Genomic DNA, 56799 nt, shown 5'->3' on the forward strand with positions numbered 1-56799 from the left:
TCTGGAGACCCAGCTGGTCAACCAGGCTTTTGACCTGGATGGAGACGGCATCATCGATGCCCAGCGGGTAAGTGTGGGTGTGGACGGTGACCTGGACGGAGTTGCCGATCTGAATGTGGATACCGTTGCTGTGGACCTAGATGGAGACGGTCTGGCTGATTATCAGCAGATGGGTATGGATCTGGATGGGGATGGTGTGTTTGAACGCCTGGACCAGTTTGTGGATCTGGACGGAGACGGCGTCTTTGATATGGCCCATACGGCCATGGACACAGATGGAGACGGCCGCTTCGATGCATTCCAGATGACGGAGGACCTGGATGGCGACGGCGTGTTCCACGGTGTGGAGCTTGCGCCCGACGACCGTGAACCTCAGGCGGACGACCAAAATCGTCCCGATGATCAGGACGATCAGATCTTTGACGACGAGGCGGACCCCTTCTACGAGCCTGAACCTCAGGCGGAAGTGGAGCCTCAGCCCGACCCCGGCTATGGCGCAGTTCCCAATTTTGAACCCTTTGATCCCGACCAGGCTGACCCGAGTAAGGTGATCGGCGATCCGGAAAGCGCCATGGAAAACTGGCACTGGCAGGAGACTGGAAGCAGTTGTGCGGTGGCTTCCCAGGAGTTTGTGCTGGAGGAGCTTACCGGACAGGAATTTGAGGAGTCGGACCTGCGGGATCTGGCCGAGGCCAACGGCTGGTATATGCCCCAGGCGGGTACCCCCATGGACGACGTGGGCAATATTCTGGAGCATATGGGACTGGACGTGGAGCGCAGCCAGGGCAATTCCATCGATGATATCGCTCAATGTCTCCAGGACGGCGGTCAGGTCATCGTGGCGGTGGACAGCAGCGAGCTGTGGGAAGGGGTCAATGACGACAACTTCGGCCCCGGTATGCAGGCCGATCACGCGGTACAGGTCATTGGCATCGACTATACCGACCCGGATGAGCCTATGGTGATCCTCAATGACCCCGGCGCCTCCAACGGCGGCGGCGCTCAGGTCCCTCTGGACGAGTTTATGGACGCCTGGGAGGACAGCGGCTGCTATATGGTGGAGGCTTACGCCTGAGGGAACAGACGTGTCATTGGTGAAAGGAGCAAAGTGCGATGCAAGAGATGCAGATACCATCCGTTTATCAGCTGATCCGCAGCTTTAACCGGGGCGAATTCCGGCGAAAAAGCATTCCCCAGGAACTGGTGTCCGGCTGGCCTGCCATCCGGCGGCTGGGCAAGACCCTGTGTGTGACCATCCCCTATTATGCCCGGGGACGGGCGGGGGATAAGACCATCCTTTATCCCCTGTACTGTTCGGCCACAGTGCCCCTGGGCAACCCGGATATGCTGTTGGATTATACCGTTTATCCCCATCAGCAGGGCTGGCAGGACCTGGACTGGTCAAAGCCTGTGGGATCTTTTCCCCATGAGGCCCTTGCGGGGATAGGGCGAAAGGAATACCAGGCTTTGTGTGCCCGCTTGTATGACTATTACGATGAGATGGTACGGGCCATTCTTCAGGGTAAGCCCTTTACTGCCCGGGAGGAGATGGGGGCTCTGTTCTGCCGTCTGATGGAGCCGGACCAGTATCCCCAGTATCTGCGGATCGATCAGAGATTTTATCGCTTCTTCTGTCCCATCTGAAGGCACGGAAGAGATTATCATGGAGAAGAGGGTGGGCGGACGTGTGGAAAGAGGAATATACCCAGGCCTGCAGTATTTTGGCGGCAGGGCGCTATGCTAAGCTGGCCAAGCAGGCGGAGGGGCTCCATCGCTGGGTGAATGCCCGTAAATTCAGCGTAGTGGTGGTAGGAGAGTTCTCCCGAGGTAAAAGCCGCCTTATCAACGAGCTGCTGGACCGGCCGATTTTGCCGGTCAGGACCCTGCCCACGACCGCCCTGCGTACCACAGTGACCTACCATAATAAGGAGATGCTGGTTCATGTAGGCCCTGACGGAAAAAAGACGGGCTACCCCCTGAAGGAGCAGGCATGGCAGCGGTTTCTGGCCGGAGAGGGCAGAGCGGACCCGCAGGGCGCCCTCTATGTGGGCGTGGACATTCCATGGCTGGGTCAGCACCGGCTGGAGCTGGTGGACACTCCGGGCACCGGGGATCTTGTGGAGCGGCGGACCATCCTGGCAGAGGAGGCCCTCACTGGTGCGGACGGCGTGATCATTGCCGTTTCGGCCCGTACGCCGGTCAGCGGCACGGAGCGCAAATGGATCCAGAGCCGGCTGCTGGCCCGGGAAGTGCCCCGCATCATGGTGGTTATCACCAAGCTGGACCAGATCGAGGAGGAATCCCGGGCCAGGGTAGTGGCCCATATCCGGGACAAGGTCCGGGAGATCAGTCCGGCGGTGGAGGTGTACGTGGCCCATGACTGGAGCGGGGAAGAGGGAGTCCCCGGCGGCCGAGAGCAGATCATTAGACGGCTGATGGACTGGGCGGATGCCCCGGAGCACAGCCAGCTGCGGGAACAGGCGGCCCGGGACCGGCTTGCCGGGCTGTTGACCATAGCGGCCGACGATTTGCGCTGCAGGGCGGAGCAAGCCAGGAATCAACGAACCCAAAAGGCTCAGGACCAGCAGCAGGCAGCCAGACAAGCCGCAGAGCAGGCGGGACAGCTGTGGGACATGATGATTTCCGAACTGAAGGACCGGGCCCCAGCGTGTATCACCAGTATCCGCAGCTTTGCCGCTGAGAAGGAGCAGCTGCTGCTGGAGAAATTCCAATATGAGCTGTCCCATGTCAGTGAACCCAAGCGGTGGTGGGAGGAGGACTACCCCTACCGGATGAAAATGGAGATGACCGGGTTTTCCGCTGCCATGGAGCAGGAGTTTGCCAGGACCTTCAGCGATGATCTTCGGGGAATCAACGAGACTATGGCCCGCAACTACCGGCAGACCCTGTCGGTGGGCCGCATCGGCATCATGGACAAGGATCTGATCGATATCGGCAGCGGCGAACAGATCGCCGGACTGGAGGACATCCAGAAGAAAAAGGTCAACTTTCAGGTAGGACGAACCCTGGCTACTGCCGCCGGGTATGTACTGCTGGCCGGTACAGGCGGTCCAGCTGCCATTGTTACCAATCTGTGCCTGGGCGCGGGCAGCACGGTGCTGGGTGAGAAGGTATTCCGCTCCAGTGTGGACGTGCAGAGGGGCAAGGTGCTGGAAGCGGTCAAGGGACAGGTGGAGCAGTTTACCAAACGGGCAATTTCCGCCGCTGAGCAAAACATCAATCAGGCCTACCGCAGGATGTGCGGCGAGATCATGCAGCGGAAGGAACTCTGGTTGGATACACAGACCAGAAAACCGGCGGAATCCATGGCGGACGAGCGGGGCGGCAGCCTAGACAAGCTGCTGCTGGAGACAGAGAACCTCATCGCACGGCTGACCAGACATCAAGGTGGAGGTACGGACGATGGAGCACTCTGTCAAGGCGGTTGAGTTTCAATTATATGAGGATTTGGTCCAGCTGCAGAAGATGCTGGAGGTCATGGAGCTGGATCCGGCCCTGACGGAGCGGTTAGAGGAGTGTAAAGAGCTGATTCGCACCAAGCGCTACCGCGTGGCGGTGATGGGGGAGTTCAAGCGGGGAAAGAGTACCCTCATCAACGCCATGTTGGGCCTGCCGGTGCTGCCGGCGGACGCTACCCCCACTACTGCCACCGTAAACCGTATTACCTACGGAGTGGAGGAGCGGGCTGTGGTGCGCTTCCGGGACGGTCGGGAGCAGGAGATCCCGGTGGACCGGCTGGCGGACTATGTGACCAAGCTGACGGAGGAGGGCCGGGCGGTCTCTGAGACCGTACAGGAGACGGTGCTGTACTATCCCAGCGTTATCTGTCAGAACCATATTGAGATCATTGACACTCCGGGCCTGAACGACGAGCGGGAAATGACCCGCATTACCCTGGAGACCCTGCCCCAGGTGGATGCGGTCATTATGCCCATCCACGCCCGGGTACCCTTCAGCAGCACCGAGCGGGACTTTGTTTGTCAGATGCTGGAGAGCAAAAACATCGATGACATTATCTTCGTCATGACCTTTCTGGACCAGCTGGACGAGGACGACTATGTGTACGAGGACTACGTGGAGGCGGTGAGCCGCCGCATCCGGCAGGAGGTTTTTGGGGCGCTGGAGGAACGCCGGGCCTCAGAAGAGGTGCTGCGGAAGGCCCACCGAGTTCTGGACCAGGTTCGGCTCAGCGGTGTCTCGGCCTCCCTGGCCCTGAAGTCCTTCGTGAGCAACCAGAAAAAGCTGCTGGCTCAGAGTCATTTTGAAGGTTTTCTCAACGACCTGAAAAAGACTCTGGCAGGCCGCCAGATGGAGTGTGCCGTCTGGAAGGCGGCTGCCGGTATGGAGTGGGTAGTGACCCATCTGGAGGAGGCCCAGCGGGAGCGGGAGGGCTTTTTCCGGCGGGAAGAGGATAGACTTCGGGAGATGCAGCGGCGTACCCAACGCTTTTTTGGGGATTTTTCCCAACAGCTGGAGGAACTTTTCCGGCAGCAGCCGGACGTCATGGAGCTGGTGCTGGAGCCCCTGCGTCAGGAGGAAGAGAAGGCGACAGCCGCTGTGATCCGGGCGCTGAGCGGGGTCAGGGTTGCGGAACATATGGCAGTATTCCAGGCGATCAATCCGGTGATCTTGCAGATCCCGGAACAGATGGATGGCTGCTGGCAGCAACAATTAAAACCCATGCTACTCAGCCGGCTTGCCCAGGTGCTGGAGCAGATCAGCGTGGTGGGCAACCAGGCCGGTGTGGATGAGCCGCTGATGAAGGAGTACGGCTATCTGTTGCAGGAAGCAGAGGATACATGGACTGCCCAGAGCTTTGTTTGGGTGGACGGCCCTTATCCCAACGTGCCGGATCTGGCTCACTGCAACTTCATCCGCTATTTCCGCCCCTATTTGCAGCGCTCGGTGCAAGCCATGGCCCAGCGAATTGTGGATGCTGCCGAGACGGTGAAGGGACGCTGTTGTGCTCAGCTGCCTGAGCGCAATGAACCGCTGCGGGAACGCCTAGCCCAGAGACAGCAAGAGCAGTATCGCCAGTTGGACGGCCAGCGCAGGGCCTACGAGCAGAATCTGGACAATCTGCGCCAGACGGTCAATCAGGCCTGGAGTAATACCCAGGCTCTGCTGCGGGAGTGGGAGGACGGTCCCAGAGTTGGATAAGATACAGAGAACGACCGGAAAAGGAGACCCTCTTTTCCGGCGCCATTGACAGAGAGAAAGGCGGGAACACCTATGGCAGAGGAGAAGAACAGCCAGGAGACTTCATTCAGCGGATTTATCAACTATAAGCAGACCATGACCAGCATTACTACCGATCTGAAGAAACTGCGGGAGTACAGTGAGAAGCTGGATCTGAACGGCAACATCAATGGCATTGACGAGATACTCAAGCGGATGGCCAACGACAACTTCAACGTGGCCATTGTGGGTGAGTTCAAGCGGGGCAAGAGCACCGTCATCAATGCCCTGCTGGGCAAAAACATCCTGCCGGTGGACGTGCTGCCTACCACCGCCACCCTCAATAAGATCACCTACAATGTGACGCCCTTTGTCACCGTGGAATATAAGGACGGACGCAAGGAGCAGATCGGCATTGAGGAGCTGGACAACTACGTCACCAAGCTGACCCGGGAGAGCGAGGAGCGGGCCAAGACCATCAAGGAGGCAGTGGTTTATTATCCTATCAACTACTGTAAAAACGGTGTTACCATCATCGATACCCCCGGCCTCAACGACGACGCGGCTATGACCGAGGTGACCATGTCGGTACTGCCTACCATTGACGCCGCCCTGATGGTTATCATGGCTCAGGCGCCCTTCTCCGAGTCGGAGCGGGACTTCCTGGAGAGCAAGATCATCACCAGCGATCTGGGGCGGGTGCTGTTCGTGGTCACCGGCATCGATCTGCTGGACGAGGAGGATGTGGATCGGGTCCTGGAGAACATCAAGCGCCGCATCCAGGAGCACGTGCTGAAGAAGGCGGAAAGCGTCTATGGCGTGGATTCCCGGGAGTATCAGACCTATCAGCGCAAGCTGGGCAACATCAATCTGTACGGACTGTCCGCCAAGAAGGCGCTGAAGGCCAAGGTCAAGGGCGATGTGCAGATGTTGGAGGACAGCTGCTTCCCCACGTTTGAAGCGGCACTGGAGAAGTTCTTGTCGGAGGAGCGGGGAGCGATCACCCTCAGCGTGCCGGTGAGCCGGATCAAAACCGCCTCCATGGAGCTGGTGAAGGCCATTCAGCTGCGGATGAGCAGCATGGACATGATGGCCAGCGAGTTTGAAAAGAAATATACAGCTGCGCTGGGGGAGATTGAGTCGGTCCGAAAGGAGCGCAGCCGGGAATTTGATACCGTCAATGAAAATGCCGACAAGGCCTTTGCGGGCCTGCTGCCCATGATCGACAGTTACTGGGATACAGTGGAGCAGGCGGTATCCGATGCCATTGACGCCTATCCCATCAGCAACTCCGACCTGAAGAAGGAAAATGCCGCTGCCACGGCCCAGGCGCTGACCAACCAGGTGAAAAACGCGGTGGCCAAGGTAAGCCAGACGGTAAGCGAGCGCATCCAGAACGCCATCAATGTGGCACTGGAGGGGGAGGCCCAGCGCCTGGCTGGCTTTGAGAATTACTTCTTCCAGGCCACCGAGCGCATCCATGGAATGTTTATGCCCCAACGTACCAGCGCGTCGGGAGGAGACTCGGTGATCGGTGTGGTAGCCAACTCGCTGGTTGGTTTCGGCATCGGCGGTGTGTATGTAGGCTTCAAGGAGGCCGGCTGGAAGGGGGCGCTGCTGGGCGGCGCCACCGGTGTGGGCGGCATGGCCCTGGGCAACATCGGTGTGTTCGGCCTGCTGATGCCTGCGCTGGCCATTCCGATCACCTGGCCGGTAGTGATTGTTGGCTCCCTGGTGGTAGGTACCCTCAGCCTTTTCAGCAGTAAGTGGGTGGTGGACAAGACCTTCTCCCGAGAGAAGATCGAGACCTACAAGGCGTCCTTCAAGGCGCAGGTGCTGGAAGAGATCCAGCGGATGAAGGGTGAGAACAACTTCGCCGAGACGGTGCGCCGGCAGGTGGACGAGGCGTTTGGTGCTCTGAAGGAGAAGATCCGCAAGGAGACTGAAAATATTCTGGAGGATACCCAGAACCAGCTGACCCAGATCAAGGTGGAGCTGGCCCAGCAGCAGGTATCCGGCTCCAAGGAGAAGGAACAGCTGGATGAGATGCTGGAGAGCATCAACCAGATCTGTGTCCGGGCAGAGGAACTGGAACAGCAGTTGGTAGGTATTTTGTCCCGATGAAGCAGAAAACGGAAGGCACACCGTTGGGTGTGCCTTCCGTTTGTTATCGGCATAAAAAGACGTCGGAGCAAGCGATACAAAGCCTGCTCCGACGTGGTGCCGGTGGTGGGACTCGAACCCACACGGTGTTGCCACCAACGGATTTTGAATCCGTCACGTCTACCATTCCATCACACCGGCGTCCTATATGCGGTCTGGATGGTATTATACACGAATTGCGGACAGATGGCAAGCCCTGTAATCGGAATAAATTCAGAAAACGCCATACCATTTCACCGGAAGATGTGTTATGATAACACTATCGAAAATTCCCACGGAGGGCAGAAAATCCATGAAAAAACTCAGACTGATTTTGGCGGCAGGGCTGTTAATGCTGCTGACAGGCTGCTTTTCCCAGTCGGTGGACGACCTTTACGCCCCGCCCAGAGCGCCGGACGACTATCTGAAGCTGGATAATAAGATCAACGAAGTCCTTAACGCCGGCGGCGAGTACGCCGCCCCCCTCACCGGAGAACTGACCCAGAAGGTACAGCTTCAGGATCTGGATGGCGACGGTGTTCAGGAGGCCATCGCTTTTTTCCGGGTCAGTTCGTCGGAGCGCCCCCTGAAGATCTACATTTATCGTCAGACCGGAGACGACTATGAGGTGGCGGCCATTATTGAAGGCGAGGGTTCGGCCATCAACTATGTCTCCTATGAGAATTTGGACGACAGTCCCAGCAAGGAGATCATCGTCAGCTGGCAGATGATGAGCGATCAGAACCACTCCCTGGCTGCCTATTCCATTCACAACGGCCAGGTACTGGAGCTGATGCGTACCAATTATACCAATTTCCAGATCTGCGATATGGACCAGGATGGCCAGGACGAGGTCGTGGTGATCCAGACCGGCGTCACTGAGGAGAGCAACCGGGTGGAGTTGTATAACTACAAGAACGGCATCTTGGGATTGGACTCCTCGGCGCTCCTGTCCCACAATGTTACCAGCCTGCCGGAGGGCGGAGTTAAGACTGGATATTTGCAGGATAACATCCCGGCGGTTTTTGTCAGCTCTGCCTATGGCCGCAGCGGCAGCGAGACCGATTACGATTCCAGCACCGCCTACAGCCAGACCGGGCAGATCACCGATATTTTCGCCTGGAAAAACGGACGGATCCAGAACATCACCCTGGATCCTGAGACAGGGGAGAGTGACAATACCATCCGTTGGTATACAGCGGTGACAGCAAAAGACATCAATAATGACGGCATTATGGAGCTGCCTGACCCCTATGCGCTGCCTGATCCCAGCAGCACCAGCATTGCGGTGAACTTCTGGGCCATCCGCTGGCGGCAGTACGATATCAACGGCAACTCCCATCCGGTCTTCTCCACCTACTACAACGATCAGGACGGCTGGTATTTTATCCTGCCGGATAGCTGGGACGGCAAGATCACATTGTCCCGCAGCGACGTGGCCGGCGGGGGAGAGCGGGCGGTCATCTTCTCCTACTGGGAGGGAGACGCCAGTGTGGACCCGGCCCCCTTCCTGGTGATCTACACCCTGCGGGGTGACAACCGCTATATGCGGGCCAATATGTCGGGCCGCTTCCGGCTGCTGGAGGGGGATGACGACAGCGACACCATCTATGCCGCCCGCTTCATCCAGAACAGCTGGGATTGCGGACTGGACGAGAGCGGCGTGAAGGCACACTTTGCACTGATTACCAACGACTGGTCCTGACACGGACAGGAATATAAGGAGGGAATGGGATGAAAAAGGTACTCGTACTGGAAGACGAGGCCAACATCCGCAGCTTTGTGGTCATCAACCTGAAGCGGGCCGGTTATGAGGCCATCGAGGCCGAGACCGGCGAGGAGGCCCTGGCCCAGCTCAAGCGCAACCCGGATATCAAGGTGGCGCTGCTGGACATTATGCTGCCTGATATGGATGGCTTTGAGGTATGCCGCCGCATCCGGGCGGGGGACAATAACATCGGCATCATTATGCTTACCGCCCGCACACAGGAGATGGATAAGGTCACCGGGCTGATGACCGGCGCCGACGACTATGTGACCAAGCCCTTTTCCCCGGCGGAGCTCACCGCCCGCATTGATGCCCTGTACCGCCGTACCGGCGGGGCGGAGGCGGTGGACACCGGCGAGATCAGTCAGCCGCCCTTCCTGCTGAACACCCGCAACCGCACCCTGGAGAAGAACGGACAGCGGGTTAAGTTGACCCAGGTGGAGTATTCCATTATGAAACTGTTTATGGACAATCCGGGGAAGGCTCTGTCCCGGGAGGAGATCCTGGACTCCGTGTGGGGCCGGGACTATTTCGGCGAGCTGAAAATCGTGGACGTGAATATCCGCCGCCTGCGGATCAAAATCGAGGACGACCCGACGAATCCTACCTTTATAACAACGGTATGGGGCTACGGCTACAAGTGGGGCTTCTGACGGCGGCCGCCCAACCCTGTGACGCGCTATTTTTTATCAAACCCAGGTGGTGAAACATCGACCTATGAAGAAAATCAAAGGCATCCGCGGCATTCGGAAGCGTTGGATGGTCAACTCCATCAGCGTGGTGCTCTTCATCGTGCTACTGGCGGTGACTGCCTTTTCCGCAGCCATGGGCAGCTACTACTATTCGACTCTCAGCGAATCTCTGTCCCAAAAGGCGGAAAGCGCGGTGCGCAGCTTCAACTACTACCGGGCCAGCGGCGACTCCTACTATGAGTATGCCCGGACGCTGGTAGGCAGCGACCAGTCCAGCGACCAGCTGGAGGTGGAGTTCCTGGACGCCAGCGGCCAGATCCGCTACTCCAGTTCGGACCTGACTGCCTTCCGTTCTCCGGGTACCCCTGATATCTCCAAGGCGCTGAGCCAGGGCAAGACCGAGGTGTGGACCGGCTCCGACCCCAGTACTGGGGAGCATATTATGGCTGCCACCAGCCCCCTTATCATCGACGGGGAAGTGGTGGGTGCCATGCGCTATGTTACCTCTCTGCGGAACGTGGACTGGCAGATCGTTATTGTGGTAGCCATCTCCCTGGGCATCGGTATGGTGATCCTGGCTATTGTTTACTTTTCCAACCTGTACTTTGTCCGCTCCATTGTGGAGCCGGTGGCGGGAATCACGGAGACCGCCAAGCGCATCGCCGCCGGGTCCTACGGCGTGCAGATCGAAAAGCGCTTTGACGACGAGATCGGTGATTTGACCGACGCCATCAATGATATGTCTCTGAAGATCAACCAGAGCGAGAAGATGAAGAATGAATTTATCTCCTCAGTGTCCCACGAGCTGCGTACCCCTCTGACGGCCATCAACGGCTGGGCGGAGACCATCATGAACGGCGAGGTGCGGGACGGTGCCGATGTGAAGAAGGGCATGGGCATCATCGTCTCTGAGGCCCGGCGGCTGACCAACATGGTGGAGGAGCTGCTGGAGTTCTCCCGCATCCAGGACGGTCGTTTCACCCTGTCGGTGGAGCCCATGGACATCAAGGCGGAGCTGGAGGACGCGGTATACACCTACCGGGAGTTCTTCCGCCGGGAGGGCATCGAGCTCAACCATTTCGACTGCGACGAGGAGTTTCCGCCCATTGAAGGCGATCCGGAGCGGCTGCGGCAGGTGTTCTGCAACCTGCTGGACAACGCCGCCAAGCACGGCGGCTCGGGTAAACGCATTGATACCGCTATCCACCGGGAGGAGGATATGGTGGTTATCACCATCCGGGACTACGGTCCTGGCATTCCCGAGGAGGAGCTGCCCCACGTCAAGTACAAGTTCTACAAGGGTTCCTCCAAGGCCCGAGGCTCCGGCATCGGCCTGGCGGTGTGCGATGAGATTGTCAGCCGCCATGAGGGTGTGCTGGAGATTGGCAACGCCGAGGGGGGCGGCTGTATCGTCACCGTCCGTCTGCCCATCCAGCCCCAGTGAGGAAATGTCAGGTAAATCGAACATCTGTTTTAAAAAAGAGACCCGCACCCCTTGCAATCGGGGTGCGGGTCTGATACAATATGTTAGATATGAATCCAAATAGCAAGGAGAACATGGAACGAATGTCAAAACAGACGAAACGTGCCTGCGACACGCCGTATAAGACCATGATCGGCGGTCAGGCCCTGATCGAAGGCATCATGATGCTGGGGCCGGAGAAAAAGGCCGTGGTGGTCCGCAAGCCGGACGGGGAACTGGCCGAGCAAGTAGAGGAGCGGGTGCTCATCAAGGACAAGCATCCGGTGCTGGGTGTGCCCTTCATCCGGGGCGTCTTTAACTTCTGTTCCTCCATGGCCAACGGCGTCAAGGCGCTGATGTACTCCGCATCCTTCGTGCCTGAGGACGAGGAGGAGCCGGAGGAACCCTCTAAATTTGAGCAGTGGCTGGACAAGCACCTGGGCAGCGAAAAGGCGGCCTCCGCCCTGGTGACCCTGGCAGTGGTACTGGGTATCTGCTTCTCGGTGGGACTCTTCATTCTGCTGCCTACCGCCCTGGTGGGCCTATTGGGCCACTTTACCCCCCTGGCCATGTGGCTGCGCAACGTGCTGGAGGGTGTGGTTCGTATTGTAATCTTTGTGGGCTATCTGATCCTGTGCTCCCACATGAAGGATATCCATCGGGTATTCCAATATCACGGGGCGGAGCATAAGACCATCTTCTGCTATGAGCACGGTCTGCCCCTGACGGTGGAGAACGTCCGTAAGCAACCCCGGCACCATCCCCGCTGCGGTACCAGCTTCCTCTTTGTGGTGATCGTGGTGAGCATCCTGCTGTCCAGCGTGGTGTTCTCCTTTGTGGAGGTGACCAATACCTTCCTGCGGATGGGCCTGCATCTGCTGATGCTGCCGGTGATCGTCAGCCTGACCTATGAGTTCAACCGTCTGGTAGGCCGGCATGACAACTGGTTTACCCGGATGATGTCTGCTCCCGGTATGTGGCTCCAGAACTGGACTACCTTTGAACCGGACGATTCCATGATCGAGGTGGGCATCCGGGCCTTTACCCTGGTGCTGCCTCAGGAGCAGGGCAAAGATCGGTGGTAACACCCAATAAAGGTGTTTTGAGAGAGAACAAGAGAGACGAGGAGTGGTTACAGCATGGCAACCACCTACAACAACCTCTATCTGGACGTACGCCGCCGCCTGCGGGAAGCAGGGGTGGAGGGTGCCCAGCTGGAGGCCCGGGAGTTGGTGTGCGCTGCCGCCGGAAAGAACCGGGAGCAGTATTACCGGGATATGGCCCTCTATGCTTCTGACGCGGTGGAGGAGAAGCTGAAGGAGCTGGTGGAGCGGCGGCTGTCCGGAGAACCGGTGGCCTACATCATTGGAGAGTGGGAATTTTACGGCCTGCCTCTCACCGTCAACCGGGATGTACTCATCCCCCGCATGGATACTGAACTGCTGGCTGAGCGGGCCATTCTGCTGGCCCGGGCGGCAGGGGAGGGGGCACGGGTGCTGGATCTGTGCGCTGGCAGCGGCTGCGTGGGTCTGGCGGTGGCCTCCAACGTGCCCGACTGCCGGGTGGTGCTGGCTGATCTCAGCGAGGCGGCCCTGAAAACCTGTAAGCAGAATATCCGACGGTGTGACCTGAATGCCCGGGTGACCTGCTTCCAGGCCGACGCCCTTCAGCCTCCGGACGGAGCGCTGTGGGATTTTGACGTCATTGCCTGCAACCCGCCATATATTCCCACCGGAGATATTGCCGGACTGGACCGCTCTGTCCGGGATTTTGAGCCTCGTACCGCTCTGGACGGCGGCGCCGACGGCCTGGATTTCTACCGGGCGGTGACTGCCCAGTGGGGCCCCGCTTTGCGGCTGGGCGGCTCCCTCCTTTTTGAGGTGGGGATTGGACAGGCTCCGGATGTGGAGCAGCTGCTGATTGAGCAGGGCTTCTCTAACGTGCAGTCCAGTCAGGACACCCAGGGCATCTGGCGTGTGGTGGAAGGCGTTTTGAATCGGTAAGGGCGGGCTTCTGGCCCGCCGTGAAAGGATGAAAAGGATACATGGCAGACAAGAAGAAATCTGTGGTGGAGAGCGCCGCTCCCGCCTCTGACAAGAAAAAGGCGCTGGAGACCGCCATGGCCCAGATCGAGAAGGCCTACGGCAAGGGCTCCATCATGCGCTTGGGCGACAACGCCGACATTGTGGTGGAGGCCATCCCTACCGGCTCTCTGTCCCTGGACCTGGCCCTGGGCATCGGCGGCGTCCCCAAGGGACGTATCATTGAGATCTATGGCCCCGAGTCCTCCGGTAAAACCACCCTGGCCCTCCACATTGTGGCCGAGGCCCAGAAGCGGGGTGGCGAGGTGGCCTTTATCGACGCCGAGCACGCCCTGGATCCCTACTATGCCCGGGCTCTGGGCGTGGACATCGACTCCATGCTTATCTCCCAGCCCGACACCGGCGAGCAGGGCCTGGAAATCTGTGAAGCCTTGGTCCGCTCCGGCGCCATCGACGTGGTGGTGGTGGACTCGGTGGCCGCCCTGACCCCCCGTGCCGAGATCGAGGGCGACATGGGCGACTCCCATGTGGGCCTGCTGGCCCGCCTCATGAGCCAGGCTCTGCGGAAGCTGGCCGGCTCCATTGCCAAGACCAACTGCGTGGTCATCTTTATCAACCAGCTGCGCGAAAAGGTGGGCGTTATGTACGGCAACCCGGAGGTCACCACCGGCGGCCGGGCTCTGAAGTTCTATGCCTCCGTCCGTATGGATGTGCGCCGGGTGGAGTCTTTGAAGAATGGCTCTGAGATCATTGGTAACCGTACCCGGGTCAAGGTGGTCAAGAACAAGGTTTCTCCTCCCTTCAAGGAGGCGGAGTTTGACATCATGTACGGCGAGGGCATCTCCAAGGTGGGCGAGATCCTGGATCTGGCCACCAAGCTGGACCTGGTTCAGAAGTCGGGTTCCTGGTTTGCCATGGGTGAGACCCGTCTGGGTCAGGGCCGGGATGCTGCCAAGCAGTACCTGAAGGACAACCCGGAGGTATGCGATCGGCTGGAGGCCGACATTCGGAAGAACTCCTACAAGCTGATGAGCAGCCAGGCCCGGGCCGCTGCCCGTGCTGCTGGCCGGGCGGTGGATGTATCCGCCGAGGACTTCGAGGATGCGGATCAGTAAGCTGGCCCCCTCGGAGCGCATTCAAGGCCGCTGGCTGTGCCACCTGGAGGATGGGACCATCCTCCGCATCACAGAAAATGAGATCGTCGCCTTTGGGCTGTGCTCAGGCCTGGAGCTGAGCCAGGAGCAGTTAGAGCAGGTGGAACGGGCTGCCAAAGCCGCCGCTGTGCGGGACAAGGCTCTGGACCTGCTGGCTGCCCGACCCCTGTCCCGGAAGGAACTGGTGGACAAGCTGACTGCCCGGCCCCGGAACCGTGAGAAGGAGCCGCTGGCTGACCGGGAGACCGCTGAAGCGGCGGCCGACCGGCTGGAGGAGCTGGGCTACCTGAACGATGAGGCCTATGCCCGTACGGTGGCCGACCACTATGCTGCCAAGGGCTGGGGCCCGGCCCGCATCCGGGACGAACTCTATCGCCGAGGTGTGCCCCGGGACTATTGGGACGAAGCCCTGGAGGATCTGGAGGCTCCTGACGACGCTATTGACGCTTTTTTGCAGAAAAAACTCCGTGGGGCGGATCTCGCCGACCCCAAAAGTTATCAACGGGCGGCCAACGCCCTGGCCCGCCGGGGGTTCCGGTGGGAGGATATCAAAGAGGGCCTGCGCCGGTACGGCGGGGCACTGGAGGAGGAATTCTGATGGATACCCGCGAAGCCCTGATGACCCGCCGCAGCATCCGCCGCTATAAGGCCGACCCCATTCCGGAGGCCGATTTGAAGGACATCCTGGAGGCCGGTTTGGCTGCCCCGTCCGCTATCAACCTGCAGCACTGGTACTTTGTAGCCGTTCAGAGCCCCGAAGCTCTGGAGGAGGTCAAGACCATCATGGGCGGGGTAGTGGAGAAGTTCACCCCGGTGCTGGAGCAGCGCTTTGCCCGCAACCCGGAGCAGGTGGGTATCACCAACAAGTTCCTGTCCACTCTGGGAGGGGCGCCGGTATGTGTACTGGTGTTCTTCCTGAAACCTGACTATCCAGACCGGGACGGCGCCATGCAGAGCGTGTCCGCCGCCATTGAAAATGTACTGCTGGCTGCCTGGGACAAGGGGATCGGCTCCTGCTGGCTGTCCGCGCCCCAGCGGATGGGCTTCGGCCCCGCCTTTCAGGAGCGGTTCGCTCCTGACAAGGGAGAATTCGTGGCGGCCATTACCCTGGGCTATCCCGATCAGCAGCCCAAAATGCCTCCCCGCCGGGAGGGCAGATATACCATCGTATAAGGAGGCAGTCTCTTGAAGATTGCATTTGTATCCCTTGGCTGTGCCAAGAATTTGGTGAATACCGAGCAGATGATGGCCCTGGTGAAGGCTGCCGGCCATACCGTTACCGGCGACCCCGAGGGGGCCGATGTGGCGGTGCTCAATACCTGCGGCTTTATCGATTCCGCCAAGAGCGAGGCCATCCAGAATATTTTGGAGCTGGCTGCCCTGAAGGACCAGGGTAAGCTGGGCAAGCTGCTGGTGGCGGGCTGTCTGACCCAGCGCTACCGGGATGAGATCCTGGAGGAACTGCCCGAGATCGACGGCATTCTGGGTACCGGCAGTTATACCGACATCGTGCCCGCTATCGAGTCTGTCATGGAAGGGGATACCCCCACCTACTTCGGGGATATCGACCATACCATCGAGGACGGTGCGCGCATCGTCTCCACGCCCCCCTATACCGCGTTCCTGAAGATTGCCGAGGGGTGCGACAACCGGTGTGCCTACTGCGTGATTCCCTCCCTCCGGGGCCGGTACCGCAGCCGCACCATGGAGTCACTGCTGGCTGAGGCCAAGAAGCTGGCCGACGACGGGGTGAAGGAGCTCATCGTCATCGCTCAGGACATCACCCGGTACGGCACCGATCTGTACCGTAAGCGGATGCTGCCGGAACTGCTGACCGAGCTGTGCAAGCTGCCCTTCCACTGGGTGCGGCTCCACTACCTGTACCCCGATGAGCTGGATGACGCCCTCATCGACGTCATTGCCCGGGAGCATAAGATCCTCAAGTATATTGACATCCCCCTCCAGCATATCAATGACCGTATCCTCAAGGCCATGAACCGGCGCTCCACCAAGGCGGAGATCATCGCCCTGCTGAAGAAGCTGCGGGAGCGGCTGCCCGGTCTGGTGCTGCGTACCTCCCTCATCTGCGGCCTGCCCGGCGAGACGGAGGAGGAGTTTGAGGAGCTGTGTGACTTCCTGCGGGAGAGCGGTATTGAGCGGGCGGGTATCTTCCAGTTCTCTCCTGAGGAGGGGACCCCCGCCGCCGTCATGCCTGATCAGGTGGACCCGGATACCGCCAAGCGGCGTGTGGAGCTGCTGGTGGAGCTCCAGAGCCGGGTGATGGACGCCTGGAACGAGAGCCGCCTGGGAGAGACCCTGGAGGTGCTGTGCGAGGGCTTTGACCAGGAGATGGGCTGCTACGCTGGCCGCTCCTATGCCGATTCCCCCGACGTGGACGGCAAGGTGTTCTTTACCGCCGCCGGTCTGGTGCCTGCGGGGACCTTTGTCAACGTGCGTATTACCGGTACCAGCGATGGTGACCTGACCGGGGAAATAGAGGAGTGACGTGTTTTGAATACCGCCAATAAGCTGACTTTGCTTCGGGTACTGCTCATCCCCGTCTTTCTGGTGGTGCTCTACCTCCAGTTCCCCTTCCATATGTACTATGCCCTGGCTGTGTTCATCCTGGCCAGCGTCACTGATTTTGTGGACGGCTATATTGCCCGTCACTACAACATGATTACCGATTTCGGCAAGTTCATGGACCCTCTGGCGGACAAGATGCTGGTCATGGCCGCCCTGCTGTGGTTCGTGGAGATGAACCGTTTCCCCGCTTGGGCTCTTCTCATTGTGGTGGTGCGGGAGTTTGCCGTTACCGGCCTGCGGCTGATCGCCGTGGAGCGGGGAAGGGTCATTGCCGCCGCCTGGTCGGGCAAGATCAAGACCGCCTCCACCATGGTGTGCATCTGCATTATGCTGGTGTTCCACAACCTGACCCTGGATGTGGTATGCGTGGCCATTATTTTGGCTACCACCATCTATTCCGGTATCGAGTATTTTGTAAAAAATAAGGACGTTATCGACTGGAGTAAGGTATAATGCTGGACTTTACCAGAACTTTGGAGGAGGACCGGCCCCTCATCCATCCCACCTGTGTGGTGAAAAACTGCACTTTTGGCCGCTATGTGGAGCTGGGGGACCACTGTATCGTGGAGGAGACCCATGTGGGGGACTATACCTACCTCTTCGGGTCCAACGATGTGATCTACTCCCACATCGGCAAGTTCAACTCCATCGCCACCGGCGTGCGCATCAACCCGGTGCAGCACCCGGCCAAGACCCGGGCGGCGGCCCACCACTTTACTTACCGCTGCGCCCACTACGGCTTCGGGCCGGACGACCAGGCGCTGCTCCAATGGCGGCGGGACAACCACCGTGTCACCACGGGCAACGACGTGTGGATCGGCCACAACGCCGTTATCATGGCGGGGGTCACTCTGGGCCACGGCGCGGTGGTGGGGGCGGGTGCCGTGGTCACCCACGACGTGGCCCCCTATGAGATCGTGGGGGGCGTACCCGCCCGACACATCGGCTGGCGGTACGACCAGGACACCATCGCCGCCCTCCTGCGCATCCAGTGGTGGGACTGGAGCCATGAGGAGCTGAAGGAGCGGCTGCGGGACTTTGATGACGTGGCCGCCTTCTGTGCCAAATATGACCCGGGTGTTCGTTGACTTGACACCAAATGGAAAACGTGGTAGTATACTATGGTAACCAAATAGCGCGAGGAACGGAAATAGTATCCAGCGAGTACCCGCCAGAGAGGGAACGTCACCGGCTGAGAGCGGTCCCAGGGAGTAACTGGAGAATGTGCGTCCGGGAGCGCGGGGGATGTGGATGCCCCCCGGCTGGCCCCGTCATCGGCCTTCGAGTGAGAAATGAGAGTGGAACCGCGATTTTATCGCCTCTTATGCGTATGCGTAAGAGGCGTTTTTCTTTGGAGGTGTTTTCCCTGACCCGACTCGGCGAGACCCTGCGGGCCTATCAGGCCCGCGACCCGGCGGCACGGAGCCGTCTGGAGATCTTTTTGCTCTATCCCGGCGTACACGCCATCATCTACCACCGGCTGGCCCATTTTCTCTACCGGCACCACCTGAAATTCCTGGCCCGGTTCGTCAGCCAGTGGAGCCGGTTCTGGACCGGCATTGAGATCCACCCCGGGGCCAAAATCGGCCGCCGGTTCGTCATTGACCACGGCATGGGCATCGTCATCGGCGAGACCGCTGAGATCGGCGACGACTGCCTCATCTACCACGGCGTCACCCTGGGCGGTACCGGCAAGGACCAGGGCAAGCGCCACCCCACCCTGGGCAACAACGTGCTGGTGTCCACCGGCGCCAAAGTGCTGGGCCCTTTCAAGGTGGGGGACAACTCCCGCATCGCCGCCAACGCGGTGGTGCTTAGCGAGATTCCGCCAAACGCCACCGCTGTGGGCGTGCCCGCCCGGGTGGTGCGTATCGCCGGGGAGAAGGTGGACTACGCCTCCTCCGTGGACCAGATCCACGTCACCGACCCGGTGCAGAAAGAATTGCAGGCCATCAGCTCCCGGCTGGAGTGGCTGGAAAAGCTGATGGATGAACAGGCCAGAAGCCAAAATCAATAAGGAGCGAATTGCTATGAAACTGTATAACTCCGCAAGCCACAAAAAGGAAGAGTTTGTCCCCCACGAGCCGGGCAAGGTGACCATGTACACCTGCGGCCCCACGGTGTATCACTTCGCCCACATCGGCAACCTGCGCAGCTACCTGATGGAGGACGTGCTGGAGAAGTTCCTCCGCTACGACGGCTACGACGTGAAGCGGATCATGAACATCACCGACGTGGGCCATCTGGCCTCCGACGCCGACACCGGCGAGGACAAGATGGTGAAGGGCGCCAAGCGGGAGCGCAAGAGCGTCATGGAGATCGCCAAGTTCTACACCGACGCCTTCTTTGCCGACTGCAAGAAGCTGAACATCAAGTACCCCGACGTGGTGCAGCCCGCCACCGGCATGATCGACGACTATATCAAGGTCATTACCAAGCTGCTGGACACCGGCTATGCCTATGTGGCGGGGGGCAACGTGTATTTCGACACCTCCAAGCTGGAGAAATACTATGTGTTCAACGACCACGACGAGGAGGACCTGGCGGTGGGCGTCCGCGAGGGCGTGGAGGAGGACACCAACAAGCGCAACAAGAACGACTTTGTGCTGTGGTTCACCAAGTCCAAGTTTGAAGATCAGGCCCTGAAGTGGGACTCCCCCTGGGGCGTGGGCTATCCCGGCTGGCACATCGAGTGCTCCTGCATCTCCATGAAGTACGCCGGTGAGTACCTGGATCTCCACTGCGGCGGCATTGACAACGCCTTCCCCCACCACACCAACGAGATCGCCCAGTCGGAGGCCTATCTGGGCCATCCCTGGTGCAAATACTGGATGCACGTCCATCACCTGAACACCAACGACGGCAAGATGAGCAAGTCCAAAGGCGAGTTCCTCACCGTCTCCCTGCTGGAGGAGAAGGGGTACGATCCTCTGGTCTACCGCTTCTTCTGCCTCCAGTCCCACTACCGCAAGAGCCTGGTGTTCTCCTGGGAGAACCTGGACAACGCCAAGGTGGCCTACGATAAGCTGGTGGCCCGGGTGGCCGCCCTGTCCGATGACCCCGCCCCGGTGGACCAGGAGGCCGCGGCCAAATATAAGGCCGCCTTTATCGAGGCGGTGGGCAACGACCTGAACACCTCCCTGGGGGTCACCGCCCTGTACGATGTGCTCAAGGCCGATGTGAACGACGCCACCAAGCGCTCCCTCATCGGCAGCTTTGACCAGGTGCTGGGCCTGTCCCTGCTGGAGAAGGCCGCCGCCCAGCGGGAGAAGGCCGCCGCCCCGGTGGAGGGGGCCGAGGAGATCGAGGCCCTCATCGCCCAGCGGCTGGAGGCCAAGAAGGCCAAGGATTGGGCTACCGCCGACGCCATCCGGGATCAGCTCAAGGAGATGGGCGTGGAGATCAAGGACAGCAAGGAAGGGACCACCTGGACCCGGGTATAAGTTATGGAATCAGCGCCCGCCGGCATTGCCGGCGGGCGCTTCTGTTTTGTAAATCTGATCTTATAAAATAGAATAAAATTGATACTTTTAAAAAGATCAGATTAGAACTATACTGGAGGCACAGAAGAAAAACAGAAGGAAGGCGTTCCGGTATGGTAAATCAAAAAACCAGACGTATGGTCATGGCGGCGCTGCTTGCAGCACTGACCACCGCGGCTACCATGGTGATCCGGATCCCCACCCCGACCCTGGGGTACGTCCATCTGGGTGACAGCATGGTGCTGATCTGCGGTATTCTGTTGGGGCCGGGGCTGGGCGCGGCGGCGGCCGGAATCGGGTCAATGCTGGCCGACCTGTTCGGCGGCTTTACGGCATGGGCGCCGGGGACCTTTGCCATCAAGGCGCTGACGGCGCTGGTGGGCGGGAGCCTGTATCGCCTTTGCCTGAGCCGGGAACACATCGCCCCGCCGTTGCGTGTGATTTTGTGCGGCATTCCGGCAGAAGCGGTGATGGTCGCCGGTTATTTCCTCTATGAAGTGGGAATGATGGCCCTGGCAGGCAGCAGCCTGATTGCCGCTGCCGCCGCAGTACTGGCAGGCGTACCCTTCAATGTGGTGCAGGGATTGACGGGGATCGTGGTAGCGGTTGTGCTGCTGCCGGTACTCAGCCATGCAGGAGCTGGGGCAGAGATGCCGGCCCACAGAAGGAAGAGCCACAATTTCTGATAAAAAAGGTGCCCTCCTATGGAGGGCACCTTTTTGGTTTATCCGCGCAGGTAGGCCAGAATATCGGCGGCGTTGGTGTCCGGCTTCACCTTGGGCATCACCTTTTCGATGACGCCGTCGGCGTTGATAACGAAGGTGGAGCGGACCACCCCCATGGACACCTTGCCGTAGTTCTTCTTTTCCTGCCATACGCCGTAGGCCTGAATGGCGGTCAGCTCCGGATCGGACAGCAGGATGAAGGGCAGCTCGTGCTTCTGGGCGAACTTCTGGTGAGAGGCCACCGAGTCCTTGCTGATGCCGATGACCACCGTATCCAGAGCCTGGAATTCGTCGTAGGCGGCGGCGTAGCCGCAGGCCTGCCGGGTGCAGCCGGGGGTATTGTCCCGGGGATAGAAATAGACCACCACCCGCTTGCCCCGGAACTGGGACAGGGTGACGGGGTTGCCCTCCTTGTCGGGGAGGGTGAAGTCGGGGGCGACGGTACCCACTTCCAGCATATCAGGGTTCCTCCTTCAGGAAAACATAGTGTTGGGGATCGGAATGGGCGGGGGAGAAGGTGTAGCCCAGCCGGTCAAAATCTCGCAGCTCCTCCGCCTGTTGGACATGATGCTCCGCCATCCAGCGGACCATCTCACCCCGGGCCATCTTGCACATAGTGCCCTTCTCCACCACCTTGCCGTTCTTCTCCTCCCCGAAGGTGCAGGTAAGGAAGGCGACGGCGGGGGGCAGGTGGGGGGAGACCGCTTTGCTGTATTCCTTGGAGGCCAGATTGACCACCAGATCGGTCTGGGCGGCCAGGGCCTCTGCCAGCTTGTTGCCCCAGAAGGCGTACAGATCCTTGTGTCCATCCACCTTCAGGGGGGCGGCCATCTCCAGCCGGTAGGGGGTCACCCCGTCGAAGGGGCGCAGCAGCCCGTAGAAGCCGGAGAGGATGCGCAGGTGTTCCTTTACATAGTCCAGCTGTGCCCGATCAAAGACGCCGGGGGCCATGTACTGGTACTGGATGCCCTCATAGGACAGCAGGGCGGGGGTGAGGCGGCCCTCCAGGTCCATATGGGCCAGCCGCTCCAAATTGAGGGCGGCGATGGAGTCATTGCACTTCCACAGCTTTTGCAGGGCGGGGCCGTCCATGGCCTTCAGCGCCGCCAACAGCCGCCCGGTCTCGGGCAGAAAGGCGGGCAGGCCCTCGGGGGCAAAGCTGTCGGTGTCCACCCGCATTTTCTTGGCGGGGGAGATGATGATGCGCATGGATTCCTCCCGGCTCAGGCCATTTTCTCCTTGATGTGGGACAGACGGTCCAGGGCCTCCAGCAGGGTCTCATCCTTCTTGGCGAAGTGGAGGCGGACGATGTTGGGCACGTCCTCCATGAAGAAGGAGGTGCCGGGTACGGCGGCCACGCCCACCTTCTGAGTCAGCTCCTCGCAGAACTCCACATCGGTCTGGCCCTTTTTCAGGTAGGGACCGATGTCGGCCAGCACGAAGTAGGTGCCCTGGGGATCGGTGTAGGGGATGCCGATGTTGTCCAGCCCCTTGGTGAAGAGCTCCTTCATGTGGGCGTAGTGGGCCCCGAACTCCTCATAGTAGCTGTCGGGCATCTCCAGACCAGCGATGGCGGCCTCCATCAGGGGAGAGGGGGCGCCCACGGCGTTGAAGTCGTGGTACTGCTTGATCTTGTCCATCAGGTGCTTGGGGGCGATGGCGTAGCCCAGCCGCCAGCCGGTGATGGAGTAGGTCTTGGACAGGGAGGAGCAGGACACAGTGCGTTCCCACATACCGGGGATGGAGTTCATATAGGTGTGCTTGTGGGGGGCGTAGACGATGTGCTCGTATACTTCATCCATAATGGCGTACACATCGTACTTGATGCACAGGTCCGCGATGAGCTTCAGCTCCTCCTCGGTAAACACCTTGCCGCTGGGGTTGGAGGGGTTGCAGATGAGGATGGCCTTGGGGTGCTGCTTGAAGGCGTCCTCCAGCACAGTGGCGTCGAAGCCGAAGGCGGGGGGCACCAGAGGCACATAGATAGGCTCACAGTCGGCAAAGAGGGCCTGGGCATGGTAGTTTTCAAAATAGGGGGAGAAGAGGATAATCTTATCCCCCGGGTTGGTGAGGGCAAAAATGGTATCCACCATGGCCTCGGTGGAGCCGATGGTCACCACCATCTCGGTCTCCGGGTCCAGGGTGCGGCCCATGAAGCGGCCGCACTTTTTGGCCAGAGCCCGGCGGAAGTTGGGGGCGCCCATGGTGATGGGGTACTGGTGAGGGCCGGCATGGGCCACCTCAGCCAGCCGGTCCAGCAGTGCCTTGGGCGGGTCGAAATCAGGGAAGCCCTGGGCAAGATTGATGGCGTTGTTGGCAATGGCGATGCGGGTCATCCGGCGAATGACGGAGTCGGTGAAATACTGGGTTTTCTTGCTCAACGGCTGCATAACAGTTCAACCTCGCTTTTCTCGTTAATGGACGCCCAGCGCCTCGCCCCGGGCGGGGGGCATGGCGTTGGCCTGGAGCAGGCTGGCCAGCCCCACGGCGTCGGCCACACGGAAGATCATGCAGGCCTGGCCGTCCACCTGGCCAAAGACCGAGTAGACGTACTCCACATCAATGGATTCCTTAGCCAGCAGGGACAGAATACGGCCCAGGCCGCCAGGCTCGTCGGGTACCAACACTGCTACAACCGGGGTCATGGAGACGATGAAGCCGTGTTCCAGCAGCAGGGAGGCGGCCTGCTGGGGCTGATCCACGATCATGCGCAGCACGCCGTAATCGCTGGTTTCGGCGATGTGGAGGGCCCGCATATTGATCTGATGTTCGGACAGAATGGCGGTGATCTCCGCCAGCTGCCCCGCCCGGTTTTCCAGAAAGACAGAAATCTGTTGGATGGTCATAACCTTGCTCCTCTCTTAGATCTTCCGCTTGTCGATGACGCGGACCGCCTTGCCCTCGGAGCGCTGGATGGACTTGGGGGCCACCAGACGGACCTTGGCGTAGATGCCCAGCATGGCCTTGAGGGCGGCCACAACCTGCTTCTCCTTTTCAGCCACCTGGCTCAGCTGGTCGGAGAACATCTCCGGGGTCATCTCCACCAGCACCTCCATGGTGTCGGTGTTGTTCACCCGGTCCACGATGATCTGATAGTTGGGGGCGAAGCTCTGGCCCATGAGTACCGTCTCGATCTGGGACGGGAACACGTTGACGCCCTTGATGATGAGCATATCGTCGCTGCGGCCCATGGGCTTGCTCATCTTGATGTGGGTGCGGCCGCAGGGGCAGTCCTCATGGTGAAGCACACAGATGTCCCGGGTGCGGTAGCGCAGCAGGGGGAAGGCCTCCTTGGTAATGGAGGTGAACACCAGCTCGCCCTTGGACCCCTCGGGGAGGACCTCCCCGGTCTCGGGATCGATGATCTCGGCGATGAAGTGGTCCTCGTTGATGTGCATTCCGCTCTGGGCGGAGCACTCAAAGGCCACGCCGGGGCCGGACAGCTCGGTGAGGCCGTAGATGTCATAGGCCTTGATGCCCAGGGTTTCCTCGATGTTCTGCCGCATCTCCTGGCTCCAGGCCTCGGCGCCGAAGATACCCGCCTTCAGGGGAATCTGGTCGGGGGTGAGGCCCATCTCCTTCATGCTCTCAGCCAGATAGGCGGCATAGGAGGGGGTGCAGCACAGAATGGTGGCGTTCAGGTCCCGGATGAACATGATCTGCCGCTCGGTGTTGCCCGAGGAGGTGGGGATGGTAAGACAGCCCACCTTGTGGGAGCCGCCGTTGAGGCCGGGGCCACCGGTGAACAGGCCATATCCGTAGCTCACCTGACACACGTCCTCGTTGGTGCCGCCGGCGGCCGTAATGGCGCGGGCGCAGCAGTCCTCCCACAGGTCGATGTCGTGCTGGGTGTAGAAGGCCACCACCCGCTTGCCGGTGGTGCCGGAAGTGGACTGGATGCGGACGCAGTCCTTCAAAGGCCGGGCCACCAGGCCGTAGGGATAGGCCTCCCGCAGGTCGGCCTTGGTGACGAAGGGCAGCTTGTGCAGATCGTCCACACCCTTGATGTCCTCGGGGGTCAGGCCCTTCTCCTCCATCTTCTTGCGGTAGTAGGGGACGTTGTCCCATACATTGTGGACTTGCTTGACCAGACGCTCATCCTGCCAGGCGCGGATCTGCTCCCGGCTGGCGCACTCAATGTCTTTCTGATAGTAACGCTCCATGCTTCTCTCTCCTCGCGGCTCAGGAATTTCTGCCCAGGTGGAAGGCTTTGCGGTTGAGTTCCAGGAATTTTTCCGGTACGCTGCGGGTCAGAGCCTGCTGCCAGGCCTCCTCCGGCAGGTCAAAGTACCGGGACAGACGGCCCATGAGCACCAGGTTCACCGCCTTGGGAGAACCGGCCTCCTCGGCCAGAGCCAGGGCGTCCATGGCGTCCACCAGCACCCCGGCCTCCTTCATCTGGCCCACCAGGTCCTGGGGATAGGCGGCGGCGCCGGTGATAACAGGCATGGGGTTGATCTGCTGGGTGTTGGTGATGATGCGCCCGCCGCTCTTGAGAAAGGCGGTGTAGCGGGCGGCCTCCAGAAGCTCAAAGGAGACGATGAAATCGGCCTCCCCCTGGTCGATGATGGGGGAGTATACCTTGTCGCCGAAGCGGACGTAGGTGACCACGCTACCGCCACGTTGGCTCATGCCGTGGACCTCGGATACCTTCACGTCATAGCCCTGGTCCAGAAGCAGACGGCCCAGCAGCTTGCTGGCCAGCAGGGAACCCTGGCCGCCTACGCCTACGATCATAATGTTTTTCGTATCCATGTTCACACCTCCTCACCCGTCTGGAGGGCGTCAAACTTACACAGCTGCTGGCACACGCCGCAGCCCACGCACAGGGTGGCATCCACCCCGGCCTTGCCGTCCGTCACCGAAATGGCGGGGCAGCCGATCTTCATGCAGGCCTTGCAGCCCACGCACTTGCCGGTGTCCACCGTCAGGGGCGCCTTGTGCTTGACGTATTTCAGCAGGGCGCAGGGACGGCGGGAGATAACCACCGACGCCTCGGGGGCGGCCAGCTCCTCCTTGATAACGGCCTCGCACTGGCTCAGGTCGTAGGGGTCCACCACCCGCACCCGGCGGATACCCACGGCCTTGCACAGGGACTCCAGGTCGATCTTGGTGCAGGGGTCTCCCTTCAGGTTGAAGCCGGTGGTGGGGTTTTGCTGATGGCCGGTCATGCCGGTGATGGAGTTGTCCAGAATGATAACGGTGGCGTTGGACTCGTTGTAGGCGATGTTGACCAGGCCGGTGATGCCCGAGTGCATGAAGGTGGAGTCGCCGATGACCGCCACCGTCTTGCCGTCCATCTGGCCGCCGGAGGCCTTCAGGAAGCCGTGGATGCCGGACACCGAGGCCCCCATGCAGATGGTGGAGTCAATGGCGGACAGGGGAGCCACCGCGCCCAGAGTATAGCAGCCGATGTCGCCCAGCACGGTGAGCTTCATCTTGTTAAGGGTGTAAAACAGACCACGGTGGGGGCAGCCGGCGCACATGACAGGGGGGCGGTTGGGGATGGCGGCGTCCAGAGTCTTGCCCGCCTCAGGGGCGGTACCCAGCTTGGCGGCCACCTTATTTTGGCTGAGCTCGTCGATGAGGGAGAAGAAGGCCTTGCCCTCTACCTCCAGGCCCAGCTCCCGGCACCAGGTCTCCAGGAAGCCGTCCAGCTCCTCCACCACCACCAGCTTGTCCACGCCGGCGGCGAAGTCCCGGATCAGCTTGGAGGGCAGGGGCCACACCATGCCCAGCTTGAGGACGGGGTACTTGTCTCCCACCACTTCCTTTACATACTGGTAGCTGGTAGAGGAGGTGAGGATACCCATGCTGTGGTCGGTGCCTGCCTCGACCCGGTTGAAGGGGCAGCTCTCCGCCCAGTCAGCCAGGGCCTGGGTGCGCTGCTCCACCACTGGGTGGCGCAGCTTGGCGTAGCCGGGCATCATGATGTACTTGGCGGGGTTCTTCTCGTAGGGACGGGCGGGAGGCTCTACCCGCTCTCCGGTCTCCACCACGCTCTGGGAGTGGGACACACGGGTGCACATCTTGAGGAGCACCGGGGTGTCGAACTGCTCGGACAGCTCATAGGCCGCCTTGGTGAAGGCAAGAGCCTCGGCAGAGTCGGCGGGCTCCAGCATGGGCAGCTTGGCCGAGCGGGCGTAGTGGCGGGAGTCCTGCTCATTCTGGGAGGAGTGCATCCCAGCATCGTCGGCCACGGCGATGACCATGCCGGCGTTAACGCCGGTATAGGCGATGGTGAACAGAGGATCGGCGGCCACGTTGAGGCCAACGTGCTTCATGCCGCAGAAGGACCGCTTGCCCGCCAGACAGGCGCCGAAGGCGGTTTCCATGGCCACCTTCTCGTTGGGGGCCCATTCGGCGTACACCTCGGGGAACTTGGCTACTGCCTCGGTGATTTCGGTGCTGGGGGTGCCTGGGTAGCTGGAGACAACGGCGCAGCCTGCCTCATAGAGGCCCCGGGCCACGGCTTCGTTGCCGAGCATCAGGGTTTTCATGGTGCATTTCTCCTTTTCCAGAGGCTATCGGAAAATAAAAAACGTCCTCTGCATCGGATGCAGAGGACGACGATTTTCCGGCGAAACGGCCTCTACCTGGTTCCGTTCTCGCAAATTTGAACGGTATTACTTTATCACTTTTTGTTGGTAAAGTCAAATCTTTTTTACAGGACCTTCCTCTGCCAGATCGTCCCTGGGACCAATGGAGTCGGTGACTGCCACGGTGACGGTGCGCTCATAGCAGGAAAAGATCTCCTTCACCCGGCTGGGGCCGGGGGCGGGGGTAAACAGGCTGACCACCGGCATGATGATCAGGCCTGCCAGCATACAGAAGGCGCCGCAGTTGATGGGGGACTGGAGTACCGGAGGGAACCAGGCCCCGGCGAAGATATTGGCCAGCATGACCACGGTGGAGAAGAGGAAGCATACGGCGCAGGCGGCCTTGGTGGTGCGCTTCCAGTACAGCCCGTAGAGGAAGGGAGCCAGGAAGGCCCCGGCCAGTGCGCCCCAGGACACCCCCATAAGCTGGGCAATGAAGGTCAGGTTGGACCGGTACTGTACAATGGCCAGTACCACGGAAATGGCGATGAACACCACCACCAGGGCCCGCATCCAGCGGACCTGCCGCTTCTCATCCATGTCCTTGATGAGGTTGTCCTTGATGAAGTCCAGGGTGAGGGTGGAGCTGGAGGCCAGCACCAGAGAGGACAGGGTGGACATGGAGGCCGAGAGCACCAGAATGACCACCACCGCAATGAGGATGGAGGGCAGACCGGAGAGCATGGCGGGGATGATGGAGTCGTAGCCTTCGGCAGCCACCGTCTCCGGGGTGGAGAAGAGCCGCCCGAAGCCACCCAGGAAGTAGCAGCCTCCCGCCACCACCAGGGCAAAGGCCGTGGAGATCACAGTGCCCTTGGTGATGGCCGACTCGCTTTTAATGGCGTAGAACTTCTGCACCATCTGGGGCAGGCCCCAGGTGCCCAGGCTGGTGAGCACCACCACGCCCATGAGGCTGGGCAGGTCGGGGCCGAAGAAGGAGGCGAACACGCCGGGGGTATCGGACACGGCAGGGTCGCTGACCCGGGCCAGGGCGTCCAGGGCTCCGGTCAGACCGCCCTGGGTGTTGAGCACCGCGGCAATGACGGCGATAATGCCGAAGATCATGATGATACCCTGGATGAAGTCGTTGATGGCGGTGGCCATATAGCCTCCGGCGATGACATATACCCCGGTGAGCACCGCCATTACTACCACGCACACGGCGTAGTCGATGTCGAAGGCCATGGCGAAGAGCCGGGACAGGCCGTTGTACAGGCTGGCGGTGTAGGGGATGAGGAAGATGAAGATAATGACGGAGGCAGTGATCTTCAGCCTGCTGCTGTCAAAGCGGCGGCCGAAGAACTCGGGCATGGTGGCGCTGTCCAGGTGCTGGGTCATGATGCGGGTGCGGCGGCCCAGCACCACCCAGGCCAGCAGGGAGCCCAGAAAGGCGTTGCCCAGGCCTGCCCAGGTGGCGGCGATGCCGAAACGCCAGCCGAACTGACCGGCGTAGCCCACAAAGACCACAGCGGAGAAGTAGCTGGTGCCGTAGGCAAAGGCGGTGAGCCAGGGGCCCACCGACCGGCCCCCCAGCACGAAGCCGTTGACGTTGGTGGTGTGGCGGCGGCAGTACAGCCCGATGCCCACCATGACGGCGAAAAACAGGACAAGTAGAGATACTTTGATGAGCATATCGGTCACAGGGGAACACTCCTTGCTGCCCGGCTGACTGGATCAGTTGGAGATTTGGGCCTCCACCAGACGGCCGTGGCAGTATTTCTCCCGCAGCACCGGCTTTTCGATCTTGCCGGTGGGGTTGCGGGGCACATGGTCGAAGATGATCTTCCGGGGCCGCTTGTACCGGGGCAGCTCCTGACAGAAAGCGTTGATCTCCTCTTCGGTGCAGGAGACACCCTCCTTCACCTCCACAATGGCGGCGGCGATCTCGCCCAGCCGGGGATCGGGCAGGCCGATGACCGCCACGTCCTTCAGCTTGTCGAACTTCCGCAGGAAGTCCTCGATCTGCACCGGGTACAGGTTCTCGCCGCCGGAGATGACCACGTCTTTCTTCCGGTCCACCAGATAGATAAAGCCGTCCTCATCCACCTCGGCCATGTCGCCGGTGTACAGCCAGTCCCCCTTGAGGACCTCAGCGGTAGCCTCCGGGTTCTTGTAGTAGCACTGCATCACGCCGGGGCCGCAGACGATGAGTTCGCCCACCTGGCCCTGGGGCACCTCCACACCGTGCTCGTCCACCACCTTGGCGGCCCACAGATAGCCCGGCTTGCCGATGGCGCCCACCTTGTCGATGTTCTCCACCCCCAGATGGACGCAGCCGGGACCGATGGACTCGGACAGACCGTAGTTGGTGTCGTACTGGTGGTGGGGGAAGAACTTCTTCCACCGGTGGATCAGGCTGGGCGGTACCGGCTGAGCGCCGATGTGCATGAGCCGCCACTGGTCCAGCAGGTAGTCGTCCAGATTGACCCGGCCGCTGTCGATGGCATCCAGGATGTCCTGGGCCCAGGGTACCAGCAGCCACACGATGGTACACTTTTCCTCGGTGACCGTTCGGAGGATCCACTCCGGGGACACCCCTCGCAGCAATACCGCCTTGCCGCCGCTGGCCAGGGAGCCGAACCAGTGCATCTTGGCGCCGGTGTGGTACAGGGGCGGAATGCAGAGGAATACGTCCTCATGGGTCTGGCCGTGGTGGTGCTGCTCGGTGAGGCAGGAGGAGAGCAGGGCCTTGTGATTATGTAGAATGGCCTTGGGGAAGCCGGTGGTACCCGAGGAAAAGTAGATGGCCGCCAGATCGCTCAGCTCCAGATGGACCGGAGGGGGCTCAATGGTGCAGTACATGACAAGCTCCCGATAACTCTCAGCAAAGGCGGGGGTGTGGTTGCCCACATAGAACCACTGGCGCACCCGGCCCAGATCGGGAAGGATGGGCTCCAGCCGGTCGATGAACTCAGGGCCGAACACCAGGGCCTCCACATCGGCCAGATCCAGACAGTAGCGAATCTCGTCGGAGGAATAGCGGAAGTTCATGGGGACGGCCAGACAGCCCGCCTTCAGGATGCCGAAATACACCGGCAGCCACTCCAGGCAGTTCATCAGCAGGATGCCCACCTTGGTGCCCCGCTTCAGTCCCCGGCTGAGCAGCAGGTTGGCAAAGCGGTTGGCCTTCTTGTCAAACTGGCCCCAGGTGATCTCCCGGCGGTAGGGCTCGTCAGGACGGTTGCGCTCGATGAGGCTGAACTCCCGCCAGGTGGTGGCCTTGTCCCGCTCCTCCGAGGGGTTGATCTCCACCAGGGCAGGCTCGTCCCGGTACAGCCGGGCATTGCGCTCCAGAAAGTCTGTGATAACCATGACAGCTGACTCCTTTGCGCCTCCCGGTTCCGTACAGCGGGGTAGGGGAGGCGGATGTTTTTCCAACTGGAAATTGTATCGTTGTGTATTTTACTGCTTTAAAGCGAAAAAGTCAAGAGGGAACCGGACAGTTTGATCCGGTTGAAAAAGAGGGGCGGCTATGTTATATTGTGAGGGAAATCAAATCCAGGCCCCACCTGGAGGTGGGGAGAAAGGAGCATGAGTATGTCTCAGTTTTTGGATGGGATCGGCAAGCGGCTGTCCGACGCAGGGCAGGGCGTGGCCAGGCACACCAAGAACTTTACGGAGGTGACCCGGCTCAACGGAGCCATTGCCGAGCAGGAGCGGCAGGCAGCTGCCCTGCTGCGGGAGCTGGGGCAGGCCTGCTATGACCGACACCAGAACGACCCGGACTATGAATATGCCGCTCAAATTGAAGGGATCCGGGCCGCCTATGCCCAGATTGCCCAGTATCAGGCCCAGATCCGCCAGATCAAGGGCATCCGCATCTGCCCGGAGTGCGGGGCAGAGGTGGGACCGGATTCCGCCTTCTGCGGCGGCTGCGGCGCCAAGATGGAGCCGCTTGCCGCCGAAAGCGGACGGGTATGTCCCAAGTGCGGCAGCCCGGTAGATGGGGACAGCCTGTTCTGCGCCACCTGTGGGACACGGCTGGAGTAATGCCGCCGGACCGGTGATCAAAGAGAGGTGAGTCTGATGCGGAATGCGGTGATTTCCCGGGACGAGATCCTGGAGGCCAGCCGCCTGATGCTTCAGGAGAAGGGGTGGTCCGCCATCCATATGCGCTCGGTAGCGGTACGCTGTGGTGTGTCCGTGGGATCGCTGTACAACTATTTTCCCTCCAAGACAGAGCTGGTGGCGGCCACGGTGGAGAGCGTATGGCAGGAACTTTTCCATGTACCGGAGGATCTGACGGGGGAGGAGCGTTTTTGCAAGGTAATCCAGTGGCTGCATGACAGCATACAGGAGGGGAACCGCCGTTATCAGGGATTTCTGACCCTCCATGCCATGGGCTTTACTACTGGGGAAGGCAAGGTGGAGGGCCGCCGGATGATGGAACGGGTTCAGGGCCAGCTGCGGGAGTCCCTGTGCCGGCTGCTCCGGGAGGATGAACAGGTCAACCAGTCGGTATTTGACAGCCGCCTGACCCCGGAGGGATTTGTGGAACTGGTATTTTCCATGCTGATTACCGCCCTGCTGCGGGGGGAGGAGGATTGCGAACCCCTGCTGGCGGTGGTCCGCCGGGTACTCTATTAAAGAAAAAAGCCGGATGGCCATGCCATCCGGCTTTTTTGGTACAAATCAGTTGACAAACAGGGAAGCGCGCTTTTTGAAGTAGACGTTGTTAAGTGCAATCATCAATACGGAAAGTACAAGTCCCAATACATACGAACCTGCAAGCGAAGAGGAAAAGAAGATGTCGCCAGCCAACGCGGCTGTCAAAATCAGACGGGCAGCTGAATGTGCGGTGCTAATACTTAAAAATATAAGCAAGTAGGAAGGGGCATCTTTCCGAAACTGAACCAATTTTTGTCGGACAAAAATGGCCATTACACCCAGCGCGATCATAACAATTCCGCTAAGCAAATCAACGATCCGCAATTCACCGAAGAAGAGATAAATTAACTCCGACTCTTCTCCATAAGCTTTTCCGGCTATTAAAAGGATACCGGAAATCACACCACCCACACAAGATGCAAACAGCGAAAAATAAATTAAAAATTTATACCATTTCATGGGATAACCGTTGAAAGCGGAGACGCTGCTGGGGCTCTGGTAGCCGCCGTTGGGACGGTAGCCGCCGACAGGCGGGGGCGTAGTGGGAGTGTAGTTGGGATAACTGCCGGGCTGGCTGGGGGGTGTTTGCTGGGTAGGGGGAGTCTGCTGGTAGGAGGAAGCCCCAGCCTGGGGCGGTGTTTCCTGCGCGGAATTCAACTGGTTTCCACAGCCAGGGCAAAACAGACTGCCGTCTGCGATCTGACGACCGCAATACTTACAGAACATGATATGACCTCCTGTTCTCTCTCTTAGTCCTCCCAATGGGAGTATCCTTATTTTAAACACTTTGACGAATTTTGTAAATAGCCAGGAGAAAATTTACAGAAAGCCAACGCCGGAAGAATGTGCGTTGCCACAGGCGAGCGGGTGCGGTATAATAAAAAATAACTCTGTACCAAGAGAGAACAACCTTCTGAATGAAGGGTGAAGAGAAGGCAGGAGAAGAGACACCATGGCCAACATCATTGAGATCACCGACTATTCCGATCCTCAGCTGGACTGCTACGCCCGGCTCACCGAGGCCCAGCTGCGCAACCGGCTGGAGCCGGAGAAGGGCATCTTCATCGCCGAGAGCCCCAAGGTGATCCTGCGGGCCCTGGACGCCGGGTATGAGCCCCTCTCCCTGCTGATGGAGCGCAAGAAGATCGACGGGCCCGCCAAAGAGGTGGTGGCCCGGTGCGGTGACCTGCCCCTCTACACCGCCGACCGGGAAGTGTTGGAGGGTCTCACCGGCTATGAGGTGACCCGGGGTGTGCTGTGCGCCATGCGGCGGCCGGTGCTGCCCACAGTGGAGGAGCTGTGCGCAGGTGCCCGGCGGGTGGCGGTGCTGGAGGGTATTGTGGATTCCACCAACGTGGGGGCCATCTTCCGTTCCGCTGCCGCCCTCCACATGGACGCGGTGCTGGTTACCCCTACCTGCTGCGACCCCCTGTACCGCCGGGCGGCCCGTGTGAGTATGGGCACCGTATTCCAGATCCCCTGGACCCGTATCGGGGACGACCCCTCCCAGTGGCCCCAGCCGGGGCTGAGCCGCCTGAATGCTCTGGGCTTTAAGACAGTGGCCATGGCCCTCAGCGATACTGCCATCAGCATTGAGGACCCACGCCTGCGGCAGGAGGACAAGCTGGCCATCGTGCTGGGTACCGAGGGGGACGGCCTGTCGGATCACACAATCGCCGCCTGCGACTACACCGTGTGTATCCCCATGTCCCACGGGGTGGACTCCCTCAACGTGGCGGCGGCCAGTGCCGTAGCTTTCTGGGAGCTGCGAGCCAGGTAAGGATCAAAAACGCCTGTGACGAAAGTCGCAGGCGTTTTTCGCTTTTTCAGGTCTTGAGGGCCCGGTAGGTGGACCGGATGAGTACGACTGCAATGAGAAAAGTCAGCAGGTCAGATACCGGCATGGAGTAGAGCACGCCGTCCAGGCCGAAAAAGCGGGGAAGCAGCAGGGCGAAGCCCACGCCGAATACCACCTCACGGATCATGGAGAGGGCAGTGGAGGCCAGGGCCTTGCCCAGGGACTGGAGGTAGATGAAGGTGCCCTTGTTGACGCAGGCCAGGATCATCATGCACAGGTAGATGCGGAAGGACTTAACGGCAAATTCGGTGTAATAGCTGCTCTCATTGGCGGCACCGAAGATGGCGATGAGCTGGGTGGGGAGGAGCTCCACAATGAGCAGGGCTACCGCGCCTACTGCCGCCTCGGCCAGCAGCAGGTGGGTAAAGAGGTTCCTGGCCCGGTCCTTCCGCCCGGCGCCGATGTTGTAGCCCACAATGGGGATGCACCCGGCGGCAAGCCCCACGGCGATGGAGATGACGATCTGGAAGAACTTCATGACGATACCAACCACTGCCATGGGGATCTGGGCGTACTGGGTCTGGCCGAAGATGGGGTCCAGGGCACCGTATTGCCGGATCATGTTGTTAATAGCAGCCATGGCTGCCACCAGAGAGATCTGGGACAGCAGGCTGCATACCCCCAGGGAGAGAAACTTTGCGATGACGTTCCACTGGAGGGCGAAGCAGCTTCGGTTCAGGGATACCGCCTTCATATGGCACAGGTACCACACAGCCAGGGCGGCAGTGAGGATCTGGCCCAGTACGGTAGCCACGGCGGCTCCCATCATGCCCCACTGAAAGCCGAAGATGAACACCGGGTCCAGGATCAGGTTGACCACCGCTCCCGCCAGGGTGGAGGCCATGGCAAACCGGGGGCTTCCGTCGGAGCGGATGATGGGGTTCATGGCCTGACCGAACAGATAGAAGGGTACGCCCAGGGTGATGTAGAAGAAATACTCCTTGGAGTGGAGGAAGGTCTCCTCGTTGACCCGTCCGCCGAACATGGTGAGGATAGGGTCCTGGAAGAGGAGGTAGAGGGCGGTGAGGATTAGACCGGCGGCGAGGCTGAGCACCACGGCGTTGCCAACGCTGCTGCCCGCCCGCTTGTGCTCGCCGGCCCCCAGGCAGATGCTAACCAGAGCACAGCAGCCGTCGCCGATGAGCACGGCAATGGCCAGAGCTACCACGGTCAGGGGAAACACCACCGTGTTGGCGGCGTTACCGTAGGAGCCCAGATAGGACGCGTTGGCGATGAAGATCTGGTCCACGATGTTGTACAGGGCCGCCACCAGCAGGGATATGACGCAGGGCACGGCGTACCGGGCCATCAAAGACCCGATGGAGTCGGTGACCAGGAAGGAATTGGAGCGCTGTTCCTGTTCCATTTCAAATGACCTCCCAACAAAAGAAAGTGTGTGGCCAGTGCTGGATTTACGCCGTTGGCCACACGCTTTTCTTAATTCAGATAATCGCCCACCGGGCTTTGATTGTACTGCTTTATAATCTTCAGCAGGATGGAGCCGTCGGGCAGCGTATTCTCCTCCAAAATCTTATATTGGGTGCCGTTCCGCTCCAACTGCCTTTTGTAGTAGGCTACTTCCTGACGGACCGACTCTACCGCAAAGTTGTGTTCTACGCCTTCTTTCAGCTGAAAGTGCAGGGTCTGGCAAACACACGCCGCTTTGATCCGTTTCATATAAGTTCCTCCCATTCAGTGTATAAAAGAAACAACGTGCAGATATCAACCGGATTTACGCCGATGATAGCTACACGTTGTATTTTTATTATAACTTATGGGATGGGGACATTCAAAGGTGGTTTTCCACAAAAATAGCGCCCTGAATTTTGGACGGTCAATCATCAATCTGACCATAGTCTCCCGACGGCAGCCGGTGGCCCTCCAGGGTGAACTGGCCCATGCCCAGGGCGGTTGGGAGAGAGAAGGGCTTTACCGTGCCGTCGTCAAAGCGGACGGTGATCCGGTCCCCGTCCCGGGTGGTGAGCAGGCCGGGACCGTAGCGGGCGTGGCGTACCCGGGTGCCGGGGATATAGTCCTTAGCGGCGGCGGCAAGCTGGGCGGACAGGATCGCCGGATCGGGACTTTTACGGACAGGAGCCTTTCTTTTTGGGGGTTCTTCCTGCGGAAAGAGAAAGGAAGAAAAAGTGGAGGCCAGCTCGGGACGGCGGAAGGTCATGACCCACAGCTCCTGCCGGGCCCGGGTCATGCCGACGTAAAAGAGCCGCCGCTCCTCCTCCCGCTGGTTGATCTTCTCCTCGGTTTCGTCCTCCTTGGGGGTGGGAGGCAGCTTGGGCAGTAGTCCATCGGCCACGTCCATTAAAATCACCCGGTCGTACTCCAGGCCTTTGCTGGAGTGGATGGTGGACAGAATGAAGGGACAGTCCGGGTGGGCTGAGCCCCGGCGTACCACCTCCTCCAATTCATCCAGCCGCTGAAGCAGTCCGGCGGGGGTGGGCTCGTTGGCCCCCAGAGCTTCCAGAATGGGCAGCTTGCTGTTGTCTGCCCCCCGGTCTTCCAGGTAGGCCCCGTAACCCATGAAGTGGACGATGCGGTATACCGCCTTGTCTGCCCGCTCCTCCAGCAGGTTATTCATGTGAGTCTGAAGAGCTTTACACTGCTTGCGGCTCCAGGGAGAGAGGGTGGAGCAGCCCGCCAGATATTCCAGCAGGGTCTCCCCGGTGGGAGAACACTGGCTGACTGCCTCCTGGGCGGCGGCACGGCTGATGCCCGCCCCCAGCTTGTAGTATAGGTCCAGGAACAGCTCTCCGTTCCAGGGGTCCTGGGCCAGTCGGATGATGTTGGTCACATCCCGCACCACCCGGTGGGTGAAAAAGCCGCTGTCCACCTGGCGGCAGCGATAGGGGGTACCGGAGCGCTCCAGCAGGTCCATGAGGGGGAGGGCGCTGTCGTTGTCCCGGTAGAGCACCGCCGTCTCCTGATCGCAGTTCTCCGCCACCTTGGCCAGATACTGATACTGCCGCTGCCGGTCGTACACCTCTACCTGCCGGATGGCCGGGCCGTCGCCTCCGGCGGCGTGCATGGTCTTGGGGCGGCGCTGGGTGTTGAGCCGGATGAATTTGTCCGCCGCCGCCACGATCTGGCGGGTGGAGCGGTAATTCTGCTCCAGCAGCAGCACCTGAGCACCTGGATAGGTGTTCTCAAAGGAGTGGAGAGCCTGGGGACAGGCGGCCCGAAAGCCGTAGATGCTCTGGTCCTCGTCTCCCACCATGAAGAGCTGGACCTGATTCCCCGCCAGCAGGCGGATGATGGCGTGCTGGATTTGGGAGGTGTCCTGGGCCTCATCCACACACAGGTAGGGGTAGCGGCGCTGCCACTCCTGGAGAATGGTGGGATAGCGCCGCAGGATCTGGTAGGCGTAGCCCAGCTGATCGTCGTAGTCCATGAGCCGCCGTTGCCGCAGAGCTTGGTTGTAGGCCTTATAGACAGCGGGAAATTCCACCCCCTCCACCTCAACGTCGTTCAGATCGATCTGGCCGGGAAGATGGTTTTTTACATAGGTGATGGCAGTTTGAATGGCCTTGATGGTGGCCTCCGGGGCGTATTCCTGGGTGAGATTACGGCAGATCTCCCCGATGAGGGCGGCCTGCCGCCCGGTGTCCTCCAGCAGATCGAAGGCCTTCTGGTCCACCAGCTGTTCGCACCGGCGGATGATGGAGGAACATACCCCGTTGATGGTGCGGAAGGACAGCCGTTCCGCCAGCTCGGGGCCAAAGAAGGAGGCAAAGCGCTGGCGCATATCCCGGGCGGCGGAGACAGTATAGGTCATGGTGAGGATGGACCGAGGGTCCACACCCAAGCCTAGCACCAGATAGCCGATGCGGCTCACCAGTACGGTGGTTTTTCCGCTGCCGGGCACTGCCAGCAGCAGCACCGGGCCGTCCACAGCCTGAACGGCGGCCTCCTGCTGCTTATCCAGGCACAGGCCGTAGGTTTTTTTGAATTGGGCGAAGGTCATACTTGTTTCTCCTGTGGCAGATGAAGGATTCCTACGAAAAATGGCCGCCATTGGCGGCCATTTTTTCAGAATGACAGGGTATAGGTGGCACTTAGGGCTGGGAGAGCCCGCCGTTGCCCAGAGCGTGCTCCTTGATCTTCTGGAAGGTCTCGTCGCTGAGATCGTGCTCCACCTTGCAGGCGTCGGCGGCGGCTACCTCAGGGCTGACACCCAGGAAGGTAAAAAACTGGGTAAGCAGCTGGTGCCGCTCGTAGATGCGCTTGGCGATCTCCTCTCCGGCGGGGAGGAGGGAGATGAGTCCGTCCTTGTCCATCTCGATATAGCCGCTCTCCCGCAGCTTCTTCATAGCCACGCTGACGCTGGGCTTGGAGAAGTGAAGTTCATTGGCGATGTCGATGGAGCGAACCGTACCGTGCCGCTGGCGGAGACTGAGGATGGCTTCCAGGTAGTTTTCGGAGGATTCGTAGATATTCATGACAGATTCCTTCCCATCCATACTATTTCTATAAGATTAGCACAGAACGGGCCCTTTGGCAAGGTGGATCAGATCCCTGCGCCGCCGTTCCATCTCCAGTCCCGAATCTCGGGCATATCCTGGCCGTGGGCGGTGATGTACTGCCGGTGTTCCACCAGCTTGTCCTTCATCAGCTGGATGAGGAAGGCACCACGGTTACCCAGCTGGGGCAGCCGCTTGACGGTGTCGATAACCAGGTCGAAGCGGTCGATGTTGTTCTGCACCCGCATATCAAAGGGGGTGGTGAGGCCGCCCTCTTCCTTATAGCCCCGGACGTGAAGGTTCTTGTTGTGCCGCCGGTAGGTCAGCTCATGGACCAGGGAAGCATAGCCATGGAAGGCAAAGATAATGGGCTTATCGGTGGTGAAGAGCACATCGTAGTCCTCATCGGTGAGACCGTGGGGGTGCTCGGTGTGGGGCTGCAGCTTCATCAGATCCACCACGTTGACCACCCGCACCTTCAGCTCGGGCAGATAGCGCCGCAGGATGGTGACGGCAGCCAGGGTCTCCAGTGTGGGCGTCTCACCGCAGCAGGCCAGCACCGCGTCAGGCTCGGCCCCCTGGTCGTTGGAGGCCCACTGCCAGATGCCAATGCCGTGGGTGCAGTGCTTGATGGCCTCATCCATGGTGAGCCACTGGGGCCGGGGGTGCTTGGAGGTCACCAGCACATTGATATAGTTGCGGCTCTTGATACAGTGGTCGAAGCAGGACAGCAGGCAGTTGGCATCGGGGGGCAGGTAGAGCCGCACCACGTCCGCCTTCTTGTTGGCCACATGATCCAGGAAACCGGGGTCCTGGTGGGTGAAGCCGTTCTGATCCTGCTGCCACACGTTGGAGGACAGCACATAGTTGAGGGAGGCGATGTCCTGCCGCCAGGGCAGGGGACCGGCCACCTTGAGCCACTTGGCATACTGGCTCACCATGGAGTCCACGATGCGGATAAAGGCCTCATAGCTGTTGAGGAAACCGTGACGGCCGGTGAGCAGATAGCCCTCCAGCCAGCCCTGGCACATATGCTCGGACAGCATCCCGTCCAGAATGCGCCCGCTGGGGGACAGTCCCTCATCGGAGGGCAGCCGGTCGGCATTCCACCGGCGGTCACTGGCCTCCAGGGCAGCCCACAGCTTGTTGCTCATGGTTTCGTCCGGGGAGAAGATACGGAAGTTTTTGGCCTTCTGGTTCAGCTTGAGCACGTCCTTGACGTACTTGCCCAGCTCGGCCATGTCCTCCGCCTCCGCCTCGCCGGGGGCGGGGACCTCCACCGCGTATTTGGAGAAATCGGGGGTGCGCAGGTCACGCAGCAGCAGACCGCCGTTAGCGTGGGGGTTGGAGCCCATTCGCCGTTCTCCCTGGGGAGCCATAGCCCGCAGAGCAGGGATGGGTGCCCCCGCTTCGTCAAAGAGTTCCTCCGGATGATAGGAGCGCAGCCACTCCTCCAGAATCGGCAAGCGCTCCGGGTGGGCATCGTCCACCGCCAGAGGCAGCTGGTGGACCCGGCTGGTGCCCTCCAGGGCTACCCCATCCGCCTCTTTGGGACAGGTCCAGCCCTTGGGAGAACGAAACACCACCATGGGCCAACGGGGACGCTCGGTCTCCCCGAAGGAACGGGCGCTCTCCTGGATGCGCTGGATCTCACGCACCGCCCAGTCCAGGGCAGCCGCCATCTTCTGGTGCATTTGGGCCGGGTCATCTCCCTCCACGAAACGGGGGGTCCAGCCGCAGCCCTTGAAGAAGTCCTCCACTTCCTCGGCGGAGATACGGGCGAAGAGGGAGGGGGTGGCGTTCTTGTAGCCGTTGAGGTGCAGAATGGGGAGCACCGCCCCGTCTCCCACCGGGTCTAGGAACTTGTTGCCGTGCCAGGCGGCAGCCAGAGGGGCGGTCTCGGCCTCGCCGTCGCCCACCACGCAGGCGGCGATCAGGTCCGGGTTGTCCATGACGGCGCCAAAGGCGTGGGCCAGAGAGTAACCCAGCTCGCCGCCCTCGTTGATGGAGCCGGGGGTGTCTGGGGCACAGTGGCTGCCCACGCCGCCAGGGAAGGAGAACTGCTGGAAGAGCTTGCGCATTCCCTCCTCATCCTGGCTTACGTTGGGGTAGACTTCGCTGTAGGTCCCCTCCAGATAGGTCTGGGCCAGCACGGCGGAACCACCGTGGCCGGGGCCGCAGACGTAGATCATGTTCAGATCGTACTTGGTGATGACCCGGTTGAGGTGAGTATAGATAAAGTTCTGGCCTGGTACTGTGCCCCAGTGTCCCACTGGGGTGTGCTTCAGGTGCTCCGGCTTCAGAGGAGTACGGAGCAGGGGGTTGTCCCGCAGATAGAGCTGGCCGGCGGCCAGGTAATTGGAAGCCCGCCACCAGGCGTCCAGTTTCCGCAGAGCCTCAGGGCTGAGCGGACCTTTTTTGGACATACGGGCCGATGTTTTGACTGTAACTTTGGTGCGGGGTCCGGAGGATTTTGCCAAAGGGATGCACTCCTTCCACAAAAAACAGACTGACGCCGCCGGACAACAGAAGGGGCTGTTGCAGCAGACTGCAACAGCCCCCATGCCCGCGCGGCGGGGTTTTTATTTCTCGTCCAGGGGCAGGGGCGCGGGGGGCGCAAATTGATCCGCGCAGTCCTGAGCCAGCTTGCGCAGGTGCTCGTCCTGACTGCTGAAGTTGGAGGACAGCTGCTCCAGCATCTGGTGCAGCTTGTCCAGCTCCTGACCGGTGCGGGAGATGGCCCCGTCCATATCCGAGCGCAGCAGGTCATAGCCTGCCTGCACCTTATGGAGCCACTGAGTGACCTCGGTGTGGGCCCGACGGACCTTTTCCTCCGCCTCCTGTTGTACCTCCTGAGCCCGGCAGTGGGCCTCGAGTTCGATGCCGGCGGTGCGGTCCTTTACCTGCTGGTAGGCGGCGGCGTCGCGCTCGGCCTGAGCCAGGCGGGCATTGGCGTCGGTCAGCTGAGCGGCGGTCTGCTCGGCCTCTCCACGGACCTGAGCCAGCTGGGCCCGCAGCGCGTCCGCTTCTTTGCGTGCCTCATCCAGCTGGGCAGTCAGGGCCTCCTTTTCTTTGGCCAGCGTCTCAGCCTGCTCTTTGGCCTGTCCGGCCTGCGCCGCCAGCTCCTCCTTTTCGGCCGCCAGCTCATCCCGCTCCCGCTGAAGCTGGGCCAGCTTTTCCAAGTGGGTCTGGTTGGAGGATTCAATATAACTCAGCACATCCTGCTTCTGGAAACCGCCGAAGGTGGCGGTACGAAACTGAAGCTCTGTGGCGCTCATAGGGGACACCTCATTTCCACAAATTCATGCCTATTTTAACACAGTTTTCTCCATAACACAATCCGCTCTTTTCGTTGACTCGACAGGGGTAGAATGATATAATAGGATGATTATGACAACAATGACCGGGAGGATGACTATGTGGGTCTCTGACGGATGGAAAGATTATGAACTGCTGGACTGCGGCGGGGGGGAGCGTCTGGAGCGCTGGGGCAAGTTTACTCTGGTGCGCCCGGATCCCCAGGCTATTTGGCGCCCCGAAGGGCGGCATCCCGGCTGGAACCGGTACGACGCCCGGTACCAGCGGTCCTCCACCGGCGGCGGGCGCTGGGTGAAAAAGGCCCTGCCCGAGCGGTGGACGCTGGGCTATAAGGAGCTTACCTTTAATATTAAGCCCATGAACTTCAAGCACACCGGCCTGTTCCCCGAGCAGGCGGCCAACTGGGACTTTGCCATGGAGCGCATCCGCTCCGCTGGCCGGCCGGTGAATGTGCTCAACCTGTTTGCCTACACCGGCGGGGCCACCGTGGCCTGCGCCGCGGCGGGCGCCAGTGTGTGCCATGTGGACGCTGCCAAGGGTATGGTGAGCTGGGCCCGGGAGAACGCCGCCTCCTCCGGCCTCACCGACGCCCCCATCCGCTGGATCGTGGATGACTGCGGCAAGTTCGTGGAGCGGGAGATCCGCCGGGGACGGAAGTACGATGCCGTCATTATGGACCCGCCCTCCTATGGACGGGGTCCCTCTGGCGAGATCTGGAAGCTGGAGGAGAACCTGTTCCCCTTTGTGGAGCTGGTGACCGGGGTGCTGTCGGACAACACCCTGTTCTTCCTCATCAACTCCTATACCACCGGCCTTGCCCCCTCGGTACTCACCTACCTGCTGGAGACACTGGTGGCCCGGAAATACGGCGGCCATACTGAGAGCCAGGAGCTGGGTCTGCCGGTAACCGCTACCGGCCTGGCGCTGCCCTGCGGTGCTACCGGACGATGGATCTGCGACTAAGAAGGAGACGCTATGGGACAAGCCATTCTTGAAACAAAGGACCTGCACTTCCGCTATGACGAGGAGGAGGGCCCTTCCCCGGTGGTGCTGGACGGGGTGGACCTCCAGATCCAGGAGGGCACCTTCGTGGCGGTACTGGGCCACAACGGTTCGGGGAAATCCACCCTGGCCAAGCATATGAATGCCATTTTGCTGCCCACCGGCGGCAAGGTTTATGTGGACGGTATGGATACCGCCGACGAGGAAAAACTGATGGATATCCGGCGTACCGTGGGCATGGTGTTCCAGAACCCGGACAACCAGATCGTTGCCAACGTGGTGGAGGAGGACGTGGCCTTCGCTCCGGAGAATCTTGGAGTACCCCCGGAGGAGATCCGCCGCCGGGTGGACGACGCCCTGAAGGCGGTGGGGATGTATGAGTACCGGGAGCACGCCCCCCATCTGCTCTCCGGCGGTCAGAAGCAGCGGGTAGCCATCGCCGGCGTCATCGCCATGCAGCCCCGATGCATCGTGCTGGACGAGCCCACCGCCATGCTGGACCCCATCGGCCGCTCCGAGGTGCTGAAAACCATCAAGGAGCTCAACCGTACCTCCGGGGTGACGGTGGTACTCATCACCCACCACATGGACGAGGCCGCCCAGGCCGACCGTCTGGTGGTTATGTCCAAGGGCAAGGTTATTGCCGACGGCGCCCCCCGTGAGGTATTCAAGCAGGTGGAGGCACTGAAGGAAGTGGGTCTCACTGTCCCCGAGACCACCGAGCTTCTGTGGGAGCTGCGAAAGGCAGGGGTGGACGTCTCCCTGGACGCCCTCAGCGACGAGGAGTGCGCCCAGGAGTTGTATCAGCTGCTGAACCAGGGCGTTACCCCGTAAGGGGAATGCACCATTGTGATAAAGGACTGAAGCAAATTGGAACCGATTATTCAGACGGAGCGCCTGAGTCATATCTATTCCGCCGGCACCCCCTTTGAGCACGGGGCCCTGGTGGACGTGGACTTTACCGCCTACCGCGGGGAGTACCTGGGCATCATTGGCCACACCGGCTCGGGCAAATCTACCCTGATCCAGCACCTCAACGGCCTGTTGAAGCCCACCTCGGGCAGAGTGCTCTTTGAGGGCAAGGACATCTGGGAGAGCAAGGAGCGTACCCGCCAGACCCGCTTCCAGGTGGGACTGGTGTTCCAGTACCCCGAGTATCAGCTCTTTGAGGAGACCGTTTATAAGGATATTGCCTTCGGCCCCGGCAACATGGGGCTGGAGCCCGACGAGATCGACCGCCGGGTGCGGCAGGCCGCCCAGTTCGTGGGCCTGAAGGAGGAGACTCTGGAGAAGTCCCCCTTTGAGCTCTCCGGCGGTCAGAAGCGCCGGGTTGCCATTGCCGGCGTCATTGCCATGGAGCCCTCGGTGCTCATTCTGGACGAGCCCACCGCCGGCCTGGACCCGGTGGGCGTGGAGTCCATTCTGGGCAACATCCACGACTACCATGTGGCCAAGAATGCCACCATCATCATCGTCTCCCACTCTATGGAGGAGATGGCCCGGACGGTGGACCGCATCGTGGTGGTCAACGACGGCAAGATTCCCTTCTCCGGCGCTCCCCGGGAGGTATTCGCCCACGGGGACGAGCTGGAGCGTATGGGACTGGGTGTGCCCGCCATGACCCGGGTGTTCCACCGGCTGCGTGCCATGGGGGTGGACATCGACCCCTCGGTGTACACCATCCAGCAGGCCAGGGACGCGATTCTGGCCAAACTCAATGGGGCCCCCCGCAAAGCCGGGCAGCGGCTTTGCGGGGAGAGGAAGAAGGAGCCTGTGGATATGGAATTTTCAGCCGGTCTGGCTGGAAATGGAATGGAGCAGGCTGCTTCTGACGAGAAGGGGGTGGTGTAAATGGCGCTGAAAGACATTACCCTGGGCCAGTACTTCCCGGGCAAGACCATCATTCACCGGCTGGACCCCCGCACCAAGCTGATCGGTACCATCGCCTATATCGTAGCCCTGTTTCTGGCTGCCAATGTGGTGACCTACGCCATTTTGCTGGTGCTGCTGGCTGCCTTGATCGCCATTTCCAAGGTGGGGCTCAAGAGCATCCTGCGGGGCATGAAGCCCATCTTCATCATTATCCTCATCACCGCCATTCTAAACCTGTTCTTTACCCCCGGTGAGGGGGAACCGCTGGTGTCCTGGTGGGTGTTTACCATCTACGCGGAGGGCATCCGGGCGGCTGTGTTCATGATCCTGCGGATTATGATGCTCATCACCTGCACCTTCCTGCTGACCTACACCACCTCACCCATCATGCTCACCGACGGCCTGGAGAAACTGCTCAGCCCCCTGAAGGTGATCCGGATACCCATTCACGAGCTGGCCATGATGATGTCCATTGCCCTGCGGTTCATCCCCACCCTCATTGAGGAGACCGACAAGATCATGTCCGCTCAGAAGGCCAGAGGCGCCGATTTCGACAGCGGCAACCTGATCCGCAAGGCCCGCGCCCTGGTGCCCCTGCTGGTGCCCCTGTTTATTTCCGCCTTCCGTCGGGCCGACGAGCTGGCGGTAGCCATGGAGTGCCGGTGCTACCACGGCGGCAGCGGACGCACCCGCCTGCGCCAGCTGAAGATGAAGGGTGTGGACATTCTCTCCCTGCTGCTGTCGGTGGCTCTGTGCGTGGGTATCGGCGTGCTGGCTCACTACGGTTGGTAAGGGACCACAATTTTTACCAAAATTTAAGGTTTACTGAAGGACTTATGAGAAATATTGCGTTAAGATTGATGTATGTGGGCACGGCCTACCACGGCTGGCAGGTCCAGAAGAACGCCGTTACCGTGGCTGAAACTCTGGAAAAGGCCCTGGCCACGGTGGTAGGCCATCCGGTGAAGTGTACCGGCGCAGGCCGTACCGACGCCGGGGTCCACGCCGAGACCTATGTGGCCAACTTCCGCACCACCTCCCGCATCCCCTGCGACCGGCTGCCCCTGGCGGTGAATACCCGGCTGCCCGATGACATCGTAGTGGTGAAGGCCACCGAGGTGCCGGACGAGTTCAACGCCATCGGCTCCTGCCTGAAGAAGGAGTATACCTACCGGATCTACAACTCCCACATCCGCAACGCCTTCTATGTAGACCGGGCCTGGTTTTATCCCAAGCACCTGGACGAGGGGATTATGCAGCGGGCGGCCTCCCACTTTGTGGGTACCCATGACTTCGCCGCTGTCCGCAGCGTAGGTACCGAGACCCGCACCACCGTGCGGACGGTCCACTACTTCAATATCACCCGCAGCGGTCTGATGATCGAATGCAAGGTGTGTGCCGACGGTTTCCTGTACAACATGGTGCGGGCCATGGTGGGCACCTGCGTTTATGCCGCCGAGGGTAAGTTTTCTCCCGACGACGTACCCGCCATCCTGGAGGGCAGGAACCGCACCGCCGCAGGTCCTACGGTGCCCGCCGGCGGCCTGTACATGACAAAGCTATGGTACCATGAGGATGTGTTGTAATGCCTCGCCACATAATTTCCAAGAAGGCGCATAGACTGAACGAGGACAAGGACGCCAATCCCTCCCGCAAGAAGGAGAAGCGGCCCAATCCAGTGCTGCGGCTGCTGGCCTTTCTGCTGACCGTGGTCATGGTACTGGGCGCCATCTTCCTCATCGTCAACTATGATAAATTGAATTTTGACTCCATCAAGCGGTGGTTTGCCTACCGGGATCTGGAGCGAGGAGACAGCGGACAGGCTGAATCTTTCCCATTTGACGGGGACAGCAGCAGCACCTTTGCCAGCCTGGACGGCGATCTGCTGGTGTGTTCCACCACCGGTGTGCGGCTCTATTCAGCCAGCGGTCAGGTGTATGTGGACCGCACAGTCACCATGGAAAACCCGGTTGCGGTAGCCGCCGGGTCCACCGCTCTGGCCTACGATGCCGGCGGCCAGACTCTGTTGGCCTGCCGGAACCGGGAGGAGGCCTTTACCCTGGAGCTGGCGGAGGACGAAGAGGTGCTCTCCGCCGATGTAAACGGGAAGGGCTGGATGGTGACGGTGACCCAGGAGAGCGGTTATAAGGGCGTGGTTACGGTGTACGACAGTCAGTTCCAGCCCCAGATGCAGGTGAGCCTGTCCAGCCGCTTTATCATGGATGCAGCCCTGTCGCCGGACAACAGTACGGTGGCGGTGCTCACCATGGGCCTCACCGACGGCACCTTCACCAGTCAGGTGGAGCTCTATCCCACCGCCGGCGCCGCTTCCGATGCCTCTCCCCAGACCACCTGCACGGTGGGCGGCCAGGTGATCCTGGACATGACCTGGGGCGACAGCGGGATCTGGGCCCTGGGTGAGGATGAGATCTATCATCTGGATGATTCCGCCGCCCTGACGGGCAGTTATTCCTATTCCGATCGCTATCTGAAGGGCTTTTCCCTGGCAGGAGACGGCACCGCCGTTCTGCTGCTGGGCAAGTACCGGGCAGGCAGCACCGCTGAGCTGGTGGTGGTGGACACCCAGGGCGAGGCCCGGGCCACCATGGCTCTGGACGAGCAGGTGCTGTCCATCTCGGCGGCCGGGCGGTATATCAGTCTGCTGACCGCCGATCAGCTGAACATCTATGACCAGGATCTGTCGGTCTATCATTCCCTGGAAGAGACCCAGAGCGCCCGCAAGGTGCTCCAGCGCTCCGACGGCAGTGTGCTGCTCATCGGCAACGACACCGCACGGGTCTATTTGCCCCAGTAATCACGGAGGAACCCTATGGCAATCGTATTTGAACTGATCGTTGTGGCCATCCTGGCGGCCTTTGTGCTGCTGGGTATCAAGCGGGGACTGGTTTTGTCCCTGTGCGGCCTGGTGGGCGTGCTCATCGCCTTTGGCGGCGCCGGCGTGCTGGCCCGTACCCTGTCTCCCATGGTGGCAGACGCCCTGGAGCCCAAGTTTGCTGCCGCCATTGAGGAGCAGCTGGACCAGCAGATCCAGGCCAGCCTGGAGGAGAACGGCCAGACAGGGGAGGAGGCCCCCACACCGGATACCCTGCCTCTTCAGGACGTGCTCAACGCCCTGCGGGACATGGGTTTCTATGAGCCTCTGATCAACAGCGTCAACCAGGCGGTAGAGAACGGTATGACCGAGGTGGCCGCCAGTGCCGCAGCTAAGGTGGCGGCGGCCATCGCCCAGTCAGCGGCCTATCTCATCCTGTTCCTGGTAGGTTTTGTGGTTATTCTCATTCTGTGGAAGCTTGTAAGCCGGGCTTTGGATTTGGTGGCCCGCCTGCCGGTGCTCCACTTCCTCAATAAGACTCTGGGCGGCGTGTTTGGCCTGCTTCAGGGCTGCCTGATCCTGTTTATCGCCGCCTGGGCCATCCAGTTCATGGGTAATCTGATCCCGGCGGAGACGGTGGAGCACACGGTACTGCTGAAATTCTTCATGACCACCAATCCTATGAGCCTGCTTTCCGGCGTGTAACCGGCAGCGATCTGAGAAAAAGAGAGAAATTCAGGTGAATCGACATGACAGTCCCCAATATTCTGTCCCTGTTCCGGCTGTTTCTGGTGCCGGTGTTTGCGGTGGCGTTTTTCCAGCCCATGCCGGACGCCCATACCTGGGCGGCCCTCATCTATCTGGTGGCCTTCCTCACCGATATTGCCGATGGCTGGATCGCACGCCACTTCAATCAGGTCAGCAAGCTGGGCCGCATTCTGGATCCTGCGGCTGACAAGTGGATGACCTTTACGGTTATTATTTGTATTACAGTGGATGGCATTATCCCCCTGTGGGCAGTGATCGTGTTCTTCTGCAAGGAGCTGTGCATGGCCATCGGCGGTTATCTCATGTATCGCCGTCTGGGGGATGTGATCCCCTCCAACTGGCTGGGTAAGCTGTCTACCGGCGTGTTCTTTGTGGTGTGTGTGGCCCTGATGCTGTTCCCCGCCATCCCCAGAGCGGGGCGCACCGCCATGATCGGCGGGGCTCTGGCACTGACGCTGCTGGCGCTGGCAGGGTATATTTATCAATATTGCCGCATGATGCGGGAAAGAAAGCCGGCATGATTCATACCCAGTTCATAATTTCGGATTAGAATCATCTCTCCGGGGAGAGGGCCCGTACGGGGCCGTCCCCGTCAAAGGAGCTGAACATATATGCAACCCACACTTTGTTCCAGATGTCATAAGAATGTAGCCGTCATCTTCATTCAGAAGATGGAGGGCGGCACCACCAAGAGTGAGGGGCTGTGCCTCAAGTGCGCCAAGGAAATGGGCATCAAGCCCGTGGAAGATATGATGCAGAAGATGGGCATCACCGACGAGGACCTGGAGGGACTGACCAACGAGATGATGTCCGCCTTCGGAGGAGCCGAGGGCATGGAAGGCCTGGTGCCCAGCGACGACGGCGACCAGGACGAGGAGGACGAGGGCAAGACCGCCACATTCCCCTTCCTGAATAAGCTGTTCGGCGGCGGGGCCCAGAATCCCCAGAACCAACCCCCTGAGCGGGACAACAGCCGGGACCAGCGCACCGACAAGGATAAGAAGGGCGATAAGCCCCCCAAGCGGAAGTTTTTGGAGAACTACTGTATCTCTCTGACCCAGAAGGCCGCTGAGGGCAAGCTGGACAAGATCATCGGCCGGGACGAGGAGATCCAGCGCACCATTCAGATCCTCAACCGCCGGCAGAAGAACAATCCCTGCCTCATCGGTGAGCCCGGCGTGGGCAAGACTGCCATTGCCGAGGGCCTGGCCCAGAAAATCTGGGCGAGGGACGTACCCTATAAGCTGCTGGACAAGGAGGTCTACCTGCTGGACCTGACCGCCTTGGTGGCAGGTACCCAGTTCCGGGGCCAGTTTGAGAGCCGCATGAAGGGCCTCATTGAGGAGATCAAGAAGCTGGGCAACATCATTCTGGTGATTGACGAGGTCCACAACATTGTGGGCGCCGGCGACGCCGAGGGGTCTATGAACGCCGCCAATATCCTCAAGCCCGCCCTCAGCCGGGGGGAGATCCAGGTCATCGGCGCCACCACCCTCACCGAGTACCGCAAGTACATCGAGAAGGATTCCGCTCTGGAGCGGCGGTTCCAGCCGGTGATGGTGGAGGAGCCCTCCATTGAGGACAGCATTAAGATCATCAAGGGCATCGCCCCCTACTATGAAAAGTACCACTTCGTCTCCATCTCTCCTGAGATGTGCCGCCTGGCGGTGACCATGAGCGAGCGGTATATCACCGACCGGTTCCTGCCTGACAAGGCCATCGACCTCATCGACGAGGCCTGCTCCGACGTGAACCTCCACAACAAGGCCCTGGCCCGTGAGGTGGAGGTGAAGAAGGAACTGGAGCAGCTGGGTCAGGAGCGGGAGAACCTGATGGTGGAGGCCAACGACCGGGATTACAAGCGCCAGACCGCCCTCAAGAACAACGAGAGCCGCCAGGGCGAGATCCGCCGGGAGCTGAACAAGCTCACCGCCGAGCACGATGCCCTTATGGGCAACCCCGCCACCACCGAGGCCCTGGGGGCCAATGAACGCCGTCAGGCCAATTTCCGCAAGGAACTGGACAACCTGGCTGCCGAACGGGAGAAGCTGATGGCCGACCAGGGCAGCAGCAAGGACTACGAACGGCTGGCCTCTATCAAGAGCCGGGAGATCCAGCTCCAGGACGAGCTGAGCAAGCTGGATGCCCAGAGCGCCCCGCCCCTGACGGTGGAGCACCTGGCCCGGGTCATTGAGCTGTGGACCAAGATCCCTGCCAGCCAGATCCAGGAGGCCGAGTATGAGCGCCTGGCCAAGCTGGAAGACCGGCTGAAAGAGCACCTCATCGGCCAAGACGAGGCGGTCCACGCCGTGGCCGCCGCCGTCCGCAGGGGCCGGGTGGGCATCGCCTCCAAGCGCAAGCCCGTGTCCTTCATCTTTGTGGGCTCCACCGGCGTGGGCAAGACCGAGCTGGTCAAGCGGCTGGCCATGGATATGTTCCACTCTCCCGAGTCCCTCATCCGGCTGGATATGAGCGAGTTCATGGAGAAGTTTGCCGTCAGCCGCATCATCGGCTCCCCCCCGGGCTATGTGGGCTATGACGAGGCGGGCCAGCTCACCGAGAAGGTGCGCCGCAAGCCCTACTGCGTCATCCTCTTCGACGAGATTGAGAAGGCCCACCCCGATGTGCTCAACATTCTGCTCCAGATCCTGGACGACGGACACATCACCGACGCTCAGGGCCGCAACGTGAACTTTGAGAACACCGTTATCGTCATGACCTCCAACGCGGGCAGCGACGCCCGCACCTCCGCCGGCAGCGTGGGCTTTGGTCGCACCGCAGACCAGCAGGGGAGGGAGCGGGCCATGAAGGCGCTGGAGTCCTTCCTGCGGCCTGAGTTCATCAACCGGGTGGACGAGATCGTCTACTTCAATAAGCTCACTGAGGACAACTTCAAGGCCATCGCCGCCATCATGCTGGGCGAACTGCGGGATACCCTCAAGGAGAAGGGCATCACCTTCACCTGGGACGACGCTCTGCTGGACCACCTGGTCCGCAAGTCCTACTCCCAGACCTACGGCGCCCGCAACCTGCGCCGCCAGATCCAGAAGGACCTGGAGGACGACATCGCTACCAAGCTCATCGACAGCTATCTCCATCCCATCTCCGCCATCCACGCCACGTCGGACGGGGAGAAGGCCGTTATCACAGCGGAATAAGCGTAAAAAACCAGGGTGTGCCCTACGGCACACCCTGGTTTTCTGTTTGTGGGGTTATTACACTTTTCCCAGATCCACCGTCTTATGGTAGGCAGCCTCCACCGCCTCAATGGCGGCAGAGCGGAAGGCCCGGGCCTCCAGGGCGGCCACACCGGCGATGGTAGAGCCGCCGGGGGAGCACACCTCATCCTTCAGCTGGCCGGGGTGCTTGCCGCTCTCCAGCACCATAGCGGCGGAGCCCAGCACCATCTGGGCGGCGTATACCATGGCCTGCTGCCGGGGCAGACCAACCTTCACCGCGCCGTCGGCCAGAGCCTCAATGAAGGGATAGACGAAGGCGGGACCGCAGCCCGCCACGGCGGAGAAGGCGTCGATCTGACCCTCCGCCAGCCGTTCCACCCGGCCCGCCTTGGCCAGAATGGCCTCCACGGCCTGATAGTGTTCCTCCTTGGCATTCGGCTCGCCAGTGAGGGCCAGCATCCCCATGCCAATGGAGGCGGGGGTGTTGGGCATGATCCGCAGGATGGCGGGGGAGCAGTCTTCCAGCCAGCCCCGCAGGGTGGCGATCTGAATACCGGCGGCAATGGTCACCAGTACGGTGTCCGGCTTCTCCCGCAGGGCAGGGACCAGGGCCTTCACCACCCCCTCCATCACCTGGGGCTTGACGCACAGAAAGACGTACTCGGCCTGCCGAAGGGCGTCCCCGTTGTCCTGAACCGCGGTGCAGCCCAGCTTTCCGGCCAGTTCCTCTGCCTTGGCGTAGGCGTGGTCGGTAATGACCACCTGGTCCGGGCCAATGGCCTGGCAGGCCGCCTGAATGAGGGCGCCGCCCATGTTGCCTGCGCCGATAAATGCCGCTTTTTTCATAAAAGATCCCAGCTTTCTTTGATAATCTGCGATGAGCGCCAGCTTGTCCTGCCGGCGCAGCTGCTTGATGGCGTATTCCCGCCGGAGAGCCGCCCCCTTGTCAGGACAGGCCTCCCGGTAGACCACCTCCACCGGCAGGCGGGAGCGGGTGTATTTGGCCCCTCTGCCGGAGTTGTGGACCGCCACCCGCTTGTCTACGTCGGCGGCGGTGCCGGTGTACAGGCTGCTGTCGGCACACCGGAGGATGTAGACCCAGTATTCCATGGCCCTCACCAGTCGGGCCGGAGCACGGGGGAGAGTTCCAGGTCGGAAAAGACAGAGCGTACCGCAGACTCGTAGTCCAGCGGGTCCCGGGCCTTCTTGATGGCCTTGGACAGCTTGTCCCCCTCCAGAAACAGGCGGATCAGGTAGAACCAGACCTCCTTCATACGCAGCATGGCGTTGCGGCGGCTGCCAAAGGCTTCCGCATAGCTCTCATACACCTGGTCCACAAACCCGGCCAGTTCCATCTTGCTGGCGGCGGAACCGCCCTTGAGGCGGCGGGCCAGGGCAGGGTCTCCGGCTAGCCCCCGGCCCAGCATGAGCCGTTCTGCCGCCGGGAAGGCGGCCTGGAGCCTGGCGGCGTCATCAGGGGTGTAGATGTCTCCATTGTAGCAAACCGGGAAGGGGGAGTTCTCCAGCGCTGCCCCGAAGCAATCCCATCTAGGGGTATTTTTATACATATCCGTCCGTACCCGAGGGTGGACGATCAGCTCCGCCAAGGGATATTTTCGGTAGATAGCCAGCAGGGCGGGGAATTCCTCCGGGTCCTTCAGGCCAATCCGGGTCTTGATGGAGAGGGCGCAGGGGGCCTTTGAAAAAATCTCCTCCAGAAAGGCATCCAGTTCCGCCGGATGGCCCAGAAAGCCGGAGCCCTTGCCCTTGGCCACCACCGTGCCTGAGGGACAGCCCAAGTTCAGGTTGACCTCCTGGTAGCCCATGGCGGCCAGTTCTCCCGCCGCCCAAAGAAAGTCCTCTGCGTTTCGGGTGAGCAGCTGAGGCACCGTGGGAAGGCCGCCGTTGTGCTCCTGCAGGATCTCCCGTAATTCCCGTTTGGTAAAGCGGTGGTCCTGAGTGGGAGTCAGAAAGGGAGTGAAGTACCGGTCCACCCCGCCGAACCAGCGGGCCAGGGCCTGCCGGTAGTAAACTGTGGTCAGCCCCTCCATGGGGGCGAGGGATACCATCAAACAACTCGCTCCTTTTGTCATGCTAAAGAAAATTGTAGCAGGACAGGCTGCTGTCGTCAAGCGGAGGGAAACGCAAAAAAGGGGTTGACAGGGGAGGGGAAGTATGGTATTTTTATGACGCGGTTAGTGATAGCTAACCAAAAATAAAACGATTTGGTTAGCGTATACTAACCTCGAAAGGAGCACAAAAGATGTCCCTGCAAGCCGCCCTTGTTGAACATGGCTCTCCCACCCTGGCGGGGCTGAAGCCCGCCAGCCTGTTTCGGTACCAGCCGGAGGAGGGGGGAGACTTTGCCGGGGAATTTCTTGCCTGCCGCCGGGAGCTGGAGGAGCGGGGACTGGTGCTCACCCTGCTGAAGGGCTGCCGGAGGACAGGGGCCTATCTGGTCTATCTCTACCGGAAGGAGGCCCTGGCGGGGCTGCTGGATCAACCGGATCACCGGGACTTTCTCCGGGAGATGGGGTATGAACCCTGGACGGAGAGCCGGGGCTGCCTGCGTCAGCTGGCCGCCCGTTTGTGCCTGGAGGGGGAGTTCCCCCATGAAATCGGGGTGTTCCTGGGCTATCCGCTCTCCGACGTGAAGGGCTTCATCCGCCACAAGGGGAAGAACTTTACCCTCTGCGGCTGTTGGAAGTGCTACGGCGATCCCAGAGAGGCCCAGCGGCAGTTCCGCCGGTTCAAGGAGTGTACCAATGTTTACCGCCGCCGGTTTGCGGCAGGGGCTACCCTGAGACAGCTGACCGTGGCGGCATAAGTAAGATGATTCAGAAAGGAAGATTCAGATGAGCAAGATCGCAGTGGTTTATTGGAGCGGCACCGGCAACACCGAGGCCATGGCCAAGCTGGTGGAGGAGGGCATCGTGGCTGCCGGCGGTCGGGCCGACCTGCTGCCGCCCACCCTCTTTACTCCTGATCTGGTGAGCGGCTACGATGCCATCGCCTTCGGCTGTCCCTCTATGGGGGCCGAGCAGCTGGAGGAAGGGGAGTTCCAGCCCATGTTTGACGCCGTTAAGGGCAGCCTGGGGGGCAAGACCATCGGCCTCTTTGGCTCCTACGGCTGGGGAGACGGCGAATGGATGCGTACCTGGGCGGAGGAGTGCGAGGACCTGGGGTGCAAGCTGGCCGACGAGCCGGTGATTGCCCACGAGGCCCCCAATGCCGACGCCGCCGACGCCTGCCGGGATCTGGGCAAGGCTCTGGTTAGTTAAGAAAAAACGGGCGTGCCGCCTTGTGCGGTACGCCCGTTTGCTGTGTTATGCCATTTCTCCCGCCAGGGAGCGCTCCATGTAGTCCCGGATGATCTCCGGGTCGTCAGTCTGGCCCAATACCCACATGAGCTTGGTGACCGCCGCCTCGGTGGTCATGTCCCGGCCCTGGATGACCCCCTGGGCCAGCACCTTCTGGCCCACCTCGTACACCGAGAAGTCGCTGGGCTCGTACAGGCACTGGCTGCATACCACCACCGTCATGCCCGCCTGGGCGGCAGTCTGGAGCTTGGAAATCAGGTCCCGGCGGACGAAGTGGAGCCCGCCCGCACCGAAGGCCTCAATAACGATGCCCCGGTAGTGCATCTGGAGGAGCATATCAAAGATCTCCGGGTCCAGGCCGGGGGTGAGCTTGATGAGAAATACCTTGTCGCACAGCCTGTCCCGCAGGGTACAGGCCCCGGCGGTGGTGGGGATGGCCTCCCGGTGGATCTGAAGGCCTTTGCCGTCCACCGAGGCGGCCAGGGGCCAGTTGACGCTCTCGAAGGCATCAAAGTCGGTGGTACGGGTCTTGACCGCCCGGCAGCCCAAAATCACCTTCCGGTCGAAGGCCAGGAATACACCAGCCACACCGGAGGCTGCCATAGCCAGAGCGGTGCGCAGGTTCTCCATGCCGTCGCTGAGAGGGTGGGTCATGGGCAGCTGAGCCCCGGTGAGTACCACCGGGATGGAGATGCCCCGGAGCATGAAGGACAGGATGGAGGCGGTGTAGGCCATAGTGTCGGTGCCGTGGGTGATGACGATACCGTCATAGGCGCCCCGCTGCTCAAAGACGTGGCGGGCGATGGTCTGCCACTCCTCGGGCTGGATGTTGGAGGAGTCCAGATGGAGGATGTCCCGGATGGTGATGTCGTAGGAGTCGGTAACGCCCCGGGGGAGCAGCTCGGCCAGCTCCTCTCCATCCAGGCCGGGGGCCAGGCCGTCGTCGGTGGGCAGGGAGGCGATGGTGCCGCCGGTGGTAAGCAGGAGAATGCGGCTCTTCACTTAAAACACCTCCGCCATGGCGTCCGCCCGACCCATGGCCTCGGCCAGAATGGCCTCTTTGTCGTTGCGGATGTCATCCAGTCCCTCGGCGGCCAGACACTGGAAGGAGGGGATGCCGTACATGGCGCACAGAGCCTCCAGCTGCCGGGCGCCCATCTCCATCCATGCCGTTTCAGGCAGAGAGAAGTTGCCGCCCCGGGTGGTAATGAGCAGCAGCTTACCCGCCTTGCACAGGCCCACGTTGTTGCCCTGCTCGTCGTAGCCGAAGGTGATGTTCGTCACCGAGATCCGCTCCAGATAGATCTTCAGGATGGCGGGGAAGGACAGGTCCCAGAAGGGGGCTGCGACTACAATGCGGTCGGCGGCGGCAAACTGGTGGGCCAGGTCGAACATGGGATCGTCCAGCTTGCCTGCGTTCCAAAGTTCATCCCGCTCCGCCAGCACTTCGGGATACTGAGGTACCGGACGGTCCTTGCACAGGTCCACCTCGGTGACGGCTCCATCGGGGTGGGCCTTCTGCCAGCTTTCCAGGAACCGGCGGGCCAGCTTCAGGGTGCGGGACCGCTCACCCCGCACACAGGCGTTGATAAAAAGAAGTTGTTCCATGGTGTTCACGCTCCTGCGTCTGTTTTCCTGTCTATGCTATCACAGATTCCAGAAGGGCGCAAGCGGACCGGTCCAATTCCCCCAGCAAGGAGGATACTGTATTGTTATCC

Annotated in this window: 54 protein-coding genes and 1 tRNA gene (2 of these 55 only partly in view); 33 read left to right on the top strand and 22 right to left on the bottom strand. The window is 60.7% G+C overall.

The window, feature by feature from the left end:
- From B5E56_RS05020 to B5E56_RS05040, 5 genes are all read left to right on the top strand, one after another.
- Positions 1 to 1075: the 3' portion of a hypothetical protein gene (locus B5E56_RS05020; RefSeq protein WP_087388899.1), read on the top strand. The gene continues 197 nt to the left of window position 1, outside the view; the window shows 1075 of its 1272 coding nt (coding positions 198–1272); its start codon lies off the left edge, out of view; the stop codon is at positions 1073 to 1075.
- 38 nt (positions 1076 to 1113) lie between these two features.
- Positions 1114 to 1644, top strand: a complete 531-nt coding sequence (locus B5E56_RS05025) for a hypothetical protein (protein WP_087388900.1) — start codon at positions 1114 to 1116, stop codon at positions 1642 to 1644.
- A gap of 41 nt (positions 1645 to 1685) precedes the next feature.
- Positions 1686 to 3449: a dynamin family protein gene (locus tag B5E56_RS05030; protein WP_087388901.1), complete on the top strand. Its 1764-nt coding sequence runs from the start codon at positions 1686 to 1688 to the stop codon at positions 3447 to 3449.
- Complete coding sequence (locus B5E56_RS05035) at positions 3424 to 5181, top strand: dynamin family protein (protein ID WP_087388902.1); 1758 nt, start codon at positions 3424 to 3426, stop codon at positions 5179 to 5181. Before B5E56_RS05030 ends, B5E56_RS05035 begins: the two co-directional genes overlap by 26 nt.
- 72 nt (positions 5182 to 5253) lie before the next feature.
- Positions 5254 to 7323: a dynamin family protein gene (locus B5E56_RS05040; RefSeq protein ID WP_087187361.1), complete on the top strand. Its 2070-nt coding sequence runs from the start codon at positions 5254 to 5256 to the stop codon at positions 7321 to 7323.
- A gap of 94 nt (positions 7324 to 7417) precedes the next feature.
- Here the strand turns inward: B5E56_RS05040 and B5E56_RS05045 are convergent.
- A tRNA-Leu gene (locus B5E56_RS05045) sits at positions 7418 to 7503 on the bottom strand.
- A gap of 151 nt (positions 7504 to 7654) precedes the next feature.
- Between B5E56_RS05045 and B5E56_RS05050 the strand changes: the two genes are divergently transcribed.
- The 14 genes from B5E56_RS05050 to B5E56_RS05115 all read left to right on the top strand — a co-directional run bounded on the left by B5E56_RS05050 (position 7655) and on the right by B5E56_RS05115 (position 21213).
- The gene (locus B5E56_RS05050; RefSeq protein ID WP_087388903.1) at positions 7655 to 9046 is read left to right on the top strand and encodes a hypothetical protein; all 1392 of its coding nucleotides are present in this window, start codon (positions 7655 to 7657) and stop codon (positions 9044 to 9046) included.
- A gap of 29 nt (positions 9047 to 9075) precedes the next feature.
- Entirely contained in the window at positions 9076 to 9762 is a 687-nt protein-coding gene (locus tag B5E56_RS05055) for a response regulator transcription factor (RefSeq protein WP_087187359.1), read from the top strand.
- Positions 9763 to 9826: 64 nt separating this feature from the next.
- Positions 9827 to 11245, top strand: coding sequence for a sensor histidine kinase (locus B5E56_RS05060; protein ID WP_242958775.1), 1419 nt, complete (start codon positions 9827 to 9829; stop codon positions 11243 to 11245).
- 122 nt (positions 11246 to 11367) lie between these two features.
- Entirely contained in the window at positions 11368 to 12348 is a 981-nt protein-coding gene (locus B5E56_RS05065; protein WP_087266268.1) for a DUF1385 domain-containing protein, read from the top strand.
- 54 nt (positions 12349 to 12402) lie between these two features.
- A complete protein-coding gene (gene prmC / locus B5E56_RS05070; protein WP_087388904.1) occupies positions 12403 to 13266 on the top strand; it encodes a peptide chain release factor N(5)-glutamine methyltransferase in 864 nt (287 codons plus the stop codon).
- 41 nt (positions 13267 to 13307) lie between these two features.
- Positions 13308 to 14420 carry a recombinase RecA gene (gene recA, locus B5E56_RS05075; protein ID WP_087187356.1) on the top strand — a complete coding sequence of 371 codons (1113 nt, stop codon included), beginning with the start codon at positions 13308 to 13310 and terminating at the stop codon, positions 14418 to 14420.
- Positions 14407 to 15057: a regulatory protein RecX gene (locus B5E56_RS05080; protein ID WP_087388905.1), complete on the top strand. Its 651-nt coding sequence runs from the start codon at positions 14407 to 14409 to the stop codon at positions 15055 to 15057. Before recA ends, B5E56_RS05080 begins: the two co-directional genes overlap by 14 nt.
- Positions 15057 to 15632 (top strand): nitroreductase family protein, encoded by a 576-nt coding sequence (locus tag B5E56_RS05085; RefSeq protein ID WP_087266264.1) that lies wholly within the window; start codon positions 15057 to 15059, stop codon positions 15630 to 15632. Before B5E56_RS05080 ends, B5E56_RS05085 begins: the two co-directional genes overlap by 1 nt.
- 12 nt (positions 15633 to 15644) lie before the next feature.
- Entirely contained in the window at positions 15645 to 16964 is a 1320-nt protein-coding gene (gene rimO, locus B5E56_RS05090) for a 30S ribosomal protein S12 methylthiotransferase RimO (protein ID WP_087187353.1), read from the top strand.
- A gap of 6 nt (positions 16965 to 16970) precedes the next feature.
- Entirely contained in the window at positions 16971 to 17498 is a 528-nt protein-coding gene (gene pgsA, locus B5E56_RS05095; RefSeq protein ID WP_087266262.1) for a CDP-diacylglycerol--glycerol-3-phosphate 3-phosphatidyltransferase, read from the top strand.
- Positions 17498 to 18133 (top strand): DapH/DapD/GlmU-related protein, encoded by a 636-nt coding sequence (locus tag B5E56_RS05100; RefSeq protein ID WP_087388906.1) that lies wholly within the window; start codon positions 17498 to 17500, stop codon positions 18131 to 18133. The genes pgsA and B5E56_RS05100 overlap by 1 nt, the downstream gene beginning before the upstream one ends.
- A gap of 242 nt (positions 18134 to 18375) precedes the next feature.
- Positions 18376 to 19062: a serine O-acetyltransferase EpsC gene (epsC, locus tag B5E56_RS05105; protein WP_191433340.1), complete on the top strand. Its 687-nt coding sequence runs from the start codon at positions 18376 to 18378 to the stop codon at positions 19060 to 19062.
- 13 nt (positions 19063 to 19075) lie between these two features.
- Positions 19076 to 20488, top strand: coding sequence for a cysteine--tRNA ligase (cysS, locus tag B5E56_RS05110; RefSeq protein ID WP_087388907.1), 1413 nt, complete (start codon positions 19076 to 19078; stop codon positions 20486 to 20488).
- Positions 20489 to 20640: 152 nt separating this feature from the next.
- On the top strand, positions 20641 to 21213 hold the full coding sequence (locus B5E56_RS05115) for an ECF transporter S component (RefSeq protein ID WP_087388908.1): 573 nt from the start codon (positions 20641 to 20643) through the stop codon (positions 21211 to 21213).
- Between the two features lie 38 nt (positions 21214 to 21251).
- On the opposite strand, the gene bcp is transcribed toward B5E56_RS05115, so the two are convergent.
- From bcp to B5E56_RS05160, 9 genes are all read right to left on the bottom strand, one after another.
- Entirely contained in the window at positions 21252 to 21710 is a 459-nt protein-coding gene (bcp, locus tag B5E56_RS05120; protein ID WP_087388909.1) for a thioredoxin-dependent thiol peroxidase, read from the bottom strand.
- A gap of 1 nt (position 21711) precedes the next feature.
- Positions 21712 to 22461 carry a peroxide stress protein YaaA gene (gene yaaA, locus B5E56_RS05125; protein ID WP_087388910.1) on the bottom strand — a complete coding sequence of 250 codons (750 nt, stop codon included), beginning with the start codon at positions 22459 to 22461 and terminating at the stop codon, positions 21712 to 21714.
- Positions 22462 to 22475: 14 nt separating this feature from the next.
- Positions 22476 to 23642, bottom strand: a complete 1167-nt coding sequence (locus tag B5E56_RS05130; RefSeq protein ID WP_087388911.1) for a pyridoxal phosphate-dependent aminotransferase — start codon at positions 23640 to 23642, stop codon at positions 22476 to 22478.
- Positions 23643 to 23666: 24 nt separating this feature from the next.
- Positions 23667 to 24098, bottom strand: coding sequence for an ACT domain-containing protein (locus tag B5E56_RS05135; RefSeq protein WP_087187148.1), 432 nt, complete (start codon positions 24096 to 24098; stop codon positions 23667 to 23669).
- A 15-nt stretch (positions 24099 to 24113) separates the two neighbouring features.
- Positions 24114 to 25415, bottom strand: coding sequence for a phenylacetate--CoA ligase family protein (locus B5E56_RS05140; RefSeq protein WP_087388912.1), 1302 nt, complete (start codon positions 25413 to 25415; stop codon positions 24114 to 24116).
- 19 nt (positions 25416 to 25434) lie between these two features.
- A complete protein-coding gene (locus B5E56_RS05145) occupies positions 25435 to 26007 on the bottom strand; it encodes an indolepyruvate oxidoreductase subunit beta (protein WP_087388913.1) in 573 nt (190 codons plus the stop codon).
- 2 nt (positions 26008 to 26009) lie between these two features.
- Positions 26010 to 27752, bottom strand: a complete 1743-nt coding sequence (gene iorA / locus B5E56_RS05150; protein ID WP_087388914.1) for an indolepyruvate ferredoxin oxidoreductase subunit alpha — start codon at positions 27750 to 27752, stop codon at positions 26010 to 26012.
- Positions 27753 to 27905: 153 nt separating this feature from the next.
- Positions 27906 to 29483 carry a sodium:solute symporter family protein gene (locus B5E56_RS05155; RefSeq protein ID WP_087388984.1) on the bottom strand — a complete coding sequence of 526 codons (1578 nt, stop codon included), beginning with the start codon at positions 29481 to 29483 and terminating at the stop codon, positions 27906 to 27908.
- 42 nt (positions 29484 to 29525) lie between these two features.
- The gene (locus B5E56_RS05160; protein ID WP_087187144.1) at positions 29526 to 31163 is read right to left on the bottom strand and encodes a class I adenylate-forming enzyme family protein; all 1638 of its coding nucleotides are present in this window, start codon (positions 31161 to 31163) and stop codon (positions 29526 to 29528) included.
- 225 nt (positions 31164 to 31388) lie between these two features.
- Between B5E56_RS05160 and B5E56_RS05165 the strand changes: the two genes are divergently transcribed.
- Positions 31389 to 31841 (top strand): zinc ribbon domain-containing protein, encoded by a 453-nt coding sequence (locus B5E56_RS05165; protein ID WP_158098669.1) that lies wholly within the window; start codon positions 31389 to 31391, stop codon positions 31839 to 31841.
- 36 nt (positions 31842 to 31877) lie between these two features.
- Positions 31878 to 32438, top strand: coding sequence for a TetR/AcrR family transcriptional regulator (locus tag B5E56_RS05170; RefSeq protein ID WP_087388916.1), 561 nt, complete (start codon positions 31878 to 31880; stop codon positions 32436 to 32438).
- 45 nt (positions 32439 to 32483) lie between these two features.
- Here B5E56_RS05170 and B5E56_RS05175 read toward each other — a convergent pair whose 3' ends face one another.
- Entirely contained in the window at positions 32484 to 33185 is a 702-nt protein-coding gene (locus tag B5E56_RS05175) for a zinc ribbon domain-containing protein (RefSeq protein ID WP_087187141.1), read from the bottom strand.
- A gap of 226 nt (positions 33186 to 33411) precedes the next feature.
- Here B5E56_RS05175 and B5E56_RS05180 point away from each other — a divergent pair, with 226 nt between their 5' ends.
- Positions 33412 to 34239, top strand: coding sequence for a TrmH family RNA methyltransferase (locus B5E56_RS05180; RefSeq protein WP_087328057.1), 828 nt, complete (start codon positions 33412 to 33414; stop codon positions 34237 to 34239).
- Positions 34240 to 34285: 46 nt separating this feature from the next.
- Here B5E56_RS05180 and B5E56_RS05185 read toward each other — a convergent pair whose 3' ends face one another.
- The 6 genes from B5E56_RS05185 to B5E56_RS05210 form a co-directional block, all read right to left on the bottom strand.
- On the bottom strand, positions 34286 to 35683 hold the full coding sequence (locus B5E56_RS05185) for an MATE family efflux transporter (RefSeq protein WP_087388917.1): 1398 nt from the start codon (positions 35681 to 35683) through the stop codon (positions 34286 to 34288).
- Positions 35684 to 35754: 71 nt separating this feature from the next.
- Positions 35755 to 35994 (bottom strand): hypothetical protein, encoded by a 240-nt coding sequence (locus tag B5E56_RS05190; RefSeq protein ID WP_087187138.1) that lies wholly within the window; start codon positions 35992 to 35994, stop codon positions 35755 to 35757.
- A 157-nt stretch (positions 35995 to 36151) separates the two neighbouring features.
- Entirely contained in the window at positions 36152 to 38293 is a 2142-nt protein-coding gene (locus tag B5E56_RS05195; protein WP_087388918.1) for an ATP-dependent helicase, read from the bottom strand.
- Positions 38294 to 38384: 91 nt separating this feature from the next.
- The gene (locus B5E56_RS05200; protein ID WP_087388919.1) at positions 38385 to 38768 is read right to left on the bottom strand and encodes a metal-dependent transcriptional regulator; all 384 of its coding nucleotides are present in this window, start codon (positions 38766 to 38768) and stop codon (positions 38385 to 38387) included.
- 68 nt (positions 38769 to 38836) lie between these two features.
- Positions 38837 to 41215 (bottom strand): phosphoketolase family protein, encoded by a 2379-nt coding sequence (locus B5E56_RS05205; RefSeq protein ID WP_164496872.1) that lies wholly within the window; start codon positions 41213 to 41215, stop codon positions 38837 to 38839.
- Between the two features lie 156 nt (positions 41216 to 41371).
- A complete protein-coding gene (locus tag B5E56_RS05210; protein ID WP_087388920.1) occupies positions 41372 to 42067 on the bottom strand; it encodes a hypothetical protein in 696 nt (231 codons plus the stop codon).
- Between the two features lie 139 nt (positions 42068 to 42206).
- Here B5E56_RS05210 and B5E56_RS05215 point away from each other — a divergent pair, with 139 nt between their 5' ends.
- From B5E56_RS05215 to B5E56_RS05255, 9 genes are all read left to right on the top strand, one after another.
- Positions 42207 to 43070: a class I SAM-dependent methyltransferase gene (locus B5E56_RS05215; RefSeq protein ID WP_087388921.1), complete on the top strand. Its 864-nt coding sequence runs from the start codon at positions 42207 to 42209 to the stop codon at positions 43068 to 43070.
- A gap of 12 nt (positions 43071 to 43082) precedes the next feature.
- The gene (locus tag B5E56_RS05220; protein ID WP_087388922.1) at positions 43083 to 43943 is read left to right on the top strand and encodes an energy-coupling factor transporter ATPase; all 861 of its coding nucleotides are present in this window, start codon (positions 43083 to 43085) and stop codon (positions 43941 to 43943) included.
- 36 nt (positions 43944 to 43979) lie between these two features.
- On the top strand, positions 43980 to 44960 hold the full coding sequence (locus tag B5E56_RS05225) for an energy-coupling factor transporter ATPase (RefSeq protein WP_242958776.1): 981 nt from the start codon (positions 43980 to 43982) through the stop codon (positions 44958 to 44960).
- On the top strand, positions 44961 to 45773 hold the full coding sequence (locus B5E56_RS05230; protein WP_087388923.1) for an energy-coupling factor transporter transmembrane component T family protein: 813 nt from the start codon (positions 44961 to 44963) through the stop codon (positions 45771 to 45773).
- Positions 45774 to 45817: 44 nt separating this feature from the next.
- Positions 45818 to 46567 carry a tRNA pseudouridine(38-40) synthase TruA gene (truA, locus tag B5E56_RS05235; RefSeq protein ID WP_087388924.1) on the top strand — a complete coding sequence of 250 codons (750 nt, stop codon included), beginning with the start codon at positions 45818 to 45820 and terminating at the stop codon, positions 46565 to 46567.
- The gene (locus B5E56_RS05240; RefSeq protein ID WP_087388925.1) at positions 46567 to 47796 is read left to right on the top strand and encodes a DUF5711 family protein; all 1230 of its coding nucleotides are present in this window, start codon (positions 46567 to 46569) and stop codon (positions 47794 to 47796) included. The genes truA and B5E56_RS05240 overlap by 1 nt, the downstream gene beginning before the upstream one ends.
- 15 nt (positions 47797 to 47811) lie before the next feature.
- A complete protein-coding gene (locus tag B5E56_RS05245) occupies positions 47812 to 48519 on the top strand; it encodes a CvpA family protein (RefSeq protein ID WP_087266215.1) in 708 nt (235 codons plus the stop codon).
- Positions 48520 to 48563: 44 nt separating this feature from the next.
- Positions 48564 to 49103 (top strand): CDP-alcohol phosphatidyltransferase family protein, encoded by a 540-nt coding sequence (locus tag B5E56_RS05250; protein WP_087388926.1) that lies wholly within the window; start codon positions 48564 to 48566, stop codon positions 49101 to 49103.
- A gap of 90 nt (positions 49104 to 49193) precedes the next feature.
- The gene (locus B5E56_RS05255; protein WP_087388927.1) at positions 49194 to 51740 is read left to right on the top strand and encodes an ATP-dependent Clp protease ATP-binding subunit; all 2547 of its coding nucleotides are present in this window, start codon (positions 49194 to 49196) and stop codon (positions 51738 to 51740) included.
- Positions 51741 to 51797: 57 nt separating this feature from the next.
- On the opposite strand, the gene proC is transcribed toward B5E56_RS05255, so the two are convergent.
- Positions 51798 to 52871 carry a pyrroline-5-carboxylate reductase gene (gene proC / locus B5E56_RS05260; protein ID WP_087388928.1) on the bottom strand — a complete coding sequence of 358 codons (1074 nt, stop codon included), beginning with the start codon at positions 52869 to 52871 and terminating at the stop codon, positions 51798 to 51800.
- 5 nt (positions 52872 to 52876) lie between these two features.
- On the bottom strand, positions 52877 to 53830 hold the full coding sequence (locus tag B5E56_RS05265) for a tRNA dihydrouridine synthase (RefSeq protein ID WP_242958784.1): 954 nt from the start codon (positions 53828 to 53830) through the stop codon (positions 52877 to 52879).
- A gap of 194 nt (positions 53831 to 54024) precedes the next feature.
- Here B5E56_RS05265 and B5E56_RS05270 point away from each other — a divergent pair, with 194 nt between their 5' ends.
- Both B5E56_RS05270 and B5E56_RS05275 read left to right on the top strand, forming a co-directional pair.
- Complete coding sequence (locus B5E56_RS05270; protein WP_087388929.1) at positions 54025 to 54588, top strand: DUF3793 family protein; 564 nt, start codon at positions 54025 to 54027, stop codon at positions 54586 to 54588.
- Positions 54589 to 54616: 28 nt separating this feature from the next.
- Positions 54617 to 55042 (top strand): flavodoxin, encoded by a 426-nt coding sequence (locus B5E56_RS05275; RefSeq protein ID WP_087388930.1) that lies wholly within the window; start codon positions 54617 to 54619, stop codon positions 55040 to 55042.
- A 45-nt stretch (positions 55043 to 55087) separates the two neighbouring features.
- Here the strand turns inward: B5E56_RS05275 and B5E56_RS05280 are convergent, their stop codons facing one another.
- The 3 genes in view from B5E56_RS05280 to B5E56_RS05290 are tightly spaced (at most 31 nt apart) and all read right to left on the bottom strand, a layout consistent with a single transcriptional unit that may run on beyond the window.
- Positions 55088 to 56083, bottom strand: coding sequence for an asparaginase (locus B5E56_RS05280; RefSeq protein ID WP_087388931.1), 996 nt, complete (start codon positions 56081 to 56083; stop codon positions 55088 to 55090).
- Complete coding sequence (locus B5E56_RS05285) at positions 56084 to 56689, bottom strand: FMN-dependent NADH-azoreductase (protein ID WP_087388932.1); 606 nt, start codon at positions 56687 to 56689, stop codon at positions 56084 to 56086.
- 31 nt (positions 56690 to 56720) lie between these two features.
- Positions 56721 to 56799: the 3' end of a DUF2812 domain-containing protein gene (locus B5E56_RS05290; protein WP_087266199.1), read on the bottom strand. 1052 nt of this gene lie beyond the right edge of the window; only the last 79 of its 1131 coding nucleotides appear in the window; its start codon lies beyond the right edge, outside the window; its stop codon occupies positions 56721 to 56723.

This window comes from Flavonifractor sp. An112, from assembly GCF_002161085.1.
Classification (GTDB): domain Bacteria; phylum Bacillota; class Clostridia; order Oscillospirales; family Oscillospiraceae; genus Flavonifractor; species Flavonifractor avicola.

Coding starts and splice junctions, on each gene's coding strand:
- B5E56_RS05025 (WP_087388900.1), top strand. CDS start 1,114: ATGCAAGAGATGCAGATACCATCCGTTTATCAGCTGATCCGCAGCTTT.
- B5E56_RS05035 (WP_087388902.1), top strand. CDS start 3,424: ATGGAGCACTCTGTCAAGGCGGTTGAGTTTCAATTATATGAGGATTTG.
- B5E56_RS05040 (WP_087187361.1), top strand. CDS start 5,254: ATGGCAGAGGAGAAGAACAGCCAGGAGACTTCATTCAGCGGATTTATC.
- B5E56_RS05050 (WP_087388903.1), top strand. CDS start 7,655: ATGAAAAAACTCAGACTGATTTTGGCGGCAGGGCTGTTAATGCTGCTG.
- B5E56_RS05055 (WP_087187359.1), top strand. CDS start 9,076: ATGAAAAAGGTACTCGTACTGGAAGACGAGGCCAACATCCGCAGCTTT.
- B5E56_RS05060 (WP_242958775.1), top strand. CDS start 9,827: ATGAAGAAAATCAAAGGCATCCGCGGCATTCGGAAGCGTTGGATGGTC.
- B5E56_RS05065 (WP_087266268.1), top strand. CDS start 11,368: ATGTCAAAACAGACGAAACGTGCCTGCGACACGCCGTATAAGACCATG.
- prmC (WP_087388904.1), top strand. CDS start 12,403: ATGGCAACCACCTACAACAACCTCTATCTGGACGTACGCCGCCGCCTG.
- recA (WP_087187356.1), top strand. CDS start 13,308: ATGGCAGACAAGAAGAAATCTGTGGTGGAGAGCGCCGCTCCCGCCTCT.
- B5E56_RS05080 (WP_087388905.1), top strand. CDS start 14,407: ATGCGGATCAGTAAGCTGGCCCCCTCGGAGCGCATTCAAGGCCGCTGG.
- B5E56_RS05085 (WP_087266264.1), top strand. CDS start 15,057: ATGGATACCCGCGAAGCCCTGATGACCCGCCGCAGCATCCGCCGCTAT.
- B5E56_RS05100 (WP_087388906.1), top strand. CDS start 17,498: ATGCTGGACTTTACCAGAACTTTGGAGGAGGACCGGCCCCTCATCCAT.
- epsC (WP_191433340.1), top strand. CDS start 18,376: ATGCGTAAGAGGCGTTTTTCTTTGGAGGTGTTTTCCCTGACCCGACTC.
- cysS (WP_087388907.1), top strand. CDS start 19,076: ATGAAACTGTATAACTCCGCAAGCCACAAAAAGGAAGAGTTTGTCCCC.
- B5E56_RS05115 (WP_087388908.1), top strand. CDS start 20,641: ATGGTAAATCAAAAAACCAGACGTATGGTCATGGCGGCGCTGCTTGCA.
- bcp (WP_087388909.1), bottom strand. CDS start 21,710: ATGCTGGAAGTGGGTACCGTCGCCCCCGACTTCACCCTCCCCGACAAG.
- yaaA (WP_087388910.1), bottom strand. CDS start 22,461: ATGCGCATCATCATCTCCCCCGCCAAGAAAATGCGGGTGGACACCGAC.
- B5E56_RS05130 (WP_087388911.1), bottom strand. CDS start 23,642: ATGCAGCCGTTGAGCAAGAAAACCCAGTATTTCACCGACTCCGTCATT.
- B5E56_RS05135 (WP_087187148.1), bottom strand. CDS start 24,098: ATGACCATCCAACAGATTTCTGTCTTTCTGGAAAACCGGGCGGGGCAG.
- B5E56_RS05140 (WP_087388912.1), bottom strand. CDS start 25,415: ATGGAGCGTTACTATCAGAAAGACATTGAGTGCGCCAGCCGGGAGCAG.
- B5E56_RS05145 (WP_087388913.1), bottom strand. CDS start 26,007: ATGGATACGAAAAACATTATGATCGTAGGCGTAGGCGGCCAGGGTTCC.
- iorA (WP_087388914.1), bottom strand. CDS start 27,752: ATGAAAACCCTGATGCTCGGCAACGAAGCCGTGGCCCGGGGCCTCTAT.
- B5E56_RS05155 (WP_087388984.1), bottom strand. CDS start 29,483: ATGCTCATCAAAGTATCTCTACTTGTCCTGTTTTTCGCCGTCATGGTG.
- B5E56_RS05160 (WP_087187144.1), bottom strand. CDS start 31,163: ATGGTTATCACAGACTTTCTGGAGCGCAATGCCCGGCTGTACCGGGAC.
- B5E56_RS05165 (WP_158098669.1), top strand. CDS start 31,389: ATGTCTCAGTTTTTGGATGGGATCGGCAAGCGGCTGTCCGACGCAGGG.
- B5E56_RS05170 (WP_087388916.1), top strand. CDS start 31,878: ATGCGGAATGCGGTGATTTCCCGGGACGAGATCCTGGAGGCCAGCCGC.
- B5E56_RS05175 (WP_087187141.1), bottom strand. CDS start 33,185: ATGTTCTGTAAGTATTGCGGTCGTCAGATCGCAGACGGCAGTCTGTTT.
- B5E56_RS05180 (WP_087328057.1), top strand. CDS start 33,412: ATGGCCAACATCATTGAGATCACCGACTATTCCGATCCTCAGCTGGAC.
- B5E56_RS05185 (WP_087388917.1), bottom strand. CDS start 35,683: ATGGAACAGGAACAGCGCTCCAATTCCTTCCTGGTCACCGACTCCATC.
- B5E56_RS05190 (WP_087187138.1), bottom strand. CDS start 35,994: ATGAAACGGATCAAAGCGGCGTGTGTTTGCCAGACCCTGCACTTTCAG.
- B5E56_RS05195 (WP_087388918.1), bottom strand. CDS start 38,293: ATGACCTTCGCCCAATTCAAAAAAACCTACGGCCTGTGCCTGGATAAG.
- B5E56_RS05200 (WP_087388919.1), bottom strand. CDS start 38,768: ATGAATATCTACGAATCCTCCGAAAACTACCTGGAAGCCATCCTCAGT.
- B5E56_RS05205 (WP_164496872.1), bottom strand. CDS start 41,215: ATGTCCAAAAAAGGTCCGCTCAGCCCTGAGGCTCTGCGGAAACTGGAC.
- B5E56_RS05210 (WP_087388920.1), bottom strand. CDS start 42,067: ATGAGCGCCACAGAGCTTCAGTTTCGTACCGCCACCTTCGGCGGTTTC.
- B5E56_RS05215 (WP_087388921.1), top strand. CDS start 42,207: ATGTGGGTCTCTGACGGATGGAAAGATTATGAACTGCTGGACTGCGGC.
- B5E56_RS05220 (WP_087388922.1), top strand. CDS start 43,083: ATGGGACAAGCCATTCTTGAAACAAAGGACCTGCACTTCCGCTATGAC.
- B5E56_RS05230 (WP_087388923.1), top strand. CDS start 44,961: ATGGCGCTGAAAGACATTACCCTGGGCCAGTACTTCCCGGGCAAGACC.
- truA (WP_087388924.1), top strand. CDS start 45,818: ATGAGAAATATTGCGTTAAGATTGATGTATGTGGGCACGGCCTACCAC.
- B5E56_RS05240 (WP_087388925.1), top strand. CDS start 46,567: ATGCCTCGCCACATAATTTCCAAGAAGGCGCATAGACTGAACGAGGAC.
- B5E56_RS05245 (WP_087266215.1), top strand. CDS start 47,812: ATGGCAATCGTATTTGAACTGATCGTTGTGGCCATCCTGGCGGCCTTT.
- B5E56_RS05250 (WP_087388926.1), top strand. CDS start 48,564: ATGACAGTCCCCAATATTCTGTCCCTGTTCCGGCTGTTTCTGGTGCCG.
- B5E56_RS05255 (WP_087388927.1), top strand. CDS start 49,194: ATGCAACCCACACTTTGTTCCAGATGTCATAAGAATGTAGCCGTCATC.
- proC (WP_087388928.1), bottom strand. CDS start 52,871: ATGGAATACTGGGTCTACATCCTCCGGTGTGCCGACAGCAGCCTGTAC.
- B5E56_RS05265 (WP_242958784.1), bottom strand. CDS start 53,830: ATGGTATCCCTCGCCCCCATGGAGGGGCTGACCACAGTTTACTACCGG.
- B5E56_RS05270 (WP_087388929.1), top strand. CDS start 54,025: ATGTCCCTGCAAGCCGCCCTTGTTGAACATGGCTCTCCCACCCTGGCG.
- B5E56_RS05275 (WP_087388930.1), top strand. CDS start 54,617: ATGAGCAAGATCGCAGTGGTTTATTGGAGCGGCACCGGCAACACCGAG.
- B5E56_RS05285 (WP_087388932.1), bottom strand. CDS start 56,689: ATGGAACAACTTCTTTTTATCAACGCCTGTGTGCGGGGTGAGCGGTCC.